We start from the raw sequence: 54,035 nt of genomic DNA on the forward strand, positions 1-54,035 counted from the left end.
CAAGCGCGTCTGACCGGTGCGGTAGGTTGTAGAGTCGACTGTCAGTCGACTGCCTTTCGATCCGCCGCGGTGATCGTTGATGGGAAAGCAGTCGACTGACAGTCGACTCTACCCATCGGCAATCCGACAAACGGATCAACGCCGTGCACCACGGAGCCGCCGCAAGGCGGCTTCCGTGCATCTGAATTCCCGAACTGGCTGCCATGACCCACGCACCGCTGATCCACCCGCTGCCGCACCCGATCGATCTGCTGGCCCTGCAGCAGCACGACCCGGCGCGCTTCCCGCTGCTGATGGAATCCACCGCCTCGGGCACCGCCCAGGGCCGCTGGAGCCTGCTGCTGGTCGCGCAGGGCGATGGCCTGCGGCTGGATGCCGACGGCCAGGTGCGCGACCAGCACGACCTGGTGCAGCCCGGCACGTTCCTGCAGGCACTGGATCGCGCCTGGCAGCATGAGCGCCTGCCGCATGACGGCAGCCACAGCCTGCCGTTCCGCGGCGGCTGGGCATTGATGCTGGACTACGAAGTGGCCAGCCAGATCGAACCGGTGCTGCCGGCGCGCGCACGCGAGGATGGCCGCCCGACCGCGCTGGCGCTGCGCTGCCCGGCGGCGGTGCTGCATGACCACCACAACGATGCCAGCTTCGTCATCGCCGAAGCCGGCGAGCAGGCGTTGCTGGATGCGCTGGTGGCACTGGCCTCGGCCGCGCTGCCCGAAGCCGGGCAGGGCTGGCAGCCACCGCAGGCGGTCGGCGAGGACGCGCCGCAGCGTTTCACTGATGGCGTGCGCCGGGTGATCGAGTACCTGCGCGCCGGCGACGTGTTCCAGGTGAACCTGTCGCGGCGCTGGAACGCGCAGTTCGCTGCGCCGGTCAGCCCGCAGGCGCTGTACGCACAGCTGCGTCGTGCCAACCCGGCGCCGTTTGCCGGCCTGTTCAGCGCGCACGGCCGCCATGTGGTCAGTTCCTCGCCGGAGCGGCTGGTGTCGGTGCACGCCGGCCATGCGCAGACCCGTCCGATTGCCGGTACCCGTCCACGCTTCGAAGGCGACGACGATGCCGCGCGCATCCAGGAGCTGGTCGGCCACCCCAAGGAGCGTGCCGAGCACGTGATGCTGATCGACCTGGAGCGCAACGACCTGGGCCGCATCTGCCTGCCGGGCACCGTGGTGGTCGATGAGCTGATGACCGTGGAGAGCTACGCGCACGTGCACCACATCGTCAGCAACGTCAGCGGCCATCTGCGCCCGGAGGTCACGCCCGGCGAGGTGATCGCCGCCACGTTCCCGGGTGGCACCATCACCGGCTGCCCAAAGGTGCGCTGCATGCAGATCATCAGCGAGCTGGAGCAGGTGCCGCGTGGTGCCTACACCGGCGCGTTCGGCTGGCTGAACCGCGATGGCGACCTGGACCTGAACATCCTGATCCGTACCGCCGAAGTGGATGGCCACGAGGTGAGCTTCCGCACCGGCGCCGGCATCGTGGTCGATTCGGACCCGGACAAGGAGCTGGACGAGACCCGCGCCAAGGCCCGCGGCCTGCTGCGCGCACTGGGCCAGCAGGGGTAGTGCCGGCCGCTGGCCGGCAACCTCATTCATCCGCGGTCCACGCGATTGCCGGCCAGCGGCCGGCACTACCGGTACCGGCGGGTGCCGTTGTTCCGGTGGGTGCCGACCGTTGGTCGGCACGGCTGCGTGGCCCCGGTCATGACCCCAATCCACCGGCACGGTATCCTGCACGACGGAATCGAGTTCAGAGGTAGTCCATGGCGGGAGCCAAGCGCGGGTGTCTGTTCGTGGTAACGCTGGTGGTGGTGCTGGGCGCCGTCGTGGCCGGCGTGGGCGCGTGGTTCTTCTACCAGCAGACGCGTTTCGCCGATGCCCCGATCACCCCGACTGCCGAGAGCATGGTCATCGCCAGCGGCGATGGCATGAACAGCGTGCTGCGCAAGCTGCGCGATGCCGGCGTGGACGAGGGCCAGGACACCCAGTGGCAGCTGCTGGCGCGTCAGCTTGATGCCGCCGGCAAGCTGAAGGTGGGCGAGTACGCGCTCAGTGGCGACCTGACCCCGCGCGAGCTGCTGCTGCGCATGCGTGCCGGCAAGGTGCTGCAGCACCGGGTCACCATCGTGGAGGGTTGGAACATCCGCCAGCTGCGTGCCGCGCTCAAGCGCGCCGAGCCGTTGCTGCACACCACCGACAGCCTCGATGACGCCGCGCTGATGCAGCGTCTCGGGTTTGGTGGCCAGCATCCGGAAGGCCGCTTCCTGCCGGAGACCTACGTCTACCAGCGTGGCGACAGCGATCTGGACGTGCTCAAGCGCGCCCACGCCGCAATGGAAAAGGCGCTGGATGAAGCCTGGGAAAGCCGTGCGCCGGACCTGCCGATCAACACGCCGTACGAACTGCTGACGATGGCGTCGATCATCGAGAAGGAAACCGCGCTGGCCAGTGAGCGTCCGCAGATTGCCGGCGTGTTCATGCGCCGCCTGAAGATCGGCATGCGCCTGCAGACCGACCCGACCGTGATCTACGGCATCGGTGCGGCGTATGACGGCAACATCCGCCGCCGCGACCTGACCACCGATACGCCCTACAACACCTATACCCGTGCGGGCCTGACCCCGACCCCGATCGCCATGCCCAGCCGCGATGCGCTGATGGCGGCCGCGCAACCCGCAGCGGGCGACGCGCTGTACTTCGTCGCCGTGGGCGATGGCAGTGGCGCGCACGTGTTCTCGCCCAGCCTGGACCAGCACAACGCCGCAGTGGCCCGCTACCTGCAGCAGCTGCGCCAGCAACGTACCCAGGAGACCCCGGCGCAATGAGTCCCGCGCTGCTTCGCCACCCGCGTTTCGTCAGCCTGGAAGGCGGCGAGGGCGCGGGCAAGACCACCGCCATCAATGCCATCCGTGACTGCCTGCGCAGCCACGGTCATGAGGTGGTACTCACCCGCGAACCGGGCGGTACGCCGCTGGCCGAGCGTATCCGCGGCCTGGTGCTGAAGCCCGATGCCGAGATCGCCGCCGAACCGCTCAGCGCCGAAGCCGAGCTGCTGCTGGTGTTCGCTGCACGCGCGCAGCATGTGCGCCAGGTGATCCAGCCGGCGCTGCAGCGCGGCGCCTATGTGCTGAGCGATCGCTTCACCGATTCCAGCTACGCCTACCAGGGGGGGGGGCGTGGCCTTGATCCGCAGTGGATTGCCGACCTGGAACGCCGCGCGGTGGGCCTGCTGCCGGGCCTGACCCTGCTGCTGGACGTGGACGTGGCAGTAGGCCGCGCACGCGCCAATGGCCGTGACCTGTGGCCGGACCGCATCGAGAGCGAGCAGGACGATTTCTTCCAGCGCGTGCGCGAAGTGTTCCGCGACCGCGCACAACAGGACCCGCAGCGGTTCGCCCTGATCGACGCTGGCCAGGTGCAGGAACGCGTCGCCGCTGATGTGGTCGCGCGTGTCGAGCACTGGCTGCAGGACGGGGAGGGCGCATGAGCCGTTTCTCGCCGTGGCAGCAGCGCGCGTTCGATCAGACGGTCGCCGCGCTCGATGCCGGTCGGCTCGGCCATGGCTTGTTGATCTGCGGCCCGGCCGGGCTGGGAAAGCGCGACGTGGCGTTGGCCTTGGCCGACCACGTACTGGCGCGCGGTGATGCCGCGCATGCCACGCGCACGCGCCAGCTGATCGCCGCCAGTACCCATCCGGACCTGCAGCTGGTCAGCTTCATTCCGAACAAGAGCGGCGACAAGCTGCGCACCGAGATCGTCATCGAGCAGGTGCGCGAGATCACCGACAAGCTGGCGTTGACCCCGCAGTACGGCGTGGCGCAGGTGGTGATCGTCGACCCGGCCGATGCGATCAACCGCTCGGCGGCCAACGCGCTGCTGAAGACGCTGGAAGAGCCGCAGCCAGGCCGTTATCTGTGGCTGATCAGCAGCGACCCGGCACGCCTGCCACAGACCGTGCGAAGCCGCTGCCAGCGCCTGGAATTCAAGCTGCCGCCGCGCGATGAAGCGATGGCCTGGCTGCAGCAGCAGGGCCACAGCGAAGCATCGGCGCGCGAAGCGCTGGACGCGGCGCGCGGCCATCCCGGCCAGGCCGACAACTGGCTGCGTGAAGATGGCCTGAGCCTGCGCCGCGAAGTCGGTCGAGATCTGGAACAGCTGGCCGCCGGCAAGACCGGCGCGGTGGAGCTGGCGCAGAAGTGGTGTGGTGACGACAACGCGGCGCTGCGCCTGCGCTTTGCCGCCGACCTGGCGCTGGCCCAGGCCAGCACCGATGCCTTGACCACGCCGGAGCGATTGCACAAGCTTGCAGCCTGGTTCGATGCGGCCAACCGCACCCGCGACCTGCTGCGCACCACGGTGCGTGCAGACCTTGCGGTGGTCGAGTTGCTGCTGGCCTGGAACAAGGTGAACGAGCGGCCTGCCGCAAGGGGAAATCGATGAGTGCCAGCAACGCCCGCCAGGGCATCCTGTCCCTGGCCGTGAAGGACAAAGCCGCGCTGTACAGCGCGTACATGCCGTTCGTGAAGAATGGCGGCATCTTCGTGCCCACGCCCAAGCGCTACTTCCTCGGCGACGAGGTGTTCCTGCTGCTGACCCTGCCCGATTCCAGCGAGCGCCTGCCGGTGGCCGGCAAGGTGATCTGGGTGACCCCGGCCGGCGCGCAGGGCAACCGTACCGCCGGCATCGGCGTGCAGCTGGCCGAGGGTGCCGAAGGCGAGGGCGTACGCCACAAGATCGAGACCCTGCTGGCCGGCCTGACCGGTTCGGACAAGCCGACCCATACGATGTGATTCCGGTAGCGCCGGGCCATGCCCGGCTACGACCTCGAAACACCCGTGAACACGAATGTGAAAAACTGTTGACGGCCTCTGAAAAGCCCCTATAATGAGCGGCTCAGCAACACACCGGGCGGTTAGCTCAGCGGTAGAGCATTGCCTTCACACGGCAAGGGTCACAGGTTCGATCCCTGTACCGCCCACCATGTTGCAGAACGAAAGAAGCCTCCAGAAATGGGGGCTTTTTTGTTGCCTGGCCATCAGCGCGGCTTTCCGGCATCGTTGGAAGCGCGACTCACCGGCTCCCTCAACCGCGCGAAGCGCTCGGGGGACGCACTTCACCGATGCGGGCACAGGATTCCATCCATGCGCTGTTCCGTGGTTCACGGCCGGCGTACTCTCGAGGCAGTGCCGTGCCCCCATTCCCTGGAGTGCCACCATGCCGCTCGCCCGCATCGATCTTCGCAAAGGTAAATCCGCCGACTACCTGCAACGTGTCGGCGAAGCCATCTACCAGGCCATGCGCGCGGTGGGCGTGCCGGAGAACGACCGCTTCCAGATCTTCCAGCAGCACGACGCCGGCACGCTGATCTACGACCCCGGCTATCTAGGCGTGGACCGCACCGACGATTTCATCTGCATCCAGATCACCTGGAACGAAGGGCGTACGCTGGAGCAGAAGAAGGCGTTGTACGCCGGCATCGCCGATGGACTGCACGCGGCGGTGGGCATCCGCCGCGAGGATGTGTTCATCAATCTTGTTGAAGTAAAGAAGGAGAACTGGTCGTTCGGTGATGGCGTGGCGCAGTACGTGAGTTGATGCGCGGAAAGCACCACGCATGGCGTGAATCTACACCTCGCTGCCGACCTGTTCGCCTTCGCTGGCCGGGGCATTGCTGGCCGCTTTCACTGCGTCGGCGCTGTTGGGTTGTTCGCATTCGATGCGGGTGACATAGCCCTCGCTGCCGATGCTGTGCTCGGCACGCTTGACCAGCCACTGGCCATCCACGCCCTCGCGGAACCCCTGCATCACCACGGTGGCTTCGGCCATCAGTGTTTCGCGGCCGGGCAGGGTGTAGCTGAGCGTCCGCGTCTGCCGTGCCTGTTCGCGATGCTTGGCGCGCGCCGCCGCTTCTGCGCTCTCCCGGTCGGCATAGGCCATGCGCAGGCGCATGATCGGTTCACCGCTGCCGACCTTCACTTCCTGGCGCTTGGCACTGCGCACGTCGCGGTAGTACGCAATGGTGGTACCGGCATCTTCGCGTGCGGCAAGGGTTACCCGGTAGTCGCTGCCATCGGCCGGGGTGAGGGTGACATCGGGAATGCGCTCGCCGCTGGCGCTGGTGGATTCGCCCCGCTTCACGAACACCAGGCGCCCGCCTCCGGGCTTGGCGATGGCATCGTGCTGTTTGGCCAGGCGCAGCAGCAGGTTCATGTCCGACTCCTGCGACTGCACCGTCAGCGGCAGCACGATGGACGCCAGCGATGCGCTCACCGCTGCGTTCAGCCCATGCTCGCCGGCCATGCGTCGCACCATGTCGCCGATCGTGGTGCCCTTCTTCCAGGTGCGTGTCTTCTGCGTCTGCAGGTCGCTCTTGCCCCCCTTGCTGGTCTCGAACGGTGCCGCCCGGGCGCGCAGCGTCATGCTGCCGGGAAAGCCGGAGATCTCCACCTCGTCGCAGATGTACAGGCCTACGCGCCGCACTTCGCCGTCATAGCCGATGAAGGCCTCCAGTTCCGCGCCAACCGGTGGCAGCTGGATCGGATCGGACGGATCGTGGTCGGCCAGCTGCAGTTCCAGCGTGTCGGACGTGTTGCCGGTCTCGTCGGTGATGCGCAGCGACTTGAAGCGCGCCATGATCTTGTCGGTGATGTCCTGGCTGTTGGCCACCACGCGGAAGGCCGGTGTGATGTTCAATCCCACAGGGCGACTCCCTTGCGCTCGCTGGCCGGGCGCTGCACCTCCGGCAGGGTGATCGCTACGCCGGCAGGCAGTACCGGGCCGCGTGCGGCCAGGCCCGGGTTGGCATCGAACACCGCGCGCAGGATGGCCGGTGACTGCTCGCCATAATGCGCGTACGCGATACGGTCTACGACGTCGCCGTCGCGGGTGCTATACGTTCGTGCCATTGCTGTGCTTCCGCAGTGAAAGGGTGAATTCCTGTTTCAGGATCGCGCTGTCGGCGGTGAACTCGCTGGCGGTGGCATCGATCTTCTCGATGACCCACAGGCCCAGGTTGCCGCCTTTGCCGGTCAGCAGTCGATGAGGCGTGCCCTGCGCGGCCAGCTTGCGCAGCTGTGAGAGCTCGTTGCCGGCGCCGCGGAACTGGTAGTAGATGACGCCCGGCAGGGTCATGCTGGCTGAGCCCGGTCCGGTGTACTGCAGGGCCGCCATCTGGCCGATGCGGTCCTGCGCCTGCCAGCGATACTCGTTGGATTGCTGGATCTCCCGGAAGACCGCGGTGTTGAGGCTGAACTTGAAGCCGCCCAGCATCAGCAGGACCGGGGCGTTGCCGGAGTCATTGGCTTTGAACTGCGACAGCAGCTTGTCCACAGTGCCGGTTACGAATTCGCGTTTCATGCTCAGTTCCTGTCTGCAAGGCCACCACGGGCGGCAACCGCGTTGCGACGCTGCAGCTCGTCGGCGGTGCGGCGCGCCACCGCCTCGCTGGATTCGCCTGGCTGCTGGTGGATGGTGATGTGGTTGGTCTGCTGCTGCTGCACGGTGGTCGGTGCGCGCATCGTGGGCGAGGGCATGTCCGGCGCACGGCGTCCCTGCGCGCCGCTCAGCTCGGCCATGCGGCGGTTCAGGCCATCGTTGTCGTTGGTGCCGACCGCGTACGCAACGCGCGCCATGTCGCCGATGCCACCACCGCCGCGCGCCTTCATGCCGCTGTAGATGTTGGCGGCGCCCACTGCGGTCTGCAGCCCGCCCTCGGCGACCTCCAGCGCTTTGTCGTTGGCAGCCCCTACGCGACCACCAAGCTTGTCCATGAACCAGCCGACGCCTTCGATGACTGGCTTGAGCTTTTCCAGGATGCGGTCGAACGCTGCGGTCGCCTTCTGGCTGATCGACTCCCAGATGTTGCCAAGGGTTTCGTTGATGAAGCCGGCGACGGTGCCGAGCATCTCGCCCAGCCACACCACCGCCCCCACCACGCCGCCGATGACCTGGATCACCAGCCGGAAGTTGGTCAGCAGCGCCTCACCCACCAGCGAGCCGATCTGGGCGACGCGTGACAATTCATTGCCGGTGTACTGCGCCGGCTCCAGCATCTTCGACAGCCAGTCCCAGGCCTGGCCGATCAGCCCGCTCATGACTTCCCAGGCGGGGCGCAGTGGTTCAACCGCGCGCATCAGTTCACCCATCGCTGCGGTGCCTGCACCGCTCAGGCCTTCCCAGACGCCGCCCAGGAATGCCTTGATCGGTTCCCAGTACTTGCGCACCAGCAGGGCGCCGGCGGTGATGGCGGCGACCGCAACGGCGATGGGGCCACCGCCGATGGCACCAATGGCAGTTGCGACGATGCGGAAACCCGATGCCAGGCGCATGGCCATCGGCCCGAAGCGCCCCAGCTGTGCCAGCAGGCTGCCGCCACGGAACAGCTGGAAGGCCTTCTGCACGCCCAGGACCGGGCCCTGCAGGAAGGTCCAGGCATAGCGAGCGCCGAGTACCGCCGCGCGCATGCCCAGCATGCCGACCACGATCTGCGTGGTGTTGGCGATCAGCTTCGGGTTTTCCTGCACGAACGAGGTAACCCCGTTCAACAGCTCGGTCAGCTTGACCGCGGCCTCGCCCACCGCGGGCAGCAGCGCCGCACCGAACGCCTTGGACAGGTTGTCCACGGCGATCTTGGCGCCTTCGATCTTCTGCGGATCGGTCTGCATCGCGTCGGCATAGGCCGCATCGGTGGTACCCGCCGATCCATTCAAGGCCTTGTCGCGGACACGGATGTAGGTGTCCCAGTTCTCGATCATGGGCTGGACGAAGTTCTTCGCCTGTGCATCGCTGAACAGGGTGCCGATCTTCTTCTGGTCGCCCGCAGTCGCCTGGATGATCCCCTGCATCGCAGCATCGAAGGGATTGCCGCCGCTGGTCTGTGCATCGCCGATGATCTTGCGCAGATCCAGGTTCAGGCTCTTCTTGGCCTTCTCCTGAATGTCCGGCGAGAGCACCTCGGACATGAAGCTCTTCATGTTGCTGGCGGCCTTGTCGGCGCCACCTGCCGAGTCCAGCGTGGCTTCCAGTGCCGCACCCAGCGTAGCCGCCGCCGATGTGCCCTGCAGCTTCATCGCCTCGAACGAGGAACCCAGCACCGGCAGCACCTGGGCCATGTCCTTCAGGCCCAGGCTGCCCTGCTGGCTGTTCACCACCAGCACGTCCAGCGCGTTCTGCATGCGCGAGGGATCGATATCGAACGACTGCTGCAGGGCGGCCGCAGCTTGGGCCACATCATCGATGCTGGCACCGGTGACGGTGGTGGTCCGTCCAACGGCGCCGAGGCTGGCCTGCGCGGACTGTGCGTCCATGCCGGCCGCGACCATCAGCTTGATCGACCGCTGCAGATCGTCGGCGCCCTGGTTGGTTGCACGCGATTGCTGCAGGATCGCCTGGCCGAGCGCACTCACCTGCGCGCGGCTGAGGTTGGCTGCCACGCCGATCTGCTGGTTCTGGCGGGCGAAGCCGGAGGCGTTCTCGACCGGCTTGGCCAGTGCGGTGACGGCGGTGCCGAGTGTGCCGCGCGCTGCCTTGAACGAGGCGCCGAGTTTCTCGCGCTTCTCCAGGTTGGCGGTGCGCTTGGCTTCGACACGCTCCAGCGCTTCCTGTGAGGCGCGCAGCGCATCGGCCTGCGCGCGCATGCGGGTGTATGCGGTGCCCGACTTCTTCATCGCGGCGAGCTTGAGCTCCAGCTTGCCGGCTTCATTGCCGAGGCGCTTCACGCCATCATTGGCGAAGGACAATGCGTCCTTCAGCGACTTGGACACCTCACCGCCGATCGTGATCGTTGTCGTTTGAACGTTACTGGCCATGTACCGGCAATCCCTGAATCCACCAGATGAACTTCGACACCCGCAGTGTCATGATTTCGCGCAGGCCCCAGCCGGTATGACCGGCCAGAGCAAGCACTCCCTGCCTGATCTGTGGCAGGGTCAGGTGGTAAAAAGCGCGACTCCCGACTGCAGGCGGGCGTAATCGCGCAGCGGCAGCTTGCGCAGGTCGTCCGGCGGGATCTCGCACAGGTTGGCGATCATCCGCACTTCACGCTGTGCATCGCTGCCCTTGTCATCCTGGAACCGCTCCATGTCTTCCACGGTGGGTTCGCGCATGCGCAGTACGGCGGTTTCCACGCCATTGACCTGGCGCGGGCGGGTGAGGGTGACTTCGGCATAGCCATCGCGTTCGATGACGTGGTCGTTGGTGGTCTTGGTCTTGCTGGACATGGATGTGTTCCTGGAAATCGAGGGAGCGCGATGAAGGCGGGGGCGCGAGGCGCCCCCGGTGCTGTGGAGACGCGTGCGGGGTCAGATGCCCAGGGCGCTGCGCAGGCCGGCCAGCATGTCCACGCCGTTCTGCTTGGCGATCATGTTGACCACGTCCAGCTCCTGGACGACCAGCGGTCCGTGGGTGAGCTTGTAGTAGCTCAGTGCGAGCGAGATCTTCACCGTGCCCTTCTCGCCGGACTTGGACTCGCCACGATCAATGGCCTTGACCTTGCCGCGCATGTTGTGGACCACGGCGGTGATGCTGCCGTCGCTGGACTCCAGCGCCTCGCGTGCGGTGAAGGAGTACTCCTTGCTTTCCACCACATGGAACTTGCCCATGATGTCCGGGTCATCGGCGATGAGGACAGCCTCGGCTTCAAGCTTCTCGTGGCCCAGGGTGATTTCGGTCGGGGCGAACATGCCACCCGCCTGGAAATCCTCGGTCTTCAGCGTCAGCTTCGGAGCGGTGAAGGATTCGACGTTGCCGGCATAGCCCTTGCCGTCGACGTAGAAGTTGAAGTTCTTTCGGACGTTGCGCGCCATGCTTAGAAGATCTCCGAGACGTAGTTGTTGTTCATGTGCATGCGGAAGGTCAGCTGCTCACCCGGGTAGGTCGGAGTGAAGTCGAAGTCCCAGTAGAAGCGGCCCTGGGCCACGCTGTCCGCTGCGTTCAGTTCCGGGTCGATCCAGCAGTTGCCGCCGAGGATCGCGCCCTGGGTCTTCAGGCCGCGCAGGAAGGCATTGACGCCCTCGCGCACGTCATCGACGTAGGTCTTGCTGATGCCGCGGTCGACGGCCCACAGGTGGGCGGCTTCCAGGCTGTCGGCGATGATGTCGGCGGTGCGCACCACGCACAGGAACTGCCACTTCGGATCGATGCTGGTGGTGCGGTTGCCCCACAGGCGGAAGCCCCCTTCGCGGATGACCGTGGCCACGTTGGCCTGGTTCAGCAGGTTGGCGCGGCTGGTGGCATCGGACAGGCCGAAGTCGATCGCACGCGCGGTACCGACCACGCCGTTGAGTTCCAGGTTCGACGGCGACGCCCACCAGCCGCGCTCGTTGTCGCTGCGGGCGATGGCACCGGCCACGGCACCGGAGGCATGGCGGGTGACGATGGCATCACCGGACTGCACCAGCAGCGCGGGGTCGACCACGTAGACGCGCTTGGAGCCGGTCAGGGCGGCGGTGGACTTGGCAGCGTCGTCGTTGCTGTTCGGGCCGTCCTTGATGATGACCGCGCGCAGCTTGTCGGCGATGCCAAGCAGCTCGGCCACGACCGGGTTAGCCAGCACGGCCTCCGGCTTGGCCGGATCGGCTGGGTGCACATGGGTGAAGCCTGGTGCGACCAGGATGCGCGGCTTGACGCCGACGATGGACTTGGCGGCCAGCAGCGCATGCACGCCTTCGTAGGCGCCGGTCTGGGCGTTCACGCCGCCCAGCACGTTGGCCAGGGTGGCGCTTTCATTGGCACCCTTCTCGACGCGGACGACGACGACGACGGCACTGGACTGGTCGAAGATCGTGTCGAGCGCACCGGGCAGGGTGCCGACATCGGTGCCGGTGGTCGCCGACAGCTTGGCGGCCTGCGACGGCGAGGTCACCAGCACGGGCGTGTTGACGGGGAACGCTTCGGTGTCGGCCAGCGGTGCGGTGCCGACGATGCCGATCACGCTGCTGGAGGCGATGGCAATCGATCGGGCACCGGTATCGATGTTGACGACCTGTACGCCATGGAGAAATTCGGTCATTCGGGGTTCTTCCTCGGTGTGGGTGTGTGCCGGCTTGTGCAGGCGACGGGGTAATGTTCGGAGAATGTGGCGGTCGCGATAATTGCAGCGGTGGCCCGATGCGCAATCAGTACCAGCCCGAAACGGCGACGTTGGCGTATACGGTTGAAACCTGAGCGGGGCTGCCGGAACGACGGAGATGAACGGCTATCTCAACCGTGATGCTCTCGTACATGGAAGATGCCGCAGGAATGCTGATGGATACGGTTGCCGAGCGCGATGTCGCAAGTGAGGAGAATGACGGTGCGCTTGTGCTGAACGAAGCAGCCCCTGTGTTGCTGGCCGTGAACTGCACTTCGTACTGGCCGGGGTTTGCACCCGCCGGTGCCCAGCGACCGGAATCCACCTGGGCGGTGGCATCGTTGCCACCGCCGTAACTGTTGCTGTGGACGGTGAAGTTGCCGTCGGATAGCAGGCTGATCTGCACCGACGCCGTGACATCGCCGAATGAGTTTGTTTTGGCGCCATTGCCGGCTGAGTAGTCCTTGCCGTGGAAGGGCAGCCGGTAGCTTGCGGTGCCCCGGGCCGCCCACAGGTTGGACACGTCCATTCCGTTGATGCGATGGCCTACGTCGGCACGCTTGCTGCCGTACTGGATGTGGGCATAGCGGCGGCTCAGGTCGCCGCCCGCCAACATGGAGCCGCAGTCCGCAGCAAACGGACCCTCGGCGTAGGGATCGAACAGATCGTCAAAGTCGACTCCACCAGAGGCATAGCCTGAAGGCATGTCAGTTCCCTCCCTTTAGCGACCTGATCTCCGCAGCCAGTTCCTGGATGGCGCGAACCAAGACAGGAATCAGCTGCGACTCCTGGATCGACGGCACTTTCTCACCGCGGTAGTCGACGGCATTCTCGAAGACTGCTTCGGGTACGATTTCGGAGAGCTGCTCTGCAATCATGAAGAGTCGGCGTCGCTCATCGTTTACAAAATCGGAGTTGTACTGGCCAAAATAGGTCTCAATCTTTTCGATTTCCGCCAGGCCATAGCTCAGTGGTGTCAACGGATGGTCCGACTTGAGCTTGCGCGACGAAGGGCGGTTGAACCCCGCGGGAGCTTCCACGACACCTGTCTTCGAAAGCCAGAAGGACTGCCCATAACCCGCGAACGTGAAGACCCGGTCGCCGTCGGTGCTGTCACCGTGGAAGTCGATGTAGCCCTGCGTCGTAGCGTCGACCTCACGGTACAGACGCCACCGCGCGGAGGACCATCCATTTGCACCATTTACGGTCCGTAGCAGCGTTGCCTTCATGCCGTCTGCATTGCCGCCGTGTGGAATAACGCAGTGCAGGGCGGTCTGGCTGTTCCACAATCCGGTCCCGAGCGGTGGGGAGGCAAGCACGGTGTACCCGACGCCGCCATCCACGGTTACCTTGGCTTTTCCGTTGCCTCCAAGCAGTGCAAGCGAGCCGTTCGCATTTCGGTTGACCAGAAAGCCATTGCGGTCGGTGCCGGTGTTGAGACCGGCACCGATCTCGAGGTTGGCGACATCCAGGTTGTCGTCATAGAGCGCGATACGACCTGCGGCATTGCCTCGCATCCGAAGCGGACCGGTCAGGTCTCCGCCGGTGATACTGAGCTTCTTGCTTGGATCGAAATTGCCGCTGGTCCAGACAGTTCCGCCTGCATTGAGCGTAGCGGTGTACGCCCCTTCCAGATTGCGGAAAGTGAACGTGGATCCGGACTTGAAGAGATAGCTGTCACCCGTGCCGAAGTAGACGACACCATCGGTCGCGGTACTGCCCCAGCCGGACAGGCGCAGGGAGTTGTTGGAAATGGTGACGGTGCCACTGAAGGTGCCGCCGGTCTTGTCCATCTTCGCTTCAGGCGCGAAGTTCCCGGCATGCCACATCGCCGAGCCGTTCCAGCGCGGCGTGTCGCCATGCTTGATGGTGATTTCGCTGCTGGCACTGCGGTCCGCGCTCCATACGCGCCACAGGCTGGAATTTGCCCAGCCGCCAATGAAGGACTGCTCGGCACCGGCGGCACCGAAGCCCAGCAACGGATACGTGCCGCTGATGAACTGCTGGTCGGTGAACGTGTTGCCGCTCCTGGACGCCTTGCCATCCAGTGCCGACTGCAGCCCGGTCACATCGGCAATCACATGCTTGTGGCCCACGGTGGCGAAGTCACCGGCCAGGGCGAACTCGGAGGCGTGCTTGCCGTCCAGGGTGTCGGCGTCCAGGCCGTTGCCATGCCCGGTGTCCTTCAGCGCGGCGCTCTTCAGTTCCAGCGCAGTGCGCGCCGCCGCGGTGTTCGCCGCAGACAGCAGCGTCTTCGCCAGCGCGGTCGGGGCGCTGGCGCCGAAGCGCTTGTCGGTGTACGCACGCACGCCACGCGGGGTCACCACGCGCTGGGTGTCGGTCGCATCTTCGACTTCGGTGCTGGTGGCCAGCTCGACCACGCCGACGACCTCGGTGGTGGCCGGTGGATAGAGAAAGCCGGCATCGCCGAACTGAATCTGCGTCGTGTCGATCCCGCTGAAGCGGGTATCGGTGGCCAGTAGCAGCATCGATGCGGCCGACTTCTCCATGATCGGATCGGCCTGGCCGTAGCTGGCAAACAGGGTGCCGTCGGCCAGGTACAGGCCGAAACCGCGCAGCGTGTAGGAGGTGGCGCTGTCATCGCGGATGGTGACGTGCACGGTGTCATCGCCCACGGCCTGGCCGCCGAAGGTGGCGACGCGCTTGATCTCGCCGGGCAGTGCGGTGAGCCCCGCCGACGGCACGAAGGCAGTCGAGGTCAGGCCGATCTGGGTGATCAGGACGGCGTTGGTGCCGGTGTTCGGCGGATTGACCAGCTTGGCGAAGCCGGCATCGGTGATTTTCAGGCGCATGCGGGGGTTACTCTCCGATCAGTTGAAGGCGGCGGAAGGCCGTGGCGTGGGCGGCTGCAAGTGCGCCGACGGCGGCGTCGGCCTGCATGCCCTGGGTAAAGGTGAAGTGCGAGCGCACCGGCTTGGTCCGGGTGATTTCGCCGATGACGTCCTCCACGAACATCGCCGTGGCAGACTGGCCATCCTGGTTGGCGATGGTCATCACCGCTTCGAAGGTGTGCGGCGCGCCCCTGGGCTGCAGCTGCCACCACTCGCGGATCAGCACCGATCCACCGAAGGCGGCCACCACGTCGCGCACGCTGCCGGCGGTGCCCTTGCGACGCTGGATAGCGATGGCCGTACGCACCCGGGCGCGCTTCACGGCTTCGGGCCAGTAGGCCTTCCATTCGTCCACCGACAGCGCCCAGGCCAGCCAGGGCAGCAGTGCGGTCGGACAGCGGTCGGCATCCCACAGCGCGGTGATGTCCACCGGCAACGGACGTGCAACGATGGCGCGGGCAAGCGCGCGCTCGGCATGGGTGGCGTTGGCGGGCAGCAGGTTCGCCGCCGAGGGCACCACCACCTGGGCGTCACCATCGATGACCTCGCCGGGCGCCGGTGCAGCGGCCAGGGTGACCCTGCTGCCCTCGATGACGCTGCCCTGCAGCGGCTGCCGCCCCCGTGCATCGGTGCGGTACACCGCCTGCAGGCTCGCCAGCGCGCCGCCGGGGTGGCGGAAGGTGCGGTTGCGGCCATCGATCGCGCCGCGCAGCCGCGCGTTGATCAGGCGCGTGCTCGGCTCATTCATCGGTGCCGCCGTGGGTCAGAGTCACGCCGGCGCAGTGGGTGGCCTGGGTTCGGTCCACCACCACATCTGCAGCCGGATGGACGATCTCCACGCGCTGCACGCCCTCGGCATGCAATGCGGCGAACAACCCCGAACGGGTGACATCGCGGCCGAGGCGATGTGACTCGCTGATGTAGCGGTCCAGGCGGGTGCGCGCTTCGGCAAGCACGACCTGCGAATCCGGGCCAGCAAAGGTGAACAGCGTGGCGTCGACCGAGTAGGTGACGATCGTGGCCGGCTTCACCAGCACGTGGTCGGTCAGCGGTCGCACGTCATCGGCGCTCAGCTTCGCCTCGACGATGTCCAGCAGCCCCTGGGTGGCGGTTCCATCCGCTTCGCGCGACAGCACCGAGACCACCACTTCGCCGGGGGCGGGACTGGTCGCACTGGCGTCGAGCACGCGCGGGTCGGCGCTCAGCGCATGGAATACATAGGCACCTTCCGGCCCCGCCACGCTGAACCCTTCCGGGCCCAGCTGGATGCGGCGGCGGAAGTCCTCATCGCTCTCATATCGCGGTGGAATGCCTTCCTGCGGCCTGCCCGGGTCGAGCACCTGGCGGGCGACGCCGAAGATCGCGGCGAGGTGGTCCAGGTCGCTGCCACCGGCATAGGCCAGCATCACGCCACGCGCGGCGTCGTTGACACGCTGGCGATCGAGCAGGCGCAGGTAGGTGCAGACCTCCAGGATCTTGAAGGCCGGGTCCGACGGCAGCAGCGCGTCGAAGGTGGGATCCAGGGCCTGCAGTGCGGTCAGCGATTCATCGAACATGGCTTCGAAATCGAGCACTTCGATGACCGCCGGTGCAGGCAGCTGGGACAGATTGACACTGGTGAACGAGCCGGATGCCACGGTTAGCGAACCTCGATTCCTTCGATGGTGATGGCCTCGCCGTCCGGCAGGTGGATCCCGGTCACTGCCAGGATCATCACGCCGGGGGCGGGGAGGGAGACGTCGACGTTCTCGACGTGGAGACGCGGTTCCCATCGCGCCAGCGCGTCGACGGTGGCCGCGATCAGGTCCATGCGCAGCGAGCGGTTGGTCGGCGCATCGATCAGTTCGAATACGCGTGAACCGTATTCGCGGCGCAGTACGCGGGAGCCAAGGGGCGTGGTGAGAATGTCACGCACGGACTGGTGCAGATGGGCGAGCCCATCCAGTGATTTGCCGGTGTTGGCGTCGATTCCTCGCATGGCCTCTATCGTCGTGGAGTGCGGTTTTTCAGGGCATTGCAGGCGTGGCCGCTCAGGCCTGGGCCGGCGTGGTCGGGGCGGTTGGGCCCTGTGCGGTGTGCGTGTGTGCCTTCAGGCCGATGGCACCGGCCTTGACCTCGCCCGGTGTGCTGATGTCCTTGCCGGCGCTGATCGCGCCGCTGACATCCAGATCGCCGGTGGCCTTGATCGAGGGTGTATCGAGCACGATCGATTCGCTGGCGATCACCTGTGCATTCGCGCAGGTGACGATGACCTTGCCGCTGCCGACATGGACGTTGAGCGTGGTGGTTTCCTGGTCGTACTCGACGCTGCTGCCGTCGGCGAACTCGGTGCGCTGCCGCAGGCGCGAGTCGGCCGGCGGCGGAAAGCGGTCCTGGTACAGGCTGCCGAGTACCAGCGCCTGGCCCGGGTCGCCATAGGGGCACGCCAGTACGACCTGCTCGCCGGGTTCGGGTGCGCACCAGCTGCGCATGCCCGGTCCGGCGCGGCGCTCCAGCCAGGGAATCCAGTCGGTAAGCATGCCGTCGGCATCGACGCGAACGCGTCCGTTTGCCTCGTCCAGTTCGCGTACCACACCGATCATCAGCAGGTTGCCGATCAACCGCGCGTGTTCGGCGCTCATGGTGCGCGCTCCGGCAATGGCTGGTAGCGGGACTCATGGACGCGGCCGATCTCCGGCGCGAAGCTGTAGCACGCCTGCGGCACCACGCCGCCAGCGTCGTCCCAAGGGTTGTCGCCCAGCGCGACCGGCAGTGACCACTCGACGATCCAGGTGCGCAGGCCCGGCTGTGCCGCCGCGGGGTCTTCCGGCAATGCTGCAATCACATCGATCGCACCGCTGGCAACGCCGGGGAAGCGGCCGAGCTGGTGCAGCCAGGTCGCCAGGGCGAGGGCCGCGTTGCGCAGCTGCAGCGCTGTGGTTGCATCGGTCGCCGGCAGCGCAATGCGCGCTTCGAAGCGAAGCGTGGCCTGCAGCAGGCCACTGCCATCATTGTTGTCCCTGCTGCGGTCACAGCGGGTCATCGCCAGCAGACAGGCCGGCAGGGGCATCCCCTCAGCGTTGGCCTCGCGATGGAACTCGACGCTTGCAAACCCCGGAAAGCGTGCGCGGATAGCGGCTTCGATCGCGGCAATCAGCGGATCGAGCGTGGGAGGGAAGGAATCGTTCGCCATGTCAGCTCATGCAGGGAAGGAAGGAGGGACGTAGCGCTGCAAGGCGCGCACGGTCTGCAGCCAGTGTTGCCATCACCGCAGTGAGGCGGCATTGCAGGCGTGGCCTTGTCCGGAAGGCTCAGTGCGTGGGAGTGGCACTGCTGCCGCAGTCGGCGGGTGCTGCCGGCGCGGCGCCATTGATGGTGACGCCGCGCTGGCTGCCGAGGCTGCACAGCAGCGCACTCAGCTGGTCGGCCAGCGCGTGGTACTGCTGTGCGACCGCAACGTGATTGCGCAGCAGCGCGTCATCGCTGGCTGCGTGCAGGTCCGGCAGGCGGGGTGGGGGAAGCAGCTGGGCAGGTGCGATGCTGAGGTCAGCGCGGCAGGGCGTGGCCGGCGTTGGCCTCGCGCCAGATGCGCACGAACTCAGCGTCAGCGTCGCCGCGATCACGACCAGGAGTCTTGGCATGGGTCTCGATGTCCCGTTGCAGGGTGTTGAACTGTTCGGTGTGCCGGGCCTGGTGGGCCAGGCGCTGTGATTCGGCCTGCGCGCCTGCGGCGCTGTTGGCGAGGGCCTGCTGGTGCGCGCGCTGGACTGCATCGGTGCGGGCCTCCTGCTGCGCTGCCCGGGTGGTGGCAACGGCAAGGTCCGCAGTGCGGTCGCGCAGGGTCCATCCCAGCCAGGCGCAGCTCGCGTGGCTACCGGCAAGGACCAGCAACCCGATGCCCAACCTCAGTCCCGCGGGCGTCACTGCAGGGCTCCGCCGGCGGCACGGTACGCCGCGCGCAGTGTTTCCAGTGCGTGCTCCTTCTGGCCGTAGCCGGCGCCCGGCAGCGATGCCCAGATGCGCCGGGCCGCGGTGACGGCGGCATCGAAGCGTCCCAGCCGGATCAGCTCGTAGGCACCGCACTGTTTCAGCAGGGCGACTGCTGCACGGTCCTGGGAGACTGGCCCGAAGTCAGGCAGGCCCAGTCGCGCGCGCAGGTCGTCCCAGGTGCTGCGCAGGAACTGGTAGCGGCCGGCGGCGCTGGATTTGATGCCGTAGCGCGGCAGCGACACCAGCACGCGGGGATGGTCGCGGTAGTCGGTGAACAGCTGGCCACCGACGATGACGTCGTAGCCGCGGTCACGCGAACGCTGGCTGGGTATATCGGTGCCTTCGGACACCGCCAGCATGTCCAGGAACGCAGCAACGTTGGTGCCACCGAGGGCGCTGGCTGCAGCGGCGGTCATGCGGCGGCCCCCGGCTGCTTGCGCACCAGGGCCAGCAGGGCGTCTATCTGTACGCTCTGCTGGGCGATCTGTGCACGCAGGGCGCTGACTTCACCGCGCAGCTGCCCGATCTCCTGGGCCATTGCCTCGCGCTCGTGCATCAGCCCATCAGCGCGTGTACGTTCGGCCGCGAGCTGTTCCTGCAGGGTGCGCAGGGTGTTGCTGGTGGCTTCATCGGCGGTGCGGTCGACCTTGGCCGACGACAACCACTGGCGCAGCCACAGCGACACCGCGATCAGCACGCCCGAGGTCCCGCCCAGGTACTTGGCCCAATCCGGCACGCCGGCCAGCAGGTCGCTCTCGTTCATGCGCGTGCGTATCCCTTGAGCAGGGCCGGGTGGACAGCCGGTGGCAACGCGATGCGCGCACCGCGCAGGGCGCGCTTGATGGTGGTCTGTGAGACGCCGAACTCACGCGCAACATGGTCGCGTGGCATGCCGCTGGCGACCGCGCGGGCAATCTGTTCACGGCGTTCGTGCGCGCCGGCAGCGAAGCAGGATGCCAGGAACAACAGTTCGCCGCCGAAGTGCGCGACCAGCCGCTGGGCGACGTCGTGGCCAAGGATGTCGATCAGCCGGTGCTGGTCGGGCAGGGTGGAGGGGACGTAGACGATGACGCGGTGACGGCCGGTGGTGCTGGAGGTGGTCGGCGGCCAGGCACGCACCAGCGTGAGGGCTGCGGATTCGCCGATGACCTCGGCCAGGGTCTGGATGCTGTCGGGCAGGGCGTTCATGGAGGATGTCTTCAATGGCATTGATCTCCACTGTTGCCATCCCGCATGACCAGTCAACACCTTTCATCTACTTTTATATCGGTGCGCTGAAGACGTTCAGTCGTGCGTGAGGAGGGGGGAGGAGCACGACACGCCTGCTTGCAGTGAGCCGAATCCGCTTGCTCTGGCCGCTGGTGTTTTCCTGTACATCCGTACTCGTTGTCCTCACCTGGCAGGAACAGAGGCAGATCAAGGGGATGGGGCAGGTGCAGGGTGAGGACGGCCACCTGCCACACAGCCTCATGCGCCGTGTACTGGCCGGAAACGAAAAAGCCCCGGACGATGCCGGGGCTTCAGGACTGCAGGGGGCGCTGGATCAAAGATCGAACACCAGGTTGCCGCCGGTCTTGCGGGGGATGTACCCGGCGTCGCGCAGCCAGCGTGCCGCGTTGACCTGGTCCATGCGCTTGACCGGGAAGCGGTTGGCGAACATCAGGAAGCGCGCCACGGTGATCGACTCGCCCTTGCCCTTCAGGGCCGCAAGGGTTTCGACGAACCATGGCGCGGGCGGCTGCTGGTTGCCCGGGCGGGCCACGGTACGCGCCTGCTGGGCGCTGCCAGCGCCTGCCCGGGCAGTGGCCAGCGTGCACAGCGAGATGAAGATCGCATCCAGGCTCACGGTGTCCTTGCTGCCCTTGGGCTGGGACTTGAACAACTCGATGGCCTTCAGGCGCGTCGACGTGAACTGTTCGACCTCCATGGCGTTTCCTCTTTGCGAAATGGGTTGGGGATGCAGGGTGACGACAGGTGTCGTCGGTGATGGGGGATGACCTTACATCATTTTCGCCGATGATGGGTCGGGGCCTGCGCTGGGTTCGGGGGATGGACCGGATGGCGGGCCGGCATTCCGGATCAGATCACACCGCGCGAACGCAGCTGGTCCAGCGATCTGCGGACCAGATCGGCCGCGGTGCTGTCATTGTCGACTTCGATGTCGACCAGCTCATGCGGCAGCGGCTGCTCGCTGGCATGAGGGTCGCTGCTGCGATGGCCTGGGCGATTGACGCGGATCACGACACCACCACGACGCCGGATCGCGCGGGCCTCATTGGCGAAGCGGACGTCGGGTACCAGCCCGCCCTCGGGCAGGCGTGCGAACAGCGAGCGTACCCACAGCTCGGGATGGACGCGGTCACGCCCCCACTCGGTACCGGCGGTCTGCATCAGGTGGCGCGGGGTGAGTTCGGCCAGCCAGTCGATGGCGTCCTCCTTGCGGCTGTCCAGTTCGTGCAGGGAGAGCCCGAGGAGGGAGGCGACCAAGTGCCGCAGTGGGCCCGCGAAGCTGTCGCACGGCAGTGACAACGCCGACGCCAGTCCATTGGCGAGTGTGTCCTTGCCCGAGCGCTTGCTGCCGGCGATGCCGATGTAGAGCGGCACACGAGAGCGTGGCGCCGGCCGCAGGGCAACGCTGCCCAGTCCAGGGCCGGCACGGAACGCGGCCAGTGTGTCGGCAATCAGGCGATGACCGCTGTCGAGGGAGGCGGGAATCATGCGGAATCTACTCCTGGAGAAATGCGGCAGGTGCCGGAGGATCAGGAATCGCGACCGACGACGCTGCGGGCGCGGAGGATGCGCTGGGTGATGCGCCCTCCCCGGGCCGCTGCGGCGATCGGGTCAAAGCACAACATGGCGGTGCGGGTACGCCGGCCGGCAGCAAGGTGGTCGCGGATGGTCCGCTCCGACAGCACCGGTACCCGCTGGTGGATCTGCTGCACGGTCAGCTGCTCACCTTCGAAGGCATGCAGTCGGGGACGGGGCATGGCGGAAGCGCTCCTGAAAGGTGGCGGGCCGATACCTGCATCTTGCCCCTGCAGATGCTCCTAGTCAACACCTTTCATCTACTTGCGTCATGGTGCGGTTGGGCGGGCGGGCTGGCGATCCACAGCCGCAATGCCGCTGCTGCCAGACGCTCACGCTCAACCGGGCCGCGTGCGGCCAGGACTCCCTCGAGATACTGTTGGCGGTGCCGGCGCGGACTGACCGTCGTCCAGCGCCCGTCGGTGCCCATGCGCCGGTAGCCGTCCAGTTGCAGCAGGCGACGTGCTTCGCAGTGCAGGCGCCAGTCGCCGCTGCTGCTGTCAACGTCGCGACCATCATGGATGCGTGGCATCTAGAACGGGCCTGCCGCATGCTCGGCGAGAGTGCGTCTGCGCTCTGGCATCAGCCAGACTTTGGCGCGTTCCTTGCCCACCACGCGGGTGCGTACGCCATGGCGTTTGACCACGTAGGCGGCCGCCTCGTTCACCTCGCGACGGTTGGGCTTGTCGATGCCCACCGCGATGACGATCTCTGTGGCGCGGTAATGCGCGCTCCAGTGTTCGGCAGGGAGCGACCAGTCGAAATGGCGATCGATCAGTTCGGCGATCGGCGAGATGGGCTCGTGTTCGCTGTTGGTGGCATTGAGCGCATCCAGTTCCTCGGCACTCAAGTGCCAGGTCTCGCCACTGCAGTACAACGCATGGGCCTCAGCCCAGACCTGCTGCATGTCGATCCGCGCCGGTTCGCCCAGCGCCACGGCGTGCACGGTCCACCAGCGGGTGTTGCCGGTGGCATCGCGGAGGAAGCGTTCGTCGTTGACACTGGCAAACAGGATGGTGCGCCGCGCATAGCGGGATTCGGTGCGCGCGTAGGGGCGACGGATCTCGTCATGGCTGCGCGAGATGAATGATTTCAGTGCCGCGATATCGGTACGGCGGAAGGTGGCATCGACTTCGCCCAGCTCGACGATCCATCTGGAGATGACCTGCTTGACGCTGTCCTTGTTGGCCGGATCCAGCACCACCCCGTCGGCGATCAGTTGCAGCTCTACCGGCGCCAGCTGCCGCGCCCAGCGTGTCTTGCCCAGGTTCTGTTTCGAGACGAACGTCAGCACGCCGCGCGCGACCACGCCATCGGGCTCAAACGCCGCGGCCACGCCGGAGATCAGCCAGCGCCGCATCAGGACTTCCTTCAGCACGCGGCCGTCGGCCATGTGCGTGGGCTTGGCTTCCTGCACGGTATCGAAGAACGCCTGCAGGCGGGACTGGCCATCCCACGGCCGTGAGGTGATCCAGCTGGCGACCGGGTTGTAGGGATTGGCCTCGGCCACCTGGCACAGGTTGGTCTCGAAGCTGGCGGTGGCCATGCCAGCGCGGTGCATGCAATCCATCACTTCGCCCGCCGCGACCTCCTTGGCGTTGTCCACGGTCGTCTGCAGCCCAGGGACCAGAATCTCCAGATCCTTGCGGATGACGTTGTAGCGCACGGTCACACCGGTACGACGGCACAGCTCGGCCAGGTTGCGGGCGGTTGGCAACGGCCGCCCGCGCGCGTTGGTATCGGGAAACGGGGTGAAGGCATCGAATGCGGACAGGTTGCCCGGCACCTGGTAGCGCGCGCTGGCCGATGACGGCGCATCGTCCAGCGCCACGTCGTCGCCCCCTGCCGGCGGCATGGGGGGCAACAACTGGGCACGCACGGTGTCCAGCCCCTCGCGCAGATGCAGGTCGTTGAAGTCGGTAGGGCGGTCATCGTCGCCATGCAGCGCGGCGAACTCGGGCCAGACCACGCGGGCATCGATGTCCGCGGCAGCCTGCGTGGCCAGGGTGACGCCAGGGTTGTCCAGCGGCTGCCGCGTCCACTGATCGTTGTCGGCACACAGCACGAATGACGCGTCCGGCATGGCGCCGCGCCAGGCTCGGGCGACCGCGCCAAGGTTGCCTGCATCCCAGGCCACCACCACGCACCAGCCCGTGGCCTGGTGGATGGATCCGGCGGTGGCATAGCCCTCTGCAATGGCGATCGGCTGGCCGGTAACCGGCTTGCCGATGACATGGAAGCAGCCCTGCTTGCGGCCACCGGAAAGGAAGTCCTTGTCGCGGCCAAGTGCTGGATCCACGCGGGGAAAGATCGCCTGCAACGAGACGATACGGCCCGCGCTGTTCATCACCGGTACCAGCAGGGCGCTGTCGATGTGGCGGAAGACAAGGCCATCGCTGTTGCGCACCGGCCATGGCGCCACACGCAGGCCATGTGCGTGGATGCCCTTGCGTACGAGATACGGGTGGTGGGCATCGGCAGGAATGGCACGGTTCCACAGCACGTTGGCCGCCTTGGCGGCGGCGTCCTCGCGTTCGCGCTGATGCCGTTCGCGCTCGCTGCGGGCCGCCTCCTGGCGTTGCCTGATGGCACGCTGCTCGGCGGCGCTCAACGCGGTCGGCGATTTCGCGCACCAAGCATGGCGGGTGCCGGTCCGCCAGCTGCCGAACTCGCCGGCCGGCACGTGGTCTCCAAACAACACCGCCCAACCATTGCGCGTGCCACGACGGTCGCCTTCCACATGGAAGCGCACCAGCGTGCCATCGGCGTTGAGCGCGTCGCGGCCGCGCGCGTCCGGCACGATGCCGTGCGCGTGCATGGCCTGCAGGAACGCGGGAACGATGTCCTGCGTGGGATGCGGTGTGTGCATTCGACAAGGCCCCTGGGAACGTGGATCGGTCCACGGCGGCCGATGGCGGCCAACGTGCTGTGCAGTGTCCGGCGTGCGCAGGTCACGCAGCGGCCGACCGACGCAGTGTGGTCAGGATGTGATGGGAGTGGTGACACGGTCATGGTGTCGGAACAGGGCTTCATTTGCAACACCTTCCAGCACCTTGCATCCCTGACTGCGATGGCGCCACCCAGTACGCGTTGGATCTGCGATGGCGTTCGCAGATCACTGTGATCGTGCCGATGCGTCGCAGTTGGCGAGAACCGGTTTTCGGATGATGCGATCGCCGTCAACGACGGCCCATCGTTTCTCTCCATCGCGCCTTCGGGCGCCCGTGCACAAGGAGCCTGCATGCCTGAAATCCACTGCAACCACGAACGCCGATCCGCCGCGGAATCCGCGTCGTTGACCGTCGTTGCGACGTTCTCAACCGGTGCGACCACCCCTCGATAAAATACAACCCGCATGACGGACACCATCGACGAAGCGCAGGAAATGGAAGCGCGCCACCTGCAACGCGCCCTGGCCCAGCACGCAACGCGGGCCAGCAACGTTGCCCCTCTCACTCCCATGGGGGAATGCCACAACCCGGACTGCAGCGAGGACTTCGACAACGATCCGGCAAGACTGTTCTGCGGGCCTGCCTGTGCCGAGCGTTTCGAAGCCATCCATCAACACCGCAACGCATAGGAACAGGGGACATGTCTCTGAACAGCAACGACGCTGGCTTCACCGAACGCATCGCCGGTTTATCGGCCGAGCTCGCCGTGCTGGTGAGCCTGGTGGAGAACCACATCCATCTGCAGCTGGCTGATCTGGCCGACTCGGGTGATGTGGATGCACAGGAGCGATTTGCGGTAGCCGATCCGGAGCGCTGGTTGGAGAACGCCCGCAACAGCCTGCAGGCGGGTTTCATGTTCCTGGAGCGCGCGGTGCAGCAACCGGCGCGGTTCTAGTCATCCGGTGCGGGGGCGGAAGGGGCCGGCCAGGCTGCCTTCCGTCCCCCTCGGGCAGTGGACGATCCCCTGCGCTGGAGGCTGCGTCATAACGTCGCACTGGCCGCCGGGCAACCCTGAACGTGGTCCAAGGTTGACCGCAGGCCCGTAGAATGGCCGGGTGCGTCGTTCTGTCCTCCACCGCCGGTTCCAGACCCTGGCATGGCTAGCCATGCTGCTGGTGCTGCTTGCCCCGCTGGTGAGCCGCTGGCTGGCGCATGGTCACGTTGCAGCGGCTGTGCCGGTAGCGGCGATGGACCATTCCCAGCATGCGCAGCATGCGATGGAGGGCCATCACGACCACCACGCGATGGCGATGCAGCAGGGCGAGGTCTCAAAGAAGCCGCCCGCCGATCCACACGCCGAGCATGAGATGGGCGTGGACTGCGACTACTGCCTGATCGCCGCGCGGCTGATCACCCTGCTGGTGGCGGCATTGCTGCTGTTGGCGCCGATGGTATCGATATGCCGTGCGCTGCGTGGTGCAGTGCAGGCGTTGCCGCAGCGGGTCAGCGGCACATTGGGAGCGCGCGGGCCACCGGTCTTCATGGCTGTCTGAGCCACACGCGCGGTGCATTGATCTTTTTTCATGAGGTTGCCGGCCACGGCCGGTGCCCGCACGCGCGTGTTTGTCCCTTTCTGATTGCTGCCCTGCCATTGCGGGGTGGCCTTGCATGCCGTGAAAAAATGAAAACGAACTCCAACTCCGCGCGCCTGCGCCGGGCGACGCTGCCTGTCCTGTGCGCGCTGCTCCTGGATTCCGCGCCCCTGCTGGCCGCCGACGCGGCACCTCCGACCACGCTGGATACCGTGCGGGTGGTCGATACCCGCAGCGGTGAACTGTCTTCCACCGCCAGCGCCGGGTCTGCGCTGGGCCTCAGCGTGCTGCAGACGCCAGCAAGCCTGACCGTGATCTCGCGCGAACAGCTGGAGCAGCGTGGCGACACCAACCTCAACGATGCGATCAGCCGGGCTGGCGCGATCAGCGCCATGCCGCACCCAGGCAATGGTCTGAGTGCGCTGTCCAGCCGTGGCTTCACCGATGGTGCCTCGGTGATGCGCCTGTACGACGGGCTGCGCCAGTACGGGGGCGTGGGCATCACCTTCCCGTTCGATACCTGGTCGATCGAGCGCATCGAAGTGCTGCGCGGGCCGGCTTCGGTGATCCATGGCGACGGTGCGATCGGCGGCGTGATCAACATCGTGCCGAAGAAGCCCACGCGTGGGGCAATCGAGAACGAGATCAGCGCAACCGTGGGCAGCGAGGACACCGCACGCCTGGGCTTCGGCAGTGGCGGCGCGCTGACGCCCGAGCTGGCCTACCGGCTGGATGTGAGTGGCAACTACAGCGGTGGCTGGGTTGATCGCGGGCGCAGTAGTGATGCCACCTTCTCCGGCGCACTGCTGTGGCAACCGCGTGCGGATCTGCAGCTGACCCTGACCCATGCGCAGGGCCACCAGAAGCCGATGCGCTACTTCGGTACGCCCCTGGTGGATGGCCGACAGTTGGACGCACTGCGCCACCGCAACTACAACGTGGAAGACAGCGACATCCGCTACCGCGACCGCTGGACCCAGCTCGATGCGCTGTGGACGCCGAACGCAAGCGTCGAATGGCGCACGCGCCTCTACCAGATCGACAGCCAGCGCGATTGGCGCAATGCCGAAGCCTACGTCTACAACCGCGCTACCGGCTTGATCGATCGCTCAGGCAATACCGAGATCACCCACGACCAGGACCAGACCGGGTTGACCTCGACGCTGAGGGTACAGGGGAACATTGCGGGCCTGGCCAACAGCTTCGCGGTGGGCCTGGACGCCAACCGCGCGCACTTCAAGCACACCAACAACACCTATGCCGGCAGCTCGGGCCCGGTCGATCCGTTCGATCCGGTGCCGGGCCAGTTCACCAGCGACGCGCCGAACCTGCCGCGCTACCGTAATCGTACCGAGCAGTACGCGCTGTTCGTGGAAGACCGCTTGGCGCTGAGCGAGCGCTGGTCGGTGCTGGGTGGGCTGCGCCACGACCGCGCGCGCATTGATCGTACCGATCTGATCAGCGGCCAGAACGCGTTCTCGAAGACCTACCGCAGCACCGGCTGGCGTGCAGGCACGGTGTTCGCGTTGCGGCCGACGCTGAGCCTGTATGCGCAGTACTCGCAGGCGGCGGACCCGGTCAGTGGCCTGTTGATGATCAGCCCCGCCAACGGTGCCTTCGACCTGGCCAAGGGCCGGCAGATCGAGGTGGGCCTGAAGCAGGCCTTCGATGGCGGCGAGTGGACGCTGGCGGCGTACCGCATCCGCAAGACCGGGCTGCTCAGCCGCGATCCGCTGGTGCCGGATCGCCGCGTGCAGGTGGGCGCACAGACCTCGCGTGGCATTGAGGCGTCCTTGAACTGGAACTTCGCGCCGCGCTGGTCGCTCGATGCCAATGCCACGGTGCTGAAGGCCGAGTTCGAGGACTTCCTGGAAACCACCGGTTCGCCGGCGGTGCTGGTGTCGCGTGATGGCAACGTGCCACCGAACGTGGCCGAGCGCCTGGCCAATGTGTGGCTGAGCTGGCAGTTTGCACCGGACTGGAGTGCGGCGGGCGGCGTGCGTTACGTCGGCAAGCGCTACGCCGACAACGCCAACACCTTGGAGCTGCCCGGCTACAGCACCACCGACCTGGCACTGACCTGGCAGGCGGCACCGCGCACGCGGCTGTCGGCGCGGCTGTTCAACGTGTTCGACAAGGCGTACTACGCCACCGCGTACTACACCAGCACGCAGTGGCTGCTGGGTGCGGACCGGCGCGTCGAATTCACCGTCGATCATCGCTTCTGAGGAGGCTGGCGATGACGTTGCGATCCACCGCCAAGCGCTGGACCTATCTGGTGCACCGCTGGCTGGGCATCGGCGGATGCCTGCTGATGTTGCTGTGGTTTGTCAGCGGCATGGTGATGCTGTTCGTCGGCTACCCGAAGTTGACGCCCGGCGAACGGCTGGCGGCGTTGCCGGTGCTGGGTGATGCAAGGGATTGGCGAGGACTGTCGGCGCTGCCGGATGCTGTACAGGCCGAGCCGGAAGCCGTGGCCCTGACCACGGTAGGCGGTGAAGCGGCGTATGTGGTGCGCAGCGGCAGCAACGTCGGTGCGTGGTCGGTACGGACCGGCCAGGCGCTGCTGCCGGTTTCCGCCCAGCGCGCCGAAGCGGCGGCCGCGCAGTTCGCCGGTGGGCAGGCCTTCGTTGGTGCGATGCGCGTGGATGAGGACCGCTGGACCCATTCGCGCTCGCTGGATGCGCATCGGCCGCTGTACCGGGTTGAAGTGGGCGGTGCGCAGCCGGGGGATGTGTATGTGTCCTCGCACACCGGCGAAGTGGTGCTGGACGCGCCGCGCGTGCAGCAGCGCTGGAATTACGTGGGTGCGTGGCTGCACTGGCTGTACTTCCTGCGCATGCAGTCGGTCGATCCGGTGTGGACGTGGGTGGTGATCGTGCTGTCCGCGCTGTGCACGGTGGCGGCGATCAGCGGCATCGTGGTGGGTGTGTGGCGCTGGCGTTTCCGTGGGCACTACCGTTCGGGTGCGAAGACGCCATACGTCGAACCATGGATGCGCTGGCACCATCTGATCGGGTTGGTGACTGCGGCCTTCGTATTCACCTGGATCTTCAGCGGGCTGATGTCGATGAACCCGTTGGGCGTCTTCAGCAGTACGCGCGAAGCGATCGACAGCGGACGCTATTGTGGCGGCGCGGTAGCGGTGGATGGCGCGCTGGGTGAATCGGCGGCGCTGCTGGCGGCCGTTGACGACGCGCGCTTCAAGCCGGTGGAGATCCAGTGGCGACGCATCGGTGGTGAGCTGTTCGCGGTGTTGCTGGACGGGCAGGGCGAGACCCGCATTGTGTCCGGCAGTGATGGTCATCTGCAGGTTGCGCGGTTGCTGCCGGCCGCATGGCTGCAGCAGAAGGTGCGGGCGTTGTCCGATGCGCCCGTGCAGGGGTACTGGGTCCAGCATGCAGCGGATGCGTACTTCTACCCGCGTGCACCGGAAGCCATGAACGGCGCAGCGGTACGCCGCTTCCCGGTGGCGGTGGCTGATTTCGGCGATGCCGAGGCGACGCGGGTCTACCTCGATCTGGCCACTGGCGACCCGTTGCTGACGATGGGGCGTCGCGAGCGCGTGGGTCGCTGGCTGTTCTACTTCCTGCACAGCTGGGACCTGCCGGCGATGCTGCGTCAGGACATCGCCCGGCTGGCGGTGTTGCTGCTGCTGAGCCTGGCTGGCGCTGCGTTGTGTGCAACGGCCACGGTGATCGGCTACCGCCGGTTGCGGATGAAACTGCGGCGCAGGCGGCGCTGATGCCTTGGACTAAACCCGCAGCCAACGTGTGGACGCGGCCACCAGCAACAAGGCCGTGGCCACACCGATGAACGCACTAATCAGACCGAAATGATTGGCGGCAAAGCCGATCAACGCCGGTCCGGCAAGGATGCCGGCAAAGCCCAGCGTGGAAACGGCGGTGATGGCCAGCGCGCCGGGCATGCGGGTCTGGTGGCCGGCCAGCGAGAACAGCGCGGGCGCGATGTTGGCGCAACCGAGGCCGACCAGCACATAGCCCGCCAATGATGCCTGCCACGGCGTGACCAGGGTCAGCACCAGCACGCCGGCAGCGGCGAGCAGCGCGCCGAACACGATCGCGCGCTGGCGGCCCACGCGTGCCACCAGTGCATCGCCGAACAGGCGCGCGACCGTCATGGTCAGGGTGAAGGTCACATAGCCGATACCTGCCAGGCTGGCATCGACGCGACGTACATCGCTGAGGAACACCGCGCTCCAGTCGAGCATCGCACCTTCGCCGAGGAAGGCGACGAACGCCAGCACGCCGATGAACAGCACGATGCCATGCGGCAGGGCCAGCATCGGTGTGTCGTGTGGCATGCGTTCGCTGTGCCAGTACGTCGCCGACAACAGCATCACCAGCAGCATGGTGCCGACACCGATCAGCACCGATGCCAAGGGCGGCAACTGTGCGGACAGCAGCACGGTCATGGTGGCCGCGCCGAGGAAGCCGCCGATGCTGAAGAAGGCATGGAAGCCAGACATCATCACGCGCCGTGCTTCGCGCTCGACGATGACGGCCTGCACGTTCATCGTGCAGTCCATCGCACCCACGGCCGCACCGAACACGAACAGCACCACGCCCAGCGTCCAGGCCGAACCCGCCAGGGCCAGGCCGGGCACGGTCAGGCAGATCAGCAGGCTGCTGGCCACCATCACCCGGCGGCAACCGAGGCGTGCGGCCAGCACGCCGGACAAGGGCATCGCCAGCAGCGAGCCGGCACCGAGGCAGAGCAGCACCAGCCCCAGCGTGGCGTCATTGATCCCGGTGCGCGCTTTGGCGAATGGCACCAGGGTGGCCCACAACGCGGTGGCGAAGCCGGGAATGAAGAACGCAGCGCGGGTCGCGTGCTGTTCGGCACGCGCGCGGTTGGCAAGGGACATGAGCAGTACGGTCAGGGAGGCGTGGGGTGCACCGCGATACCGGCGGCGTGGAAGCGCGCCGCCAGTGCGGGTGGTGCCGATGTGGTGAGCACCAGATCGTCGATCTCGTCCAGGCTGGCGATCTGCCAGTTGCCGCGGGCACCGAGCTTTTCAGTGGTGGCGGCGACGATGACGCGGCTGCTGCAGGCCACCATCGCACGCTTCAGCGTGGCCTCTTCCGAATCCATTGCCCACACACCGGTGTCGCCGTCCACCGCGCAGGGGCCGGGCAGGTACACGTCGGCACGCAGGCGCTGCACCTGGGCCAACGCCTCGGCACCGACCGCACCGCCACCGCTGGCCAGGCGCCCGCCGATCAGCTGCACTGAAGTGCCTTCGAGCATGCTGGCGGCGGTGGCGATCTGCGGGGCATTGGTGATCACCGTCAGCCCGAGAGCGGCCGGCAGCTGCTGGGCGATCGCCAGATTGGTCGAACCGGCATCGAGCAGTACCACCTGGCCGGGTTGCAGCAGCGCGCAGACGCGGGCGGCCAGCTCGGCCTTGTCGCCGCGGTCGCGGGTCAGGCGCTCGCGCAGCGGCCGTTCCTTGGGCGGCGGCAGCACGGCGCCGCCGTAGACGCGCTGGCACAGGCCCTGGGCGGCGAGCTCGCGCAGGTCGCGGCGGATCGAATCTTCGGAGACGGCATAACGGCGCGCCAGTTCGGCGGCGACCACGCGGCCCTGCTGGCGCAGCTCCTCGAGGATCTGCCGGGTGCGCTGGGCGGGTAGGGGGCTGGGGTCGGCGCTCATGCCGCAAGTCTGCACGTTCGTGCATAATCATGCAACAACATGCATTGGTCGGGAGGGCACAGGGCGGCTGGACTGCCGGTGAACCCGCCCGCCCCGGGGTCTATGGATCGGCCTCGCGGCCCGGCATCATGGCGGGGCACTTGGCATGGAATCCCTGATGTCTCCCACCGTTCACCGCAAGCTGCGCATCGGCGCGGACCAGTACACCGGCCAGAAAGTGGTCGACCAGCAGTTCCACGAGTGCGATTTCTCCGGTGCGGACCTGACCGGCACCGAGTTCATCAACTGCAGTTTCTACGATGCCGACAGCCGCGCCGGCTGCCGCTTCAATGGCGCCACGCTGAAGGAAGCCAGTTTCCGCAGCTGCGATATCAGCATGTGCCATTTCAATTTCATCAAGGCGCTGGGCCTGGAGATCAGCGAGTGCCGTGCGCAGGGCGCGGATTTCAGCAACGCCAGCTTCATGAACCAGATCACCACGCGCAGCTGGTTCTGCAGCGCGTTCATCAAGAAGTCGAACCTGCGCTATGCCAATTTCTCGCGGGTAACGCTGGAAAAGTGCGAGCTGTGGGAAAACCGATGGGATGGCGCGAATGTGAGTGGCGCCAGCTTCGCCGGCTCGGACCTGTCCGGCGGCCAGTTCGAGGGCATCGACTGGAACAGCGCCAACTTCACCGACTGCGACCTGACCAACTCGGAGCTGGGTGAGCTGGACCTGCGCAGCACCAACCTGCGTGGTGCCACGCTGGACGTGCAGCAGGTGGCGCTGTTGATGCAGCGCATCGGCATCACCGTGGTGCCGTAGGCATCACCCGGCGTACGCCACCCAGCCCTTGAAGCTGAAGCCTGCGTAGAACAGCTCCACGCCGTCGAAGCCGGCCTCCTGCAGCAGCGCCACTTCCTGTTCGGGGGCCAGCAGCGGCAGCCGCTCGGCAATGGCCTCGATCGCGTGCTGTGCATCGGCGTGGGCAACGCCCGAGGCTTCGGCGAACGCTGCGTAGCGCTGCAACCAGCGCAGCTTGCCGGCCGGTTCCTGCGGCACGCTGTGGTGGGCCACAACCAGCGGCGCGCCGGGCTGCAGGCGCCGGTGCAGCTCGCGCAACGTGTGCAGGCGCTGCCCGGCATCGAGGAAGTGCAGGGTCAGCAGGCAGCTGGCCCCATCGAAGCGCAGATCGGGCGCATCGTCGATGTAGCCTTCCAGCAGTTGCACGCGCGGCATCAGCGGACCCAGTGTCTGCTCGGCCAGGGCCAGCATCGGCGCGGCCGGATCCATGCCCAGCAGCTGCCAGCCCGGCTGCGCTTCGGCAAAAGCCTTCAGCTCCAGCCCGCCACCGGCGCCCAGCACCAGCACACGGCCCTGCGCGGGAACGCGTTCGGCCAGCAGCAGGCGGCTCATCTGCTGCAGGGCGAGGAAGCCGGGCACCTGGCGCAGCGGCGCTTCGGCATAGCGGGCCACCGCCTGCGGAACGGAGAACGTGGACATGCGCGGATTCCTGCGGCGGGGGACATACCACTGTAGCGCGGCGCGCAAGAGGCATTGCTCGCCGCTGCCACACGGGCAGGACAGGGCTCAGGCCGCTGCTGCCTCAAGCACGTCTTCCAGCCGCACCTCGCCGAGGAAGCCACCGCTGCTGGTTGCCGGCTGCTGCGCTTCGATGGCGTGGGCGAACTGCACGCCGGCGTCGTCCTGCAGGCGCTCGAACAGCTGCTGCACCCTGGGGAACTCGCGACGATCGACCACCTGGTGATAGTCGTTCCAGCGCGCGATGCCGGCGAAGTAGGCATCGGCAAAGCTGCGCTGTTCGCCCAGCAGCCACGGGCCCGTGCCGATCATCTGCTCCAGCGCCTGGTGGGCGTGGCGCACCTTGGTGGTGCCATAGGCACGCAGCGCCTCGCCGTCATCGCCTTGCGCATGCTCCAGTGCGTGCCAGAGCGGCGCGTAGGCACCGAAGAAACTGGTGTTGAGATAGGCCAGCCGGTGGTTGAGGTGATCGAAGCCGGGCGTGCCCTGTGCGAAGCCCAGCCCCTGCGCGATGCCCTTCGCGGCCAGGTGGTTGAGGATGGCCAGGCTCTCGCTGAGCAGCTCGCCCTGCGCGGTGCGCAGGGTCGGGGTTTCACCCAGCGGATTGAGGCGGCGGTAGTCTTCGCTCTGCACCTGGCCGGGCATGTCGATGCGGCACAGGTGATACGGCTGGCGCAGCCATTCCAGGGCGACGATGGAGCCGAACGAGCAGCCCGAGGGCACGCCGTAGAAGAGGGTCGGGGTCATGGCAGGTTTCCGGTTCAAGCCGCGATGCGGCGGGTGAGGAAAGCGTGCCTGCGTGGACATTGCCCCGGAAGCCGCTTGAATGGCATCCTGAAGTCCACATCTGTGGACGTTGCGCATGCTCAACCTCAACGATCTGGCCCTGTTCGTGACCGCGGTGGAGCAGGGCGGGTTCGCTGCAGGCGGGCGCCATCTGGGCCTGCCGCGCTCGACCCTGAGCAAGCGCGTGGCGCTGCTGGAAGAACAGCTCCAGGTGCGGCTGCTGCAGCGCAGTTCGCGCCGCTTCGCATTGACCGAGGTCGGTCAGGAGTTCTTCGAGCGCGCACGCGCAGCGTTGTCCGAGGTCGAGGCCGCCGAGGCCATTGTCCGCGACCGCCAGGCCGAACCCAGCGGCACCGTGCGGATCAGCGCTTCGATTCCGGTGGTGCAGGGCGAGCTCGCCGCGTGCCTGCCCGCGTTGGCCCGCCGCTATCCACGGCTGCGTATCGAAGTTGAAGTGAGTGATCGTTTCATCGACCTGGCGCAGGAAGGCATCGACATCGCCCTGCGCAGCCACTTCGGTCCGCTGCCGGATTCCGGGTTGGTGCAGCGCATGCTCGGTAGCGAACGCATCGTGCTGGTGGCGTCCCCTGGTTATCTGGCAGCCGCGCCGGCAGTGGACACGCCCGAACAGCTACGCGCGCATGCCGGCCTGCTGACCGCGCGCCATGCAACGCGCTGGACGCTGCACGGCGCCGATGCCCACACCGTGCAGGTGGAGCCGCAGGTGGCGCTGGTCGGCAATGAATCGCAGCTGCTGATCGCGGCGGCAGAAGCGGGTCTTGGCATCACCGTGCTGCCACACAGCCTGTGTGCTGCGGCCATCGCCGCCGGCCGCCTGCAGCAGGTGCTGCCGGCATGGCATGCCGGCGAAGTCACCACCAGCGTGTTGCTGCCGCATCGCCGCGGCCAGTTGCCGGGCGTGCGCGTGGTGGTGGATGCGCTGGTCGCGCATTACCAGCTCAACACAGCGCGCGCGCCAGTACCTGCCAGATCCTCGGGTCCTGGCACTGCGAAACGTTGAAACGCACATAGTCGGCCGCGCGCTGCGATTGGCTGAAGGCATTGCCCGGCGCCAGCACGATGCCTTCGCGCAGGCATTGCCGCGCCAGTGCGGCGGCGTCGCGGCCATCGGGCAGCTGGCACCACAGGAACAGGCCGGCTTCCGGCTGCAGCCACGGCGTGATACCCAGCGTCTGCAGTTTCCGCAGTGTGTGCCGGCGTGCATCGGCCAGCCGCGAACGTATCGACTGCATGTGGCGGCGGTAACCGCTGTCGGTCAGCGCGATGTGCATCAACTGCGCGGCCAGATGGCCACCACCGAAGCTGGTCGCCAGCTTCAGGTCGGTCAATGCCTCTATCCAGTCGTGGCGCGCGGCGATGTAGCCGCAGCGCGAGGCTGCCGACAGCGTCTTGGAGAAACTGCCGACGTGGATCACCCGTGACAGTCCATCGAGCGCGGCCAGCCGCGGTGCCGGCTGCAGTTCGAAGTCGGCGAAGATGTCATCCTCGATGATGATCAGTTCGCTGCGTTCGGCCAGGCCCAGCAGGCGGTGTGCGGTGCTCGCGGAAAGCACCGCGCCGGTCGGGTTGTGCAATCCGGAATTGGTGATGTACAGCCGCGGCGAATGTGCCTGCAGGGCCTGCGCGAACGCCTCCAGGTCCGGGCCGCTGTGCGTGTACGGCACGCCGATGGCCTGCACCTGGTGCGCCTTGAGCAGCGCGTGGTAGTTGAAGTAGCTCGGGTCATCGACCAGCACGCAGTCGCCGGGCTTGAGCAGGAAACGGCAGAGCAGATCGACCGCGTGCGTACCGGATTCGGTCAACAGGATCTGCTCCACCGGTGCATCAATGCCAAGCGTGGCGCTGCGCCTTTGCAGCAGCTGGCGCAACGCGGGCAGCCCGAGCGGGGCGGCGTAGTCCACCAGTTGCATGGCATCGGCACGCGCCAGCCGGCGCAGGCCGCGGCGCACGCCATCGTGATACAGCCAGTCACTGGGCATCCAGCCGCACCCTGGCTTGAGGTCGCCCGCGGGCGTTTCCAGCGATTGCCGTGATACCCACAGCGGATCCACCGCGCGATCCAGCCGCGGCTCCATTTCGGCCAGCGCCAGCGGTGCGGCCGGGCCACTGACGTAGAAGCCCGAGCCTGCGCGCGCACTGATCAGGCCTTCGGCCGCCAGGCGCTCGTAGGCCTCGACCACGGTGGAGACTGAAACTCCCATCGTCGCAGCCTGCGCACGTACCGAAGGCAGGCGGGAGCCGGGGCCATCCACCCGTGCACTGATCCGGGTGCGGACGGTCTGGATGACCGATTCGATGCGGGTAAGCGGACGCGGCATGGCGGAACCGTAGTGGAAGTGTGGGCAGTACAGTTACTTGCGACTGTACTGGATTGTAGCTGGGGTCGTCCCGCGCCGGATGCTTCCATGCAGGTCCAGCCGGGCATCGTCCGGCACCTTCAGGAGTACAGGCGTGGAACGGTCGGCGAGCGGTTGGATCAATGGCTTCATCGGTGTGGTGATCTTCGCCGGCTCCCTGCCGGCCACCCGCCTGGCTGTGCTGCAGCTGGACGCCGGATTCGTCACCGCTGCACGCGCCACCATTGCCGCCGTGCTCGGCCTCGGCCTGCTCCTTCTGCTGCGCCAGCCGTGGCCGCGGCGCAGTGACGTGCCAGGCCTGGCAGTGGTCAGCCTCGGGGTGGTGGTCGGCTTTCCGCTGTTGACCGCACTCGCGCTGCGTCACGCATCGTCGGCGCACACCATCGTGTTTCTTGGCCTGTTGCCGTTGAGCACTGCGGTGTTCGGCGTGCTGCGCGGTGGCGATCGGCCGCGCCCGGCGTTCTGGCTGTTTTCGTTGCTGGGCAGTGCCTGCGTGGTCGGCTATGCGGTGCGCAACGGCATCGAGGCATCGTTGCAGGCCGATCTGCTGATGCTGGCGGCGATCGTGGTGTGCGGGCTGGGCTATGCCGAAGGTGGTCGGCTGGCCCGTCATCTCGGCGGTTGGCAGGTGATCAGTTGGGCGTTGCTGCTGGCCTTGCCGGTGATGCTGCCGCTGACGGTGCTGATGCGCCCGGCCTCGTTCACTGCGGTCGGTGCCTCGGCGTGGTGGGCGCTGGGCTATGTGGCAGTGTTCAGCATGCTGATCGGCTTCCTGTTCTGGTACCGCGGGCTGGCGCAGGGCGGCATCGCCGCCGTCGGGCAGTTGCAGTTGCTGCAACCGTTCTTCGGCCTGGCCCTGGCCGCGCTGCTGCTGCACGAATCGGTCAGCCTCAGCATGGTGCTGGTGACCGTGGTCGCGGTGATCTGCGTGGCAGGCGCGCGCCGCTTCAGTCGCTGAACGAAAAAGGGGACGGAGGGGATTAAGTCGTAATCGGTCCTACTGTGCCTGAAACGACTTAATCCCCTCCGTCCCCTTTTCCGGGGCGCCCTGGAACAGATGCGCAACGGCATAGTCGATGAATACCCGCAGGCGTGCACTGGGATGGCGCCCACCGGGCCATAGCAGCGAGAACTGCCCCTGGTGCGTGGGCAGCGCAGGCAGTACCCGTTGCAGGCGGCCATCGGCCAGTGCGTCAGCAGCGAGGAAGTCAGGCATCCAGGCCAGGCCCATGCAACCGATCGCAGCGGCCAGCACGGCCTCCATGTTGTTGCAGGTCATCGCCGTGGGAAGGCGCGCTCCGGCATCGCCTTCGATGCCCGGCAGCTGCCAGGGATGCAGCTTTCCCGTGGTGGGGTAACGAAAGCGCAGCGCGGTATGCAGGCGCAGCTCGCCCACATCGCCGGGCGTTCCATGCACCTGCAGATAGCCCGGCGCCGCACAGAGGATGAAACGAAAGCCGCCCAGTCGCCGTGCGGTCAGGCTGGAATCGGCCAGTTCACCACTGCGTATCACCGCGTCCAGGCCTTCGCTGACCACATCGACGATGCGGTCGTTGAAGTCCAGTTCCAGCTGCACCTGCGGATAGCGTTGCTGGAAGCCGGGCAGCACCGGCAGCAGGAAGCGGTACCCGATGGTGGGCAGGCCGATGCGCAGCAGCCCGCTGGGGGCGTGCTGTCGCTGCGCCAGGTCCGCCTGTGCTTCGGAAAGCTCGTCCAGTGCACGCCGGCAGCGCTGCAGCAGCAGTTCGCCTTCGTCGGTGAGATGCACGCGGCGAGTGGTGCGTTGGAACAGCCGGGTGCCGAGCTCCTGTTCAAGGCGGGCGATGCGCTTGCCGACCGCCGACGCGGACAGGCCAAGTACACGCGCAGCGCCGACGATGCTGCCAGCCTCCGCGGTGCGGACGAAGGCGAGCAGGGCAGAAATGGAGTCCATGCGGGGCATGATTACGGAACAGTGGGACGCAATCAACGTCCATCGAGCCTGTTTTTCAGGGATAGCGGCCTGTCCATCATCAATGCCCCTGATGGTTGGAGGCCCGCATGGCCCCGGTTTCGATGCTCCCTATACCTGTCCAGACGCAGCAGCGCTGGACCCTGCTTGCCGTCTGCCTGGCCGCACTGGCGCTGCCGTTGTCCTTCTCGGCCGGTGCCGTCGCGGTGCCCGCGCTGGCCCGTTCCGTTGCGTCGTCGCCGAGCGTGCTGGCCTGGGTGACCAACGCCTTCATGCTCACCTTCGGCAGCCTGCTGCTCGCTGCCGGTGGCCTGGCCGACCGCTATGGCCGGCGGCGGTTGTTCCTGCTGGGCACAGCAGGCTTCACCATTGCCACGATCGCCGTCTGCCTTGCTCCCACGCTACCCTCGCTGGATCTGGCGCGTGGGTTGCAGGGCGTTGCCGCCGCAGCGGCGTTGGCGTCCGGCACGGCTGCGCTCGCGCATGCCTGGCAGGGGCCGATGCGTGGCCGTGTGTTCGCCCTGCTGGGCGCCACATTCGGTGCGGGGTTGGCGCTGGGGCCGCTGCTTGCGGGTCTGCTGCTGCAGGCATTGGGATGGCGCAGTGTGTTCGCCGTCGGCGGCGTGCTGACATTCGCCGCCTTCGTACTGGGCGCGCGTGTGTTGCCCGAAAGCCACGGTGAACGCGGGCGGCTGGATGTCGGCGGCATGCTGGGCTTCAGCCTGATGCTGGCAGCGTTGACCCTGGCCCTGCTGTGGCTGGGCGAGTTCGGCCTGCATACCGTGCGCGTGCAACTGGCGCTGTTGGCGACGCTGCTGCTGGGCGCAGCGTTCATCTGCATCGAACGACTGCACCGCTCACCCCTGCTGGACCTCTCGTTGTTCTCGCAACCGGCGTTCCTCGGTGTCCAGCTGCTGCCGGTCGCAACCTGCTTCGGCTACGTGGTGCTGCTGGTGGTATTGCCTCTGCAGCTGCTGGGAGTGCACGGACAGAGCGCGACCCTGGTGGGGCTGCAGATGCTGGCCCTGTCCGCGCCGATGCTGGTGCTGCCGATGCTGGCTGCGCGCTGGGCGGAGCGCGTGGGAAGTGCGCGGCTGTGCACGCTGGGACTGCTGGTCTGTGCCTCTGGCCTGTACCTGCTGTCGCGCCATGCATCGCAGCCGTCGCCTTCGCAGTGGGTGCCGTGGCTGATGCTGGTCGGTGCAGGGACGGCCTTGCCATGGGGGCTGATGGATGGGCTGTCAGTGAGCGTGGTCCCGGTACAGCGTGCGGGCATGGCCGCCGGCATCTTCGGGACCGTGCGTGTAGCCGGTGAGGGCATCGCATTGGCCGCAGTCACTGCCTTGCTTGCGCTGCTGATCGGCCATCAGCTGCAGGGCGCGTCGCCGGCATCGCTGGCGCGTGCCGGTGCCTATCTGGCCACGGGGGCGCGGGAACAGGCGCAGGCACTGCTACCGGCGATGAGCCGCATGCAGCTGCAGCATGCCAGTAGTGAGGCGCTGGCAACACTGCTGCGTGTACTGGCGCTGCTGACCGCCGCATGTGCTGCGTTGTTGCACCTGTTGCTGCGGAAACGTAAAGACGCGCTGGTCGGGCGTACTGCGTAGCAGGCTCATCGCCCGCCTTCGTCGTCATCCCGTTGTCGTGTCCCGCTCACGCTGCCTATGCCCACCCGGGCCTAGGCTTGGTCGTCCCCGTCCCCCACGGAGACCTGCCATGTGGCTGCTCGATCATCTCTGGCCTGGCCGTCGACCGCTTCCTCCCCCGGCCGCGGATGCGCCACCGGCACCGCCGCGCCGGCCCTGGCTGAAACGCCCGGCGCGGGCCGGGCGCAGCGGCATGGCGCCCTGGCAGAAGGTGGCCACGCCGCCGCGGCGCACGCGCCACTAGCCGGTGCGGTCTGATGGGTGGTTGACCCCATCGCTGACCGGGATCACCCCCAACGCGAACGGGTCGATGCCCTCCAGGCAGGCCACGTTGTAGCCGTACTGGTCGGGGTTGGAGCGGCGCCGGTGATGGGTGTAGATGCCGCACACGCCACAGAAGTAGTGCTCGGCCACATGGGTGTTGAACTGGTACATCTGCAGGTGGTTCTGCCCGCGCAGCACCTGCAGGCCCTGGCGGGGGACGCTGGCGGCGATGGCGCCCCGGCGCCGGCACATCGAGCAGTCGCAGCGGCGGGGATCGACGATGCCGTCCGGCAGGTCCAGCAGCAGCTCGACGGTGCCGCAGTGGCAGGTTGCGCGGTGCTGGGGTTGGACCGGAACGCCGGCCACGGAAGTGATGCCCATCATTGCTCCTGTGTGATCCGTCTGGCCGCGGGGGCCGCCGCAGACGGTGCGCCGATGTGCCTGAACGGGCCGTAGATGCCACGGTGAACCCGCTTGTGGCTAACTATGCGGCTTCAGGACCGCGACAGGATGCCAGTGAAAGCCGCAGGACGATGGATGACAGGAAGTGCCATGGCGCTGCTGGCGCTGTGGGTGACCGGGCTGCTGGCCTATCAGTTGCCGGGGCCGGGCTGGCTGGCTACCGGCGTCGCCGGGCTGTGGCTGCTGGCAGCGCTGTGGGTGTCGTGGCGGGTCGCGCGGGGCCGTGCCTCGCGCCGCCTGGGCCTGGCGTTCGGGGCATCGCTGGCGCTGGCCGGCCTGTGGTGGCTGCTGCTGACCCCGCGCCAGGACCGCGTGTGGGCCGATGACGTGGCCCAGCGCCTGCACGTGGTGTCTTTCGATGGCCGCCACGTCGTGCTGGACAACGTGCGTGATTTCACCTGGCGCAGCGAAACCGACTACGACGCCCGCTGGGTGCGCCGCGAGTACGACCTGGACCAGTTGCGCTCGGCCGATCTGGTGCTGTCGTACTGGATGGGCCCGGCCATCGCCCACACCCTGATCTCGTTTGGTTTCGAGGACGGTCGCCACGTGGTGTTCTCGCTGGAGATCCGCAAGGAGCGCGGTGAATCGTTCTCGGCGCTGGGTGGCTTCTTCCGCAAGTTCGAGATGACCCTGGTAGCTTCGGAGGAGACCGACATCATCCGCACCCGCACCAACGCGCGCGGCGAGGACGTCTATCTCTACCGCCTGCATGGCATGGACCGTGCGCAGCTGAAGGAGCTGTTCGCAGCGTACATCGCGCAGGCCCGCGAACTGGATGCCAAGCCCGGCTTCTACAACACGCTGACCAGCAACTGCACCACCATCGTCTTCGACCTGGCCCGGCACATCGCACCGCGCCTGCCGCTGGATTACCGCCTGCTGCTGTCCGGTTACCTGGCCGAGTACGCGCAGGAGGTCGGCGCGCTCGCTCCAGGTGTGCCGTACGCCGAGCTGCATGACAAGGGCCGCATCACCCAGCGTGCGCTGGACCTGGGCAGCGGCGACCACTTCTCCACCGTAATCCGCCAGGGCGTGCCCGGCACCGAGCAGGACCCGCAGTAATGACCCGATTCCTCCCACGCCGCTGGCAGCGCCTGCTGCCGGTGTTGTTCGCTGCCTTCCTGCTGCTGGGTAGCAGCGGTTGCGCGATGGTTACCGTCAAGCAGGTCAAGTCCAGCGATTCGCTGGTCAACAAGCGTGCCGACGTGCTCAACACGGGCAAGCTCAGCCCGGCCGCGCGCGAAACGCTCAGCGCGGCAGGCCTGGACGAGTCGCAGTGCGAAAAGGACTTCCTGGTCTGCCGCAGCACGCTGCTGATGACCGACGACCTCAATGTCGAGCAGCGGTTGTCGGCGCTGTCCGAACTGTGGGTAAAGGCCGCGCTGGCGATGACGCCGAAGAAGACGGCTGCCGGCGATCCGCCGATGAGCGATGCGGCATTGGATGCCTGGTTGGAAGCCGCGCGTTACGCCTATGCGTACCTGTTCTACAGCGGCCGCTCGCCGTCCGACCGTGCCTTCGAGGATCGGCAGACGCAGGTGCGCGACTACTACAACTACGCCGCCGAGAAGGCGGCAGTGGTGCTGTTCGTGCGCGCACGCGCCGCTGCGCTGGCCGGCGAGGACTACACGAAGCCGCTCACGGTCGGCAGCTGGTCGCTGGCCTCCAACTACCAGCAGCTGAACCTGAAGAGCATTCCCGCGCAGCTGGTGCCGGCCGGCACGGTCAGCTTCGTCGGCCTGCGCAGTACCTATCGCCGCGATGGCTTCGGTGCCGAGCTGGTGATGGTGATGGACCCGCCGAAGCTGGTTGCACCGGTGATCGCACCCGAGGGCCCCAAGGCCGAGGCGCCGCAGGAGGATGAGGATGACGCACGCCGTGGCCGCCGTCATCGCCATGACGATTCGGTGCCCGAGTTCAGCGAGATGTCCTCGATCAACGTCACCGCACTGCTGCGTTTCGAGGGCAGCAACCTGGACGATGTGATGCGCACGCGCCGGGTCGAGCTGGACGCTTATTCGCCCGAAGCCACCGAGCGCATCACCCTGCATGGCGAGCAGGTGCCGCTGGCCGGCAACTTCACCGCCGCCTATGGCCTGTGGCTGGCGCAGAGCGGTTTCGCCCGGCAATCGCTGCGCACCCTGTTCGGCATGAGCGAGGGCATCGGCGAACCGCACATCTACCTGATGCAGCCGTGGGACCCGAATCGTCGCATCATCTTCATGCTGCACGGCCTGGCCAGCAGCCCGGAAGCCTGGGTGAACCTGGCCAACGAGATCATGGGCGACCCCGAGCTGCGCCAGCAGTTCCAGGTGTGGCAGGTCTACTACCCGACCAATGCGCCGATCGCGTTGAACCGCTACGAGATCGCCAGTGCATTCAACGACACGCTGAAGCACTTCGATCCCAACGGCAGCACGCGTGCATCGAAGGACATGGTCTACATCGGGCACAGCATGGGCGGCGTGCTGGCGCGCCTGCTGGTCAGTGACTCGGGCGACGTACTGTGGAATGACCTGCTGGCCAACTACGACCTGAAGGGCGAGCGCCTGAAGCGGGTGCAGAACAAGCTGGGGCCGCTGCTGCATTTCAAGGCGCAGCCGAACGTGGAACGCGCGATCTTCATCGCCGCGCCGCACCAGGGCACCGACATCGCCGGCAACAAGGTCGGGCGCCTGATCGGTCGCCTGGTACGCCTGCCGCTGACCATCCTCGGCAAGTTCGAGGACGTGTTCCTGGCACTGGCGCAGGCCGAACAGCAGGTCGATGGCACGGCCAAGCCGAAGATTCCGAACAGCATCGACAACCTCAAGGCCAGCGATCCGTTCGTGAAGGCCGCCGCACAGCTGCCGATCGAAGCGGGCCTGAAGTACCACTCGATCATCGCCCAGCGCAAACCGGAACTGCCGGTGGACAAATCCGATGACGGGCTGGTGCCGTACTGGAGTGCGCACCTGCCGGGTGCGTTGTCGGAGAAGGTGATCATTTCCGGCCACAGCGTGCAGGAGACCCCGCAGGCGGTGCTGGAAGTGCGGCGCATCCTGCATCGGGACATCGATGATGTGGGGGCCGGTACGCGGTAATGCCGGCCGCTGGCCGTCACCATCATGGGATTCCCGCGTGCGCGGAGGTTGCCGGCCAGCGGCCGGCACTACCGGAATCCGGCGGCGCTACACCCGTCGCGCGATCACCGTGGCCAACAGCGCAAGGCCGAAGGTGATGGCCAGGCACAGCAGGTAGCCGGTGTGCGGGGTGCTTTCCACGAACAACGCGAACAATGCGCCGGAGACCGCCAGCGCGGTGGTCACCGACAGGGCCTCGCTCAGCTGCAGTGCCGAGGTGTTGGCACCCTGCTCCCGCGGCGCCGACAACGACAGCGTCAACACCGACAGGCTGGCGTAGATCATGCCCATGCCGAAGCCGGTCACGGCCCAGCCGAGCAGCGACACCGGCAGTGGCACTACGTTGAACAGCACGGCCAGCGTGGCGGCAATGCCGACCGTCATCATCATCGTGCCGGCGCGCAGCAGCTGCTGGCGTGACCAGCCACGCTGCTGGTGGCCCTGCAGCCACGAGCCGGCGAACCAGCCCAGCGCACCGAGACTGAGTACGGCACCGGCCCAGCTGGGCGAAAGGCCACGTTCGCGCTGCAGCAGCAGTGGCAGGTAGGCCTCGCAGGCGAAGAAGGCAGCTGCCGCGATGCCACGCAGCGCGATTACGCTGGGCAGGCCACGGCGCAGGATCAGTGTTCCGGGCGGAAGCAGTCGATGTACGCAGAACAGCAGCGCCAGCACCGCCACGCCGATGCAGAGCAGGGCAGGCAGGCCCGGTTGCTGACCGCCGAAGTACAGCAGCAACGCGGCCAGCGAGGCGCCGCTGGCCCAGCGCACCACCTTGCCGCGTCCATCGTCGGCGGTGCTGGGGGGACTGGGCTGCATGCGTGCCAGCGCGGGGCGCAGCAGCAGGCCTGCCGGAACCGCCAGCAACGGCACCGCCAGGAACACCCAGCGCCAGCCCAGGTGCTGCACGATCAGGCCGCTCAACGCCGGGCCGACCATCGAAGGCACCACCCAGCCGGCCGAGAAGGCGGCGAACACCTTCGGCCGCAGGTGCTCCGGATAGCTGCGGCCGACCATCACGTACAGCGAGACCGAGATCGCACCCGCACCCAGGCCCTGCAGCAGGCGTCCCGCCACCAGCATGCCCATGCGCATCGCGAAGCCGGCCAGCAACAGGCCCAGCACGAAGCAGGCCAATCCGTACCAGAGCGGCCGTGCCGGACCATGGTGATCGGCCCAGCGCCCGGCCAGGGTCATGCCGATCACGCTGGTGGCCAGGGTACCGCCGAAGGCCAGTGCGTACAGGCGCAGGCCATCCAGCGCCTCGGCCACGGTGGGCATCGCGGCCGCAACGGCCAATGCCTCGAAGGCGTGCAGCGCGACCAGCGCGACCATGCCGAGGGTGGTCGCGCGATAGCGTGCGGACAGGATCGAGGTGTCAGCCGGCAGGTGGGCGGCGGCGGGCGAGAGGGTCGGGGGCATACGGGTCAGATGCGGGCCGCGCTTGTCAACTGGCGGCGAAGATAGCAGCATGACACCTCAACAGCAGTTGAGGTCAAGCAATGGTGTCCCAGGAACTGAGCGTGGGCGAAGTCGCCCAGCGCAGTGGCGTGGCGGTTTCCGCGCTGCATTTCTACGAGCGCAAGGGGCTGATCAGCAGCCTGCGCACCTCGGGCAACCAGCGCCGCTACAGCCGCGACGTGCTGCGCCGGCTGGCCGTGATCCGCGTTGCGCAGCGCGTGGGCATGCCGCTGGAAGCGGTCGGCCGTGCCTTCGAAAGCCTGCCCGAGGGGCGCGCACCGACCAAGGCCGACTGGGCCAGGCTGTCCGCGCGCTGGCGCACCGAGCTGGAAGAACGCATCCACATGCTGCAACTGCTGCGCGATGAGCTCACCGGCTGCATCGGCTGCGGCTGCCTGTCGCTGCAGCGCTGCCGCCTGGCCAACCCGGGGGATGTGCTTGGCGAACGCGGCGACGGCCCGATGCGCTGGGAATGACCCGCGAAAAGGGGACGGAGGGGATTATGTCGTTTGTGCATTGTCGACTTGATCCCCTCCGTGCCTTTTTTCTTACCAGACCGTGATCGTCTCGCCGCTCTGGATGCCTTCCACTGCACGCTGGAAGGCCAGCGCCGCGCGCTGCGCGCTCACCGCTTCAAAGCCCGGGAAGTAGGGGCCGTAGGCTGCCATCGATTCGATCAGTACGTTCGGGCTGACCACGTTGATGCGCAGGCCACGCGGTAGCAGTTCCAACGCGGCGGCACGCACGAAGCCTTCCAACGCGGCATTCACCGAGGTGGCGTTGACGCCATCGCGGATCGGCTGTGCACTGACGATGCCGCTGGTCAGGGTGATCGAGCCGCCGGCGTTGAGATGGTGCTGCGCCGCCAGTGCCAGCCGCACCTGGCCCAGCAGCTTGTCCTGCAGGCCGAGGTTGAACTGCGCCGGCGTCATGTCCTGCAGCGGACCGAAGTGCAGCTTGCCGGCGGTGGAAATCACCGCATCAACCGGGCCGGTACGCGAGAACAGTTCGGCGACGCTGGCGTCGTCGGTCAGGTCCACCCGCAGTTCGCCGCTGCTGCGGCCGGCGGCGAGAATCTGATGCTGTTGGCCGAGCTGGCGGGCGACTGCCTGGCCGAGGGTGCCGCTGGCACCAACGAGGAGGATCTTCATGGCCGTTCCTTGCGTGAGGGAGTGAACGCAGTCTGCGCCGTCACAGCGGGGTTAGGTAAGCGGCGTATGCTTTGCAGATTCCTAACTCCGGATTAGCAATGGATACCCTTCGCTGCATGCAGGCTTTCGTCGCGGTAGCCGAGTGCGGCAGCTTTGCAGGGGCCGCTGAACAGTTGCAGGTCTCGGCGGTGATGGTCGGCAAGTACATCCAGCAGCTGGAGGCGCACCTGGGCACCGCGTTGCTGCAACGGAACACCCGCCGCCAGCGCCTGACCGAAGCCGGCAGCGCCTACCTGGCCGGGTGCCGGCAGGTGCTGGAGCAGGTGCAGCAGGCCGAGGCCGACGTGGCCGGCCTGCAGGTGCAACCGCGCGGGCTGCTGCGGGTCAGCGCACCCACCACCTGGGGCAGCTGCGTGCTGGCGCCACAACTGGCCGGCCTGCTGCGCGCGCAGCCGCAGCTGAACGTTGAACTGGATCTGAGCAACCGCCGTGTGGATCTGATCGAGGACGGCTTCGACGTGGCGATCCGGGTCGGGCCGCTGCCGTCGCAGGAGGTGGTGGCGCGGCCGCTGCCACCGTATGCGATGAGCCTGTGCGCGGCGCCTTCCTACCTGCGCCGGCGCGGCACGCCGCGTACGCCCGCCGATCTGGAAGGGCATGACTGCCTGAGCCATCTGGCCTGGCGCGGTGGCCACGGCTGGCAGCTGGCCAACGGTGAACAGGTGGACTGGGAAGCGCGCCTGACCTGCAATGATGGTGTTGCACTGCGCGAAGCCGCGGTGGCCGGAGCCGGGCTGGTGCTGCAGCCGACCGCACTGCTGGCCGGGGAGATTGCAGCCGGGCGGTTGAAGCCGCTGCTGCGCGACTACCTGCCCGAACCGCGGCCGATGCACCTGATCTACCTGCCCGACCGCAGACCGCGCCCGCGGTTGCAGTGCTTCGTCGATTTCGTCATGACGACGTTGGGGCAATGAGCATCCACGCCATGCGTGGATGATGGTGGGTGCCGACCGTTGGTCGGCACACATCGGGGGCAATCATTCACCGCAGACAGCAGAGCACCGTGCATTCCAGCGGCGACAGGTATCAATAGATCCACGCCATGCGTGAATGATGGTAGGTGCCGACCGTTGGTCGGCACACATCGGGATCAATCATTCGCCGCAGACAGTTCCTGCCCACGCACCTGCGCGGCGCGCAGTGCCGTATCCACCAGAGCCTCGAAGCCACCGGCCTGGAAGCTCTCGATCGCGGCCTGGGTGGTGCCGTTGGGCGAGGTCACGCGGCGGCGCAGTTCCGCCGGGCTTTCACCAGCCTCATCCAGCATGCGCGAGGCGCCCAGCAGAGTCTGCACCACCAGCGTGCGCGCGGCGTCGGCCGGCAGGCCCTGGGCAATACCCGCCGCTTCCATCGCTTCGGCCAGCAGGAACACATAGGCCGGGCCGCTGCCGGAAACGGCAGTCACTGAATCCATCAGCCCCTCGCTGTCGATCCACACCGTGCGCCCGGCACTGGCCAGCACCTGCTCGGCCCGCGCGTGCTGCTGCGTGTCCACCGACGGTGTGGCGAACAGGCCGGTCACACCTGCGCCGAGCAGGGCAGGGGTGTTCGGCATCGCGCGCACCACTGCCAGGTCGCCCCCCAGCCAACGCTGCAGCTGCGCACTGGTGATGCCGGCGGCAATCGACACCACCAGCGGTCGGCTCGCCTGTGCCAGCGCCTGCAGAGACTGGCAGACCTCGCGCAGCACCTGCGGCTTCACCGCCAGCAGCCAGGTGCCACCCTGCGCGGCGGCATCGCTCGCGTTGTCATGCACCTGCACGCCGAAGTCGGCGGCCAGCGCTTGGCGCAGTTCGGCCACCGGTTCGGCGACGTGGATGTGCGCGGCCGGCACGCCCTGGCGGATCAGGCCGGCGATCAGGCTGCGCGCCATGTTGCCGCCGCCGATGAAGGTGATGGAATCAGCTGCCATGGAAGTCTCCTTGAAAAATCAGGCCGGGCGCGGGCGCGCGCCGAACAGGGCGGTGCCGATGCGCACCAAGGTGGCGCCCTCGGCGATGGCTTCGGCGTAGTCGCTGCTCATGCCCATCGACAGCGTGTCGATCTGCGCGTGCTGGGCAGCCAGCGACTGGAAAAGTGTGCGCATGCGCACGAATGCATCCCGACGCCGCTCGGCTTCGGGCCATGGCGCGGGAATCGCCATCAGTCCGCGCAGGCGCAGGGTGGGTTCGGCGGCAATCGCTGCGGCCAGTGCATCCACTTCTTCCGGTGCACAGCCATGCTTGCTGGATTCGTCGTCGATGTTGACCTGGATCAGCACGTTCAGCGGGCCTCGCGCGGCCGGGCGATGGCGTGCCAGCGCGGTCACCAGCTTGGGGCGGTCCACGCTCTGCACCCAGTCGAAATGGCTGGCCACGGCCTCGGCCTTGTTCGACTGCAGGTGGCCGATCAGGTGCCATTCCAGCGCCAGGTGCTGCAGCGCCTGCATCTTGGCCAGTGCCTCCTGCACGTAGTTCTCGCCGAAGGCGTGCTGGCCCTGCGCGGCCAGCGCGGCCACGGCCTCGGCCGGCTGGGTCTTGGACACCGCCAGCAGGCGTGGGTCGGGCCTGCCAGCGGCCTCGGCGGCGGCATGCAGGTTGCTCAGGATCTGGGGCAGGGAAGTGGCCACGTAACGCGTTCCGTTGAATCAGGAGGCTATACTGCCGCCCGGGGAAAGATCCTTCCAGTCGAAGCCGTTATTGGGGAGTAGCCGCTCATGGATATCGCCGAACTGCTGGCGTTTTCCGTAAAGAACAAAGCGTCCGACCTGCACCTGTCCGCAGGCCTGCCGCCGATGATCCGCGTCGACGGCGACGTTCGCCGGATCAACATCCCAGCCCTGGACCACAAGCAGGTCCATGCGCTGGTGTACGACATCATGTCCGACAAGCAGCGCCGCGATTACGAGGAATTCCTCGAAGTGGACTTCTCCTTCGAGATTCCATCGCTGGCGCGCTTCCGAGTGAACGCGTTCAACCAGAACCGCGGTGCCGGTGCGGTGTTCCGTACCATTCCGTCCGAGGTGCTCACCCTCGAGGACCTGGCCTGCCCGCCGCTGTTCCGCGAAGTGATCCAGCAGCCGCAGGGCCTGATCCTGGTGACCGGCCCGACCGGTTCGGGCAAGTCGACCACGCTGGCGGCGATGATCGACTACATCAACAAGAACGAATACGGCCACATCCTCACCGTCGAGGATCCGATCGAATTCGTGCATACCTCGCAGAAGTGCCTGATCAACCAGCGCGAAGTGCACCGCGACACGCATGGCTTCAATGAAGCACTGCGCTCGGCGCTGCGTGAGGACCCGGACATCATCCTGGTGGGCGAACTTCGTGACCTGGAAACCATCCGCCTGGCACTGACCGCGGCGGAAACCGGCCACCTGGTGTTCGGCACCCTGCACACCAGCTCGGCGGCCAAGACCATCGACCGCATCATCGACGTGTTCCCGGCCGGCGAAAAGCCGATGGTGCGCTCGATGCTGTCCGAGTCGTTGCGCGCGGTCATTTCGCAGGCGCTGCTGAAGAAGGTTGGCGGCGGTCGTACCGCAGCGTGGGAAATCATGGTCGGCACCCCGGCCATCCGCAACCTGATCCGCGAGGACAAGGTGGCGCAGATGTACTCGGCCATCCAGACTGGCCAGCAGTACGGCATGATGACCCTGGACCAGCACCTGCAGGACCTGGTCAAGCGCAGCCTGATCACCCGAAACCAGGCCCGTGAGTACGCCAAGGACAAGCGCCTGTTCGAGTAAGGCGGGGCAGTAACGGGGCAGCGTGCACCAGTGCGCCGCTGTTCCCGTGTTGTTTCCTCCACCGACCGTTACCTGGTAAACCGCTTTCCGGGAGCCTGCCGTGAACACCACCGCGACCACCATCGATTTCACTTCGTTCCTCAAGCTGATGGCGCACCAGCGCGCCTCGGACCTGTTCATCACTGCGGGCATGCCGCCGGCGATGAAGGTCAACGGCAAGATCTCGCCGATCACGCAGACCCCGCTCACGCCGCAGCAGAGCCGCGACCTGGTCCTCAACGTGATGACCCCGGCGCAGCGCGAGGAATTCGAGAAGACCCACGAATGCAACTTCGCCATCGGCCTGTCCGGTGTCGGCCGCTTCCGCGTCAGCTGCTTCTACCAGCGCAACCAGGTCGGCATGGTGCTGCGTCGCATCGAGACGCGCATTCCGACGGTGGAAGAACTGAGCCTGCCGCCGATCATCAAGACGCTGGCGATGACCAAGCGCGGCATCATCCTGTTCGTCGGCGCCACCGGCACCGGTAAATCGACGTCGCTGGCAGCGATGATCGGTTACCGCAACCAGAACTCGACCGGCCACATCATCACCATCGAAGATCCGATCGAGTTCGTGCACAAGCACGAGGGCTGCATCATCACCCAGCGCGAAGTCGGCATCGATACCGACAGCTGGGAAGCCGCGCTGAAGAACACCCTGCGCCAGGCGCCGGACGTGATCATGATCGGTGAGGTGCGTACCCGCGAAGGCATGGACCACGCCATCGCGTTCGCCGAAACCGGCCACCTGGTGCTGTGCACCCTGCATGCCAACAACGCCAACCAGGCGATGGACCGCATCGTCAATTTCTTCCCGGAAGACCGCCGCAACCAGCTGCTGATGGACCTGTCGCTGAATCTCAAGGGCGTGGTCGCGCAGCAGCTGGTGCCGTCGCCCGATGGCCGCTCGCGCAAGGTGGCGATGGAGATCCTGCTGGGCACGCCGCTGGTGCAGGACTACATCCGCGACGGCGAGATCCACAAGCTGAAGGAAGTGATGAAGGACTCGGTCCAGCTGGGCATGAAGACCTTCGACCAGAGCCTGTTCGAGCTGTACCAGGCCGGCGAGATCAGCTACGAGGACGCGCTGCGTTACGCCGATTCGCAGAACGAAGTGCGCCTGCGCATCAAGCTCAGCCAGGGCGGCGACGCACGCACGCTGTCACAGGGCCTGGATGGCGTGGAGATCTCCGAGATCCGGTGACCTGCAGATCTGTAGAGTCGACTGTCAGTCGACTCTCGCGCGCAGCGCGGGATTTTCCCGGCCGGTGAAAGAGCAGTCGACTAACAGTCGACTCTACCGGGCGCGTTGGCGATTGATGAATTCCAGTCATGACCAACTGCAACGCTGCCCATTCAATCGGCAGCCCCTGCAGGCGTATCGTCAGCGTTCCCCCTCTGGAGCACGACGATGCAGACACGTGAACTCGGCCGCAGCGGCCTGAAGGTTTCCGCCCTGGGCCTGGGTTGCATGGGCCTGACCCATGCCTATGGCCAGCCGGTCGAGCGCAGCCAGGGCATCGCCCTGCTGCACGCGGCCGTTGAACGCGGCGTGACCTTCTTCGACACCGCCGAAGTGTACGGCCCGTACACCAATGAAGACCTGCTCGGCGAGGCCCTGGCGCCTTACCGCGACAAGCTGGTGATCGCCACCAAGTTCGGCTTCAGGGATGCGCGCACCGATACCGGCCTGGACAGCCGCCCCGAGAACATCCGCGCCGTGGCCGAAGCCAGTCTCAAGCGCCTGCGCACCGACCATATCGACCTGTTCTACCAGCACCGTGTCGACCCGAACGTGCCGATCGAGGACGTGGCCGGCACCGTGCGCGACCTGATCGCCGAGGGCAAGGTCGGCCACTTCGGCCTGTCCGAGGCCAGCGCCACCACCGTGCGCCGTGCGCACGCGGTGCAGCCGGTCACCGCCGTGCAGAGCGAGTACTCGCTGTGGTGGCGCGAACCGGAGCGCGAACTGCTGCCGACCCTGCAGGAGCTGGGTATCGGCTTCGTGCCATTCAGTCCGCTTGGCCGCGGCTTCCTCACCGGCACGATCAACGCCGACACCACCTTCGACGCCAACGATTTCCGCAACAGCGTGCCGCGTTTCGAAGTGGAGGCGCGCCGCGCCAACCAGGCGCTGGTGGATCGCATCAGTACGATCGCGGCAGCACGCGGCGCGACGCCGGCGCAGGTGGCGCTGGCCTGGCTGCTGGCACAGGCGCCGTGGATCGTGCCGATTCCGGGCACCACCAAGATCCACCGCCTGGAAGAGAACCTGGGCGCGGCTGACCTGCAGCTGGCGCCGGAAGAACTGCAGCGCATCGCGCAGGCGCTGGATGAAGTGTCGATCGTCGGTGAGCGCTACAACGCCCAGCGTGCGGCGCAAGCCAAGGGCTGATCACCGGGTGCGGACCGAGGTGGGTGCGGACCGTTGGTCCGCACACCTCATCCAGCCATCGGCCCGCGCAGCGCATCCAGCACCGTGCGCATCGCCACCGTGACGTGGCGGCGCGACGGGTAGTACGCGTAGTAGCCATCGAAGTGCGGGCACCAGTCGTCCAGCACCGACTGCAGGCGGCCATCGTCCAGCATCGGCTGCACCTGGTCTTCCGGCAGCCAGGCCAGCCCGCTGCCGGCCAGCGCGGCAGCACGGGTCATGCCCATGGTGTTGAAGGTCCACTGGCCGCTCACGCGCACGCTCAGTTCGTTGCCGTCCTGGCCGAAATCCCACGGCATCAGCCCGCCATGCGTGGGCAGGCGCAGGGTCACGCAGTTGTGGTCTGCCAGCTCGTCCGGATGGCGTGGGACCACGTGCTGGCGGAAGTAGCTGGGTGCACCGACCACGCGCATGCGCAGCGGCAGGCTGATCGGCACGGCGACCATGTCGCGCGCCAGGCGTTCGCCGAGGCGGATGCCGATGTCGTAGCGCTCGGCCACGATGTCGGCCAGCCCGTAGTCGGCGGTCAGTTCCACCTTGAGGTCCGGATACTGCTGCAGCAGCGGCGCCAGCCGTGGCCACGCGATGTACTCGGCGGCATGGCCGGTGGCATTGATGCGGATGGTGCCGGCCGGGCGTTCACGGTATTCGGCCAGCGCGGCCAGTCCGTCCTCGATCTCGGCCAGGCGCGGGCCCAGGGTGTCGAGCAGGCGGGCACCGGCTTCGGTGGTGGACACGCTGCGGGTGGTGCGGGTCAGCAGGCGCACGCCCAGGCGCTGTTCCAGGCCGCGCATGGCATGGCTGAGCGCGGACTGGGACACGCCCAGCTGGGCGGCGGCCTTGGTGAAGCTGCCCTCGCGGGCAACGTGGACGAAGGCCTGCAGGTCGTTGAGGTTTTCGCGGGGCATGCTGGGATGATACGGCCGGGCTGCGCCCGGCACCTGCTTCAAGCCAAGGCAACGTCAACGTCAGATGCGTGCATTCCGTGGGATGGCGGGGTGGGTCCGGTTGAGGGGGACGCCGTAAATACCTCCATGTAGCAACTGTGTTGATGGAGGGACTTGGCCCCTCCATGAGACGGGCACGGTAGTGCCGGCCGCTGGCCGGCAGCCTTTGGTCTTGCGCCCTGGCTGGCCTTAGGCAGGGACCAGCCCGTTTTCAGCGTCGCGCAC

Annotated in this window: 57 protein-coding genes, 1 tRNA gene and 1 pseudogene (1 of these 59 cut by a window edge); 24 read left to right on the forward strand and 35 right to left on the reverse strand. The window is 66.9% G+C overall.

The genetic code is table 11. The annotated features are described in order from the left end of the window. The 8 genes from fabF to AC5P9L_RS07215 form a co-directional block, all read left to right on the forward strand. On the forward strand, window positions 1-13 hold the final stretch of the coding sequence (fabF, locus tag AC5P9L_RS07180; RefSeq protein WP_005412446.1) for a beta-ketoacyl-ACP synthase II. It extends 1,250 nt beyond the left edge of the window; only the last 13 of its 1,263 coding nucleotides appear in the window; its start codon lies beyond the left edge, outside the window; its stop codon occupies window positions 11-13. Between the two features lie 190 nt (window positions 14-203). Beyond that, window positions 204-1,568: an aminodeoxychorismate synthase component I gene (locus AC5P9L_RS07185; protein WP_088431447.1), complete on the forward strand. Its 1,365-nt coding sequence runs from the start codon at window positions 204-206 to the stop codon at window positions 1,566-1,568. A 197-nt stretch (window positions 1,569-1,765) separates the two neighbouring features. After that, complete coding sequence (mltG, locus tag AC5P9L_RS07190; RefSeq protein WP_227415252.1) at window positions 1,766-2,827, forward strand: endolytic transglycosylase MltG; 1,062 nt, start codon at window positions 1,766-1,768, stop codon at window positions 2,825-2,827. Continuing rightward, complete coding sequence (gene tmk, locus AC5P9L_RS07195) at window positions 2,824-3,489, forward strand: dTMP kinase (protein WP_227415253.1); 666 nt, start codon at window positions 2,824-2,826, stop codon at window positions 3,487-3,489. The genes mltG and tmk overlap by 4 nt, the downstream gene beginning before the upstream one ends. After that, on the forward strand, window positions 3,486-4,442 hold the full coding sequence (locus AC5P9L_RS07200) for a DNA polymerase III subunit delta' (RefSeq protein ID WP_227415254.1): 957 nt from the start codon (window positions 3,486-3,488) through the stop codon (window positions 4,440-4,442). The genes tmk and AC5P9L_RS07200 overlap by 4 nt, the downstream gene beginning before the upstream one ends. Further along, entirely contained in the window at window positions 4,439-4,792 is a 354-nt protein-coding gene (locus AC5P9L_RS07205; protein WP_046982794.1) for a PilZ domain-containing protein, read from the forward strand. Before AC5P9L_RS07200 ends, AC5P9L_RS07205 begins: the two co-directional genes overlap by 4 nt. Window positions 4,793-4,908: 116 nt before the next feature. Further along, window positions 4,909-4,983, forward strand: a tRNA-Val gene (locus tag AC5P9L_RS07210). A gap of 233 nt (window positions 4,984-5,216) precedes the next feature. After that, window positions 5,217-5,597 (forward strand): tautomerase family protein, encoded by a 381-nt coding sequence (locus AC5P9L_RS07215; protein WP_227415255.1) that lies wholly within the window; start codon window positions 5,217-5,219, stop codon window positions 5,595-5,597. A gap of 30 nt (window positions 5,598-5,627) precedes the next feature. Here the strand turns inward: AC5P9L_RS07215 and AC5P9L_RS07220 are convergent, their stop codons facing one another. From AC5P9L_RS07220 to AC5P9L_RS07330, 23 genes are all read right to left on the reverse strand, one after another. Continuing rightward, the gene (locus tag AC5P9L_RS07220; protein ID WP_051187995.1) at window positions 5,628-6,701 is read right to left on the reverse strand and encodes a phage late control D family protein; all 1,074 of its coding nucleotides are present in this window, start codon (window positions 6,699-6,701) and stop codon (window positions 5,628-5,630) included. Further along, window positions 6,692-6,907: a tail protein X gene (locus AC5P9L_RS07225; protein ID WP_005408322.1), complete on the reverse strand. Its 216-nt coding sequence runs from the start codon at window positions 6,905-6,907 to the stop codon at window positions 6,692-6,694. Before AC5P9L_RS07225 ends, AC5P9L_RS07220 begins: the two co-directional genes overlap by 10 nt. Continuing rightward, entirely contained in the window at window positions 6,891-7,358 is a 468-nt protein-coding gene (locus AC5P9L_RS07230; RefSeq protein ID WP_005408323.1) for a phage tail protein, read from the reverse strand. Before AC5P9L_RS07230 ends, AC5P9L_RS07225 begins: the two co-directional genes overlap by 17 nt. Window positions 7,359-7,360: 2 nt before the next feature. Then, entirely contained in the window at window positions 7,361-9,808 is a 2,448-nt protein-coding gene (locus tag AC5P9L_RS07235; RefSeq protein WP_279915588.1) for a phage tail tape measure protein, read from the reverse strand. Window positions 9,809-9,928: 120 nt separating this feature from the next. Then, window positions 9,929-10,219: a phage tail assembly protein gene (locus AC5P9L_RS07240; RefSeq protein ID WP_005408325.1), complete on the reverse strand. Its 291-nt coding sequence runs from the start codon at window positions 10,217-10,219 to the stop codon at window positions 9,929-9,931. 81 nt (window positions 10,220-10,300) lie between these two features. Further along, window positions 10,301-10,804 (reverse strand): phage major tail tube protein, encoded by a 504-nt coding sequence (locus AC5P9L_RS07245; protein WP_005408326.1) that lies wholly within the window; start codon window positions 10,802-10,804, stop codon window positions 10,301-10,303. A 2-nt stretch (window positions 10,805-10,806) separates the two neighbouring features. After that, window positions 10,807-12,009 carry a phage tail sheath C-terminal domain-containing protein gene (locus AC5P9L_RS07250; RefSeq protein ID WP_279915586.1) on the reverse strand — a complete coding sequence of 401 codons (1,203 nt, stop codon included), beginning with the start codon at window positions 12,007-12,009 and terminating at the stop codon, window positions 10,807-10,809. 106 nt (window positions 12,010-12,115) lie between these two features. Beyond that, the gene (locus tag AC5P9L_RS07255; RefSeq protein ID WP_099474382.1) at window positions 12,116-12,775 is read right to left on the reverse strand and encodes a hypothetical protein; all 660 of its coding nucleotides are present in this window, start codon (window positions 12,773-12,775) and stop codon (window positions 12,116-12,118) included. A 1-nt stretch (window position 12,776) separates the two neighbouring features. Then, window positions 12,777-14,882, reverse strand: coding sequence for a tail fiber domain-containing protein (locus AC5P9L_RS07260; RefSeq protein WP_099474379.1), 2,106 nt, complete (start codon window positions 14,880-14,882; stop codon window positions 12,777-12,779). A gap of 7 nt (window positions 14,883-14,889) precedes the next feature. Further along, window positions 14,890-15,438 carry a phage tail protein I gene (locus AC5P9L_RS07265; protein ID WP_223846484.1) on the reverse strand — a complete coding sequence of 183 codons (549 nt, stop codon included), beginning with the start codon at window positions 15,436-15,438 and terminating at the stop codon, window positions 14,890-14,892. A 223-nt stretch (window positions 15,439-15,661) separates the two neighbouring features. Continuing rightward, entirely contained in the window at window positions 15,662-16,558 is an 897-nt protein-coding gene (locus AC5P9L_RS07270; protein ID WP_005412462.1) for a baseplate assembly protein, read from the reverse strand. A 2-nt stretch (window positions 16,559-16,560) separates the two neighbouring features. Continuing rightward, the gene (locus tag AC5P9L_RS07275) at window positions 16,561-16,899 is read right to left on the reverse strand and encodes a GPW/gp25 family protein (protein ID WP_005408332.1); all 339 of its coding nucleotides are present in this window, start codon (window positions 16,897-16,899) and stop codon (window positions 16,561-16,563) included. Window positions 16,900-16,951: 52 nt separating this feature from the next. Then, window positions 16,952-17,542 carry a phage baseplate assembly protein V gene (locus AC5P9L_RS07280; RefSeq protein WP_012479303.1) on the reverse strand — a complete coding sequence of 197 codons (591 nt, stop codon included), beginning with the start codon at window positions 17,540-17,542 and terminating at the stop codon, window positions 16,952-16,954. Continuing rightward, on the reverse strand, window positions 17,539-18,093 hold the full coding sequence (locus tag AC5P9L_RS07285) for a hypothetical protein (protein WP_005412464.1): 555 nt from the start codon (window positions 18,091-18,093) through the stop codon (window positions 17,539-17,541). Before AC5P9L_RS07285 ends, AC5P9L_RS07280 begins: the two co-directional genes overlap by 4 nt. 353 nt (window positions 18,094-18,446) lie before the next feature. Further along, a complete protein-coding gene (locus AC5P9L_RS07290; protein WP_059033345.1) occupies window positions 18,447-18,824 on the reverse strand; it encodes a hypothetical protein in 378 nt (125 codons plus the stop codon). Continuing rightward, the gene (locus AC5P9L_RS07295; RefSeq protein ID WP_049459412.1) at window positions 18,821-19,306 is read right to left on the reverse strand and encodes a glycoside hydrolase family 24 protein; all 486 of its coding nucleotides are present in this window, start codon (window positions 19,304-19,306) and stop codon (window positions 18,821-18,823) included. Before AC5P9L_RS07295 ends, AC5P9L_RS07290 begins: the two co-directional genes overlap by 4 nt. Beyond that, the gene (locus AC5P9L_RS07300) at window positions 19,303-19,653 is read right to left on the reverse strand and encodes a hypothetical protein (protein ID WP_043033662.1); all 351 of its coding nucleotides are present in this window, start codon (window positions 19,651-19,653) and stop codon (window positions 19,303-19,305) included. Before AC5P9L_RS07300 ends, AC5P9L_RS07295 begins: the two co-directional genes overlap by 4 nt. Beyond that, entirely contained in the window at window positions 19,650-20,078 is a 429-nt protein-coding gene (locus tag AC5P9L_RS07305; protein WP_227415257.1) for a helix-turn-helix domain-containing protein, read from the reverse strand. Before AC5P9L_RS07305 ends, AC5P9L_RS07300 begins: the two co-directional genes overlap by 4 nt. A gap of 355 nt (window positions 20,079-20,433) precedes the next feature. Continuing rightward, window positions 20,434-20,817, reverse strand: coding sequence for a hypothetical protein (locus AC5P9L_RS07310; protein WP_005408339.1), 384 nt, complete (start codon window positions 20,815-20,817; stop codon window positions 20,434-20,436). 152 nt (window positions 20,818-20,969) lie between these two features. Beyond that, complete coding sequence (locus AC5P9L_RS07315; protein ID WP_227415258.1) at window positions 20,970-21,608, reverse strand: deoxynucleotide monophosphate kinase family protein; 639 nt, start codon at window positions 21,606-21,608, stop codon at window positions 20,970-20,972. A gap of 41 nt (window positions 21,609-21,649) precedes the next feature. Beyond that, complete coding sequence (locus AC5P9L_RS07320; protein WP_005408341.1) at window positions 21,650-21,877, reverse strand: hypothetical protein; 228 nt, start codon at window positions 21,875-21,877, stop codon at window positions 21,650-21,652. A 74-nt stretch (window positions 21,878-21,951) separates the two neighbouring features. Then, window positions 21,952-22,227: a DUF7696 family protein gene (locus AC5P9L_RS07325; RefSeq protein ID WP_227415259.1), complete on the reverse strand. Its 276-nt coding sequence runs from the start codon at window positions 22,225-22,227 to the stop codon at window positions 21,952-21,954. Further along, window positions 22,228-24,564, reverse strand: a complete 2,337-nt coding sequence (locus tag AC5P9L_RS07330) for a VapE domain-containing protein (RefSeq protein WP_227415260.1) — start codon at window positions 24,562-24,564, stop codon at window positions 22,228-22,230. 486 nt (window positions 24,565-25,050) lie between these two features. Here AC5P9L_RS07330 and AC5P9L_RS07335 point away from each other — a divergent pair, with 486 nt between their 5' ends. The 5 genes from AC5P9L_RS07335 (at window position 25,051) to AC5P9L_RS07355 (ending at window position 29,923) form a co-directional block, all read left to right on the forward strand. Continuing rightward, the gene (locus tag AC5P9L_RS07335) at window positions 25,051-25,275 is read left to right on the forward strand and encodes a hypothetical protein (RefSeq protein ID WP_005408344.1); all 225 of its coding nucleotides are present in this window, start codon (window positions 25,051-25,053) and stop codon (window positions 25,273-25,275) included. 11 nt (window positions 25,276-25,286) lie between these two features. Then, window positions 25,287-25,541 carry a hypothetical protein gene (locus AC5P9L_RS07340; protein ID WP_012479313.1) on the forward strand — a complete coding sequence of 85 codons (255 nt, stop codon included), beginning with the start codon at window positions 25,287-25,289 and terminating at the stop codon, window positions 25,539-25,541. 211 nt (window positions 25,542-25,752) lie between these two features. Further along, window positions 25,753-26,139 (forward strand): DUF2946 family protein, encoded by a 387-nt coding sequence (locus AC5P9L_RS07345; protein ID WP_150359527.1) that lies wholly within the window; start codon window positions 25,753-25,755, stop codon window positions 26,137-26,139. A gap of 128 nt (window positions 26,140-26,267) precedes the next feature. After that, window positions 26,268-28,406, forward strand: coding sequence for a TonB-dependent receptor (locus tag AC5P9L_RS07350; RefSeq protein ID WP_227415261.1), 2,139 nt, complete (start codon window positions 26,268-26,270; stop codon window positions 28,404-28,406). An 11-nt stretch (window positions 28,407-28,417) separates the two neighbouring features. Further along, window positions 28,418-29,923 carry a PepSY domain-containing protein gene (locus AC5P9L_RS07355; protein WP_227415262.1) on the forward strand — a complete coding sequence of 502 codons (1,506 nt, stop codon included), beginning with the start codon at window positions 28,418-28,420 and terminating at the stop codon, window positions 29,921-29,923. Between the two features lie 9 nt (window positions 29,924-29,932). Here AC5P9L_RS07355 and AC5P9L_RS07360 read toward each other — a convergent pair whose 3' ends face one another. Further along, the gene (locus AC5P9L_RS07360) at window positions 29,933-31,066 is read right to left on the reverse strand and encodes an MFS transporter (protein ID WP_227415263.1); all 1,134 of its coding nucleotides are present in this window, start codon (window positions 31,064-31,066) and stop codon (window positions 29,933-29,935) included. Window positions 31,067-31,077: 11 nt separating this feature from the next. Beyond that, the gene (locus tag AC5P9L_RS07365) at window positions 31,078-31,854 is read right to left on the reverse strand and encodes a DeoR/GlpR family DNA-binding transcription regulator (RefSeq protein ID WP_111118000.1); all 777 of its coding nucleotides are present in this window, start codon (window positions 31,852-31,854) and stop codon (window positions 31,078-31,080) included. A 157-nt stretch (window positions 31,855-32,011) separates the two neighbouring features. Between AC5P9L_RS07365 and smqnr the strand changes: the two genes are divergently transcribed. Then, window positions 32,012-32,659: a SmQnr family pentapeptide repeat protein gene (smqnr, locus tag AC5P9L_RS07370; RefSeq protein WP_044569588.1), complete on the forward strand. Its 648-nt coding sequence runs from the start codon at window positions 32,012-32,014 to the stop codon at window positions 32,657-32,659. A 3-nt stretch (window positions 32,660-32,662) separates the two neighbouring features. On the opposite strand, the gene AC5P9L_RS07375 is transcribed toward smqnr, so the two are convergent. Together AC5P9L_RS07375 and AC5P9L_RS07380 are read right to left on the reverse strand one after the other, a co-directional pair. Next, window positions 32,663-33,337 (reverse strand): class I SAM-dependent methyltransferase, encoded by a 675-nt coding sequence (locus tag AC5P9L_RS07375; RefSeq protein ID WP_111118001.1) that lies wholly within the window; start codon window positions 33,335-33,337, stop codon window positions 32,663-32,665. Window positions 33,338-33,424: 87 nt separating this feature from the next. After that, window positions 33,425-34,123, reverse strand: coding sequence for a glutathione S-transferase family protein (locus tag AC5P9L_RS07380; protein WP_227415265.1), 699 nt, complete (start codon window positions 34,121-34,123; stop codon window positions 33,425-33,427). A 115-nt stretch (window positions 34,124-34,238) separates the two neighbouring features. Here AC5P9L_RS07380 and AC5P9L_RS07385 point away from each other — a divergent pair, with 115 nt between their 5' ends. Next, window positions 34,239-35,183 (forward strand): LysR substrate-binding domain-containing protein, encoded by a 945-nt coding sequence (locus tag AC5P9L_RS07385; RefSeq protein ID WP_227415266.1) that lies wholly within the window; start codon window positions 34,239-34,241, stop codon window positions 35,181-35,183. Here the strand turns inward: AC5P9L_RS07385 and AC5P9L_RS07390 are convergent. After that, window positions 35,122-36,501 carry an aminotransferase-like domain-containing protein gene (locus AC5P9L_RS07390; RefSeq protein ID WP_227415267.1) on the reverse strand — a complete coding sequence of 460 codons (1,380 nt, stop codon included), beginning with the start codon at window positions 36,499-36,501 and terminating at the stop codon, window positions 35,122-35,124. The two genes, AC5P9L_RS07385 and AC5P9L_RS07390, sit on opposite strands and share 62 nt — an antisense overlap. A gap of 133 nt (window positions 36,502-36,634) precedes the next feature. On the opposite strand from AC5P9L_RS07390, the gene AC5P9L_RS07395 reads away from it, so the two are divergent. After that, entirely contained in the window at window positions 36,635-37,498 is an 864-nt protein-coding gene (locus AC5P9L_RS07395; protein WP_165710241.1) for a DMT family transporter, read from the forward strand. 39 nt (window positions 37,499-37,537) lie between these two features. On the opposite strand, the gene AC5P9L_RS07400 is transcribed toward AC5P9L_RS07395, so the two are convergent. Continuing rightward, window positions 37,538-38,473: a LysR family transcriptional regulator gene (locus tag AC5P9L_RS07400; protein ID WP_165710242.1), complete on the reverse strand. Its 936-nt coding sequence runs from the start codon at window positions 38,471-38,473 to the stop codon at window positions 37,538-37,540. A 107-nt stretch (window positions 38,474-38,580) separates the two neighbouring features. Between AC5P9L_RS07400 and AC5P9L_RS07405 the strand changes: the two genes are divergently transcribed. Then, window positions 38,581-40,098 (forward strand): MFS transporter, encoded by a 1,518-nt coding sequence (locus AC5P9L_RS07405; protein WP_088431375.1) that lies wholly within the window; start codon window positions 38,581-38,583, stop codon window positions 40,096-40,098. Between the two features lie 279 nt (window positions 40,099-40,377). On the opposite strand, the gene AC5P9L_RS07410 is transcribed toward AC5P9L_RS07405, so the two are convergent. Next, window positions 40,378-40,782, reverse strand: coding sequence for a GFA family protein (locus AC5P9L_RS07410; protein WP_033834825.1), 405 nt, complete (start codon window positions 40,780-40,782; stop codon window positions 40,378-40,380). Between the two features lie 171 nt (window positions 40,783-40,953). On the opposite strand from AC5P9L_RS07410, the gene AC5P9L_RS07415 reads away from it, so the two are divergent. Both AC5P9L_RS07415 and AC5P9L_RS07420 read left to right on the forward strand, forming a co-directional pair. Further along, complete coding sequence (locus AC5P9L_RS07415) at window positions 40,954-41,928, forward strand: Lnb N-terminal periplasmic domain-containing protein (protein ID WP_164172637.1); 975 nt, start codon at window positions 40,954-40,956, stop codon at window positions 41,926-41,928. Further along, window positions 41,928-43,949 (forward strand): esterase/lipase family protein, encoded by a 2,022-nt coding sequence (locus tag AC5P9L_RS07420; RefSeq protein ID WP_262101859.1) that lies wholly within the window; start codon window positions 41,928-41,930, stop codon window positions 43,947-43,949. The genes AC5P9L_RS07415 and AC5P9L_RS07420 overlap by 1 nt, the downstream gene beginning before the upstream one ends. An 87-nt stretch (window positions 43,950-44,036) precedes the next feature. On the opposite strand, the gene AC5P9L_RS07425 is transcribed toward AC5P9L_RS07420, so the two are convergent. Continuing rightward, the gene (locus AC5P9L_RS07425) at window positions 44,037-45,458 is read right to left on the reverse strand and encodes an MFS transporter (RefSeq protein ID WP_227415269.1); all 1,422 of its coding nucleotides are present in this window, start codon (window positions 45,456-45,458) and stop codon (window positions 44,037-44,039) included. Window positions 45,459-45,487: 29 nt separating this feature from the next. Here AC5P9L_RS07425 and soxR point away from each other — a divergent pair, with 29 nt between their 5' ends. Further along, window positions 45,488-45,922 carry a redox-sensitive transcriptional activator SoxR gene (soxR, locus tag AC5P9L_RS07430; RefSeq protein ID WP_005412484.1) on the forward strand — a complete coding sequence of 145 codons (435 nt, stop codon included), beginning with the start codon at window positions 45,488-45,490 and terminating at the stop codon, window positions 45,920-45,922. 72 nt (window positions 45,923-45,994) lie between these two features. Here the strand turns inward: soxR and AC5P9L_RS07435 are convergent. Beyond that, window positions 45,995-46,624: pseudogene (locus tag AC5P9L_RS07435) on the reverse strand (short chain dehydrogenase); the annotation flags it as partial. Between the two features lie 71 nt (window positions 46,625-46,695). Here AC5P9L_RS07435 and AC5P9L_RS07440 point away from each other — a divergent pair. After that, window positions 46,696-47,571: a LysR family transcriptional regulator gene (locus AC5P9L_RS07440; RefSeq protein ID WP_012479333.1), complete on the forward strand. Its 876-nt coding sequence runs from the start codon at window positions 46,696-46,698 to the stop codon at window positions 47,569-47,571. A gap of 176 nt (window positions 47,572-47,747) precedes the next feature. Here AC5P9L_RS07440 and proC read toward each other — a convergent pair whose 3' ends face one another. After that, window positions 47,748-48,569, reverse strand: a complete 822-nt coding sequence (proC, locus tag AC5P9L_RS07445) for a pyrroline-5-carboxylate reductase (protein WP_005408367.1) — start codon at window positions 48,567-48,569, stop codon at window positions 47,748-47,750. Window positions 48,570-48,587: 18 nt separating this feature from the next. Continuing rightward, window positions 48,588-49,265, reverse strand: a complete 678-nt coding sequence (locus AC5P9L_RS07450; RefSeq protein WP_049397192.1) for a YggS family pyridoxal phosphate-dependent enzyme — start codon at window positions 49,263-49,265, stop codon at window positions 48,588-48,590. An 87-nt stretch (window positions 49,266-49,352) separates the two neighbouring features. Between AC5P9L_RS07450 and AC5P9L_RS07455 the strand changes: the two genes are divergently transcribed. The 3 genes from AC5P9L_RS07455 to AC5P9L_RS07465 all read left to right on the forward strand — a co-directional run bounded on the left by AC5P9L_RS07455 (window position 49,353) and on the right by AC5P9L_RS07465 (window position 52,824). Next, window positions 49,353-50,390 (forward strand): type IV pilus twitching motility protein PilT, encoded by a 1,038-nt coding sequence (locus tag AC5P9L_RS07455; RefSeq protein WP_004147099.1) that lies wholly within the window; start codon window positions 49,353-49,355, stop codon window positions 50,388-50,390. 100 nt (window positions 50,391-50,490) lie between these two features. Further along, complete coding sequence (locus tag AC5P9L_RS07460) at window positions 50,491-51,633, forward strand: PilT/PilU family type 4a pilus ATPase (protein ID WP_005408369.1); 1,143 nt, start codon at window positions 50,491-50,493, stop codon at window positions 51,631-51,633. Window positions 51,634-51,840: 207 nt separating this feature from the next. Beyond that, entirely contained in the window at window positions 51,841-52,824 is a 984-nt protein-coding gene (locus AC5P9L_RS07465; RefSeq protein ID WP_114618884.1) for an aldo/keto reductase, read from the forward strand. A 47-nt stretch (window positions 52,825-52,871) separates the two neighbouring features. Here the strand turns inward: AC5P9L_RS07465 and AC5P9L_RS07470 are convergent, their stop codons facing one another. Beyond that, window positions 52,872-53,771 (reverse strand): LysR family transcriptional regulator, encoded by a 900-nt coding sequence (locus tag AC5P9L_RS07470; RefSeq protein ID WP_133050767.1) that lies wholly within the window; start codon window positions 53,769-53,771, stop codon window positions 52,872-52,874. Window positions 53,772-54,035: the final 264 nt, after the last annotated feature.

This window comes from Stenotrophomonas sp. YJH_SMC_64, from assembly GCF_059371375.1.

Coding starts and splice junctions, on each gene's coding strand:
- AC5P9L_RS07205 (WP_046982794.1), top strand. CDS start 4,439: ATGAGTGCCAGCAACGCCCGCCAGGGCATCCTGTCCCTGGCCGTGAAG.
- AC5P9L_RS07365 (WP_111118000.1), bottom strand. CDS start 31,854: ATGAGCGCCGACCCCAGCCCCCTACCCGCCCAGCGCACCCGGCAGATC.
- AC5P9L_RS07325 (WP_227415259.1), bottom strand. CDS start 22,227: ATGCCACGCATCCATGATGGTCGCGACGTTGACAGCAGCAGCGGCGAC.
- AC5P9L_RS07425 (WP_227415269.1), bottom strand. CDS start 45,458: ATGCTGCTATCTTCGCCGCCAGTTGACAAGCGCGGCCCGCATCTGACC.
- AC5P9L_RS07440 (WP_012479333.1), top strand. CDS start 46,696: ATGGATACCCTTCGCTGCATGCAGGCTTTCGTCGCGGTAGCCGAGTGC.
- AC5P9L_RS07330 (WP_227415260.1), bottom strand. CDS start 24,564: ATGCACACACCGCATCCCACGCAGGACATCGTTCCCGCGTTCCTGCAG.
- AC5P9L_RS07280 (WP_012479303.1), bottom strand. CDS start 17,542: ATGAGCGCCGAACACGCGCGGTTGATCGGCAACCTGCTGATGATCGGT.
- AC5P9L_RS07285 (WP_005412464.1), bottom strand. CDS start 18,093: ATGGCGAACGATTCCTTCCCTCCCACGCTCGATCCGCTGATTGCCGCG.
- AC5P9L_RS07390 (WP_227415267.1), bottom strand. CDS start 36,501: ATGCCGCGTCCGCTTACCCGCATCGAATCGGTCATCCAGACCGTCCGC.
- smqnr (WP_044569588.1), top strand. CDS start 32,012: ATGTCTCCCACCGTTCACCGCAAGCTGCGCATCGGCGCGGACCAGTAC.
- AC5P9L_RS07400 (WP_165710242.1), bottom strand. CDS start 38,473: ATGGACTCCATTTCTGCCCTGCTCGCCTTCGTCCGCACCGCGGAGGCT.
- AC5P9L_RS07250 (WP_279915586.1), bottom strand. CDS start 12,009: ATGACCGAATTTCTCCATGGCGTACAGGTCGTCAACATCGATACCGGT.
- AC5P9L_RS07465 (WP_114618884.1), top strand. CDS start 51,841: ATGCAGACACGTGAACTCGGCCGCAGCGGCCTGAAGGTTTCCGCCCTG.
- AC5P9L_RS07470 (WP_133050767.1), bottom strand. CDS start 53,771: ATGCCCCGCGAAAACCTCAACGACCTGCAGGCCTTCGTCCACGTTGCC.
- AC5P9L_RS07245 (WP_005408326.1), bottom strand. CDS start 10,804: ATGGCGCGCAACGTCCGAAAGAACTTCAACTTCTACGTCGACGGCAAG.
- AC5P9L_RS07240 (WP_005408325.1), bottom strand. CDS start 10,219: ATGTCCAGCAAGACCAAGACCACCAACGACCACGTCATCGAACGCGAT.
- AC5P9L_RS07360 (WP_227415263.1), bottom strand. CDS start 31,066: ATGTCCCTTGCCAACCGCGCGCGTGCCGAACAGCACGCGACCCGCGCT.
- AC5P9L_RS07340 (WP_012479313.1), top strand. CDS start 25,287: ATGTCTCTGAACAGCAACGACGCTGGCTTCACCGAACGCATCGCCGGT.
- proC (WP_005408367.1), bottom strand. CDS start 48,569: ATGGCAGCTGATTCCATCACCTTCATCGGCGGCGGCAACATGGCGCGC.
- AC5P9L_RS07345 (WP_150359527.1), top strand. CDS start 25,753: ATGCTGCTGGTGCTGCTTGCCCCGCTGGTGAGCCGCTGGCTGGCGCAT.
- AC5P9L_RS07385 (WP_227415266.1), top strand. CDS start 34,239: ATGCTCAACCTCAACGATCTGGCCCTGTTCGTGACCGCGGTGGAGCAG.
- AC5P9L_RS07295 (WP_049459412.1), bottom strand. CDS start 19,306: ATGACCGCCGCTGCAGCCAGCGCCCTCGGTGGCACCAACGTTGCTGCG.
- AC5P9L_RS07275 (WP_005408332.1), bottom strand. CDS start 16,899: ATGCGAGGAATCGACGCCAACACCGGCAAATCACTGGATGGGCTCGCC.
- AC5P9L_RS07215 (WP_227415255.1), top strand. CDS start 5,217: ATGCCGCTCGCCCGCATCGATCTTCGCAAAGGTAAATCCGCCGACTAC.
- AC5P9L_RS07225 (WP_005408322.1), bottom strand. CDS start 6,907: ATGGCACGAACGTATAGCACCCGCGACGGCGACGTCGTAGACCGTATC.
- AC5P9L_RS07185 (WP_088431447.1), top strand. CDS start 204: ATGACCCACGCACCGCTGATCCACCCGCTGCCGCACCCGATCGATCTG.
- AC5P9L_RS07230 (WP_005408323.1), bottom strand. CDS start 7,358: ATGAAACGCGAATTCGTAACCGGCACTGTGGACAAGCTGCTGTCGCAG.
- AC5P9L_RS07380 (WP_227415265.1), bottom strand. CDS start 34,123: ATGACCCCGACCCTCTTCTACGGCGTGCCCTCGGGCTGCTCGTTCGGC.
- AC5P9L_RS07320 (WP_005408341.1), bottom strand. CDS start 21,877: ATGCCCCGTCCCCGACTGCATGCCTTCGAAGGTGAGCAGCTGACCGTG.
- AC5P9L_RS07260 (WP_099474379.1), bottom strand. CDS start 14,882: ATGCGCCTGAAAATCACCGATGCCGGCTTCGCCAAGCTGGTCAATCCG.
- AC5P9L_RS07315 (WP_227415258.1), bottom strand. CDS start 21,608: ATGATTCCCGCCTCCCTCGACAGCGGTCATCGCCTGATTGCCGACACA.
- AC5P9L_RS07355 (WP_227415262.1), top strand. CDS start 28,418: ATGACGTTGCGATCCACCGCCAAGCGCTGGACCTATCTGGTGCACCGC.
- mltG (WP_227415252.1), top strand. CDS start 1,766: ATGGCGGGAGCCAAGCGCGGGTGTCTGTTCGTGGTAACGCTGGTGGTG.
- AC5P9L_RS07235 (WP_279915588.1), bottom strand. CDS start 9,808: ATGGCCAGTAACGTTCAAACGACAACGATCACGATCGGCGGTGAGGTG.
- AC5P9L_RS07375 (WP_111118001.1), bottom strand. CDS start 33,337: ATGTCCACGTTCTCCGTTCCGCAGGCGGTGGCCCGCTATGCCGAAGCG.
- AC5P9L_RS07350 (WP_227415261.1), top strand. CDS start 26,268: ATGAAAACGAACTCCAACTCCGCGCGCCTGCGCCGGGCGACGCTGCCT.
- AC5P9L_RS07410 (WP_033834825.1), bottom strand. CDS start 40,782: ATGGGCATCACTTCCGTGGCCGGCGTTCCGGTCCAACCCCAGCACCGC.
- AC5P9L_RS07455 (WP_004147099.1), top strand. CDS start 49,353: ATGGATATCGCCGAACTGCTGGCGTTTTCCGTAAAGAACAAAGCGTCC.
- soxR (WP_005412484.1), top strand. CDS start 45,488: ATGGTGTCCCAGGAACTGAGCGTGGGCGAAGTCGCCCAGCGCAGTGGC.
- AC5P9L_RS07335 (WP_005408344.1), top strand. CDS start 25,051: ATGACGGACACCATCGACGAAGCGCAGGAAATGGAAGCGCGCCACCTG.
- AC5P9L_RS07300 (WP_043033662.1), bottom strand. CDS start 19,653: ATGAACGAGAGCGACCTGCTGGCCGGCGTGCCGGATTGGGCCAAGTAC.
- tmk (WP_227415253.1), top strand. CDS start 2,824: ATGAGTCCCGCGCTGCTTCGCCACCCGCGTTTCGTCAGCCTGGAAGGC.
- AC5P9L_RS07420 (WP_262101859.1), top strand. CDS start 41,928: ATGACCCGATTCCTCCCACGCCGCTGGCAGCGCCTGCTGCCGGTGTTG.
- AC5P9L_RS07405 (WP_088431375.1), top strand. CDS start 38,581: ATGGCCCCGGTTTCGATGCTCCCTATACCTGTCCAGACGCAGCAGCGC.
- AC5P9L_RS07310 (WP_005408339.1), bottom strand. CDS start 20,817: ATGGAGGTCGAACAGTTCACGTCGACGCGCCTGAAGGCCATCGAGTTG.
- AC5P9L_RS07415 (WP_164172637.1), top strand. CDS start 40,954: ATGGCGCTGCTGGCGCTGTGGGTGACCGGGCTGCTGGCCTATCAGTTG.
- AC5P9L_RS07305 (WP_227415257.1), bottom strand. CDS start 20,078: ATGAACGCCCTGCCCGACAGCATCCAGACCCTGGCCGAGGTCATCGGC.
- AC5P9L_RS07255 (WP_099474382.1), bottom strand. CDS start 12,775: ATGCCTTCAGGCTATGCCTCTGGTGGAGTCGACTTTGACGATCTGTTC.
- AC5P9L_RS07200 (WP_227415254.1), top strand. CDS start 3,486: ATGAGCCGTTTCTCGCCGTGGCAGCAGCGCGCGTTCGATCAGACGGTC.